Here is a 57,671-nt window from a genome sequence, read left to right as displayed (position 1 = left end):
TGCTGGCCGGCGACCTGCTGACGCCGGAGTCCCCGGGCTACGACGACGCCCGGACCGTCTTCAACGCGATGATCGACGTCCGCCCGGGCCTGGTCGTGCAGTGCACGGGCCGCGCCGACGTCGCGCTGGCCGTGGCGTTCGCCCGCGAGCACGGCCTCGAGGTGTCCGTCCGCGGCGGCGGGCACAGCGTCGCCGGGCTGGCGCTCACCGACGGCGGCCTGGTGGTCGACCTGCGCCGGATGAACGCCGTCAGCGTCGACCCGATCGCCCGCACGGCCACCGTCGGCGGCGGCGCCACCATGGCCGATCTGGACCGCGCCTGCGCGCCGCACGGCCTTGCCACGACCGGCGGCCGGGTGTCGACGACCGGCGTCGGCGGGTTCGTGCTCGGCGGCGGCACCGGCTGGCTGGACCGGCTGTTCGGCCTGGCCTGCGACAACCTGCTCGAGGCCGAGGTGGTGACGGCCGACGGCGAGATCGTCCGCGCCGCCGAGGACCTCCATCCGGAGCTGTTCTGGGCGCTGCACGGCGGCGGCGGCAACTTCGGCGTCGTGACGTCGATGACGCTGCGGCTGCACGCGCTCGAGGAGTCCACGCTGGGCCTGCTGCTCTGGCCGCCGGAGCGCGGGCCCGAGATCGTCCGCCTGGTCCGGGACCTGTTCCTGGACGCCCCGGACACCCTCGGCGGCGGCGCGATCTACCTCACCGGCCCGGAGGGCGAGGACTTCGTGCCCGCGGACCTGGCCGGACGGCTGGCGGTGGCCGCCGTCCTCGTGCACGCCGGGAGCGAGCGGTCGCTGCGCGACCTGGCGGCGCCGCTGTTCGACGCGGCGCCCGCGGGCGCCATGGTGGCCGAGCTGCCCTACGACGAGCTGCAGTCGGCCCTGGACGACCCGCCCGGCCACCGCAACTACTGGTCCGCCGAGCACCTGGTGTCGCTGCCGGACGAGGCCATCGACGCGTTCTGCGCGCAGGCGGCCGGCATGGTCGTGCCGTCGGCGTCGCAGCACGTGCTGTTCGCGATGGGCGGTGCGGTCGCCCGCGGCCCGCGCGGCTACCCGATCCCGTGGCGGCACGCCGGCTGGGTGGTGCATCCGTTCGGACTGTGGACCGACCCCGCCGACGACGACCGCGGCCGGCAGTGGGCGCGCGACGTCTGCGCCGCCGTCCGGCCGTGGAGCACCGGCGCCGTCTACCTCAACTTCATCGGCGACGAGGGCCAGGACCGGGTGGTGTCCGGGTTCGGCGAGGACGGCTATCAGCGGCTGGCCGCGGTCAAGGCGCGTTACGACCCGACGAACCTGTTCCGGCGCAACCACAACGTCCGGCCGGCCTGACCGGACGCGGGTCAGACGGAGCGCAGCTCGCCCTCCAGGACGGTCCGCGCCCGGCCGGAGAGCTCGAGGCGGTCGCCGCGCATCGTCACCCCGACGGTGCCGCCGCGGGCCGACAGCTGCACGCCGGTCAGCGGGCTGCCGTCGGGGCGGCCGAGCTCCTTGGCCCAGTACGGCCCGAGCACGCAGTGCGCCGACCCCGTCACCGGGTCCTCCGGGACGCCCTGCGTCGGCGCGAAGAACCGGGACACGAAGTCGTACGGCGCGGCGTCGTCGGCCCGGGCGGTGACGATGACGCCGCGCGCCTCGACCGTGGCCAGCGCGGCGACGTCGGGCGTGAGACCGCGCACCGCTGCCTCGGAGTCCACGACCACGAGCACGTCGAACCGGCTCCGGCCGGTCCACCCGGGCGTGACGCCGAGCGCCGCGGCCAGCCCGTCCGGCGGCGCCACCGCCTGCGCCGGCAGCGACGGGAAGTCCATGCCGACCGCGCCGGACCGGTCGCGCGTGACGGTGAGGACGCCGCTGCGGGTGCTGAACCGGATCGGGCCGGACTCGCCGCGCTCGAACAGCACGTGCGCCGTCGCCAGGGTGGCGTGACCGCACAGGTCGACCTCGACCTCCGGCGTGAACCAGCGCAGCCGGTAGTCGACCGCCGGCGTGGCCCGGGCCGCCTCGTCGCCCTCGACGGGCTCGACGAACGCGGTCTCGGAGTGTTTCAGCTCGGCCGCGACGGACTGCATCCACTCGTCGGTGACCGGACGGTCGAGCAGGCACACGCCGGCCGGGTTGCCACCGAAGGGACGATCGGTGAACGCGTCGACGACGAGGATCCGCACGCTCCCAGCCTACGAGCCCGCCGTCACATGATCACCCGCGATCCCACTGGTCCGGTATGAGCGGGTTGCCCGACGTTAGCCGGGGGGGTGCTGGGCGTGCCGAGTGGGCCGTCCCCCTGCTGCCCATTCTCTTTGGCCACGCACCCGCGCCTCAAGCGGACTATTGGGGCGCTTCGCGCGACGATGACCGCTTGACCCGCAGGCCCGCGGCACAAGAACGGGCACCTATCAGGGGGACGGGGAAGAACTGCGCACGCCGTTGGGTTGGCGGCCGTCGGCGATCACCGGCGCCTGGGAGCCTGTTGCGTTTCGGCCGTTGCCGCACTGGAGCGGGAGATCTTCCTGTGCTCGTCGTGCACTGACGGTCCGGCGCCGCCCCTGGCAAGGCTGATCGTCGTGACAGCGCCCGATATGCCCGATCTTGTGCGACGACCAGGCTAGCCAAGGCGGTCGGGCGTCGCGGCGAGATCGACGGCCACGGAAAATCCTTCGGCAACGCCCGCACCGCACGCCGTTCCGGGACAGTCTCCTGGACACCAGCGATCGCCGATGATCACGGAACGGCCACCACAGCAGCGCCGACGGTCAGACCGGGGTGAGCGGCAGCAGCGTGCGGCCGGTCGGGCCGGTCTGGATCTCGGTGCCCATCGACGGGCAGACGCCGCAGTCGAAGCACGGCGTCCAGCGGCAGTCGTCGAGCTCGACCTCGTCGATGGCGTCCTGCCAGTCGTCCCACAGCCAGTCGCGGTCGAGGCCGCTGTCGAGGTGGTCCCAGGGCAGCACCTCGTCGCGGTCGCGCTCGCGGGTGGTGTACCAGGCGAGGTCGACGGGGTCGCCGGCCAGCGCCGTCTCGGTGCAGGCCACCCAGCGCTGGTAGGAGAAGTGCTCGCCCCAGCCGTCGAACCGGCCGCCGTCCTCCCAGACCGCGCGGATGACCCGGCCGACGCGGCGGTCGCCGCGGGACAGCAGGCCCTCGATCATGCTGGGCTTGCCCTCGTGGTAGCGCAGGCCGATGGCCTTGCCGTACCGGCGGTCGGACTTCACCGTCTCGCGCAGCTTGCGCAGCCGGGCGTCGACGACCTCGTGGTCGGCCTGACCGGCCCACTGGAACGGGGTGTGCGGCTTGGGGACGAACCCGCCGATCGACACGGTGCAGCGGATGTCGCCCCGCCCGGACGCCTTGCGGCCGGCCTCGATGACCCGCTTCGCGAGGTCGGCGATGGCCAGCACGTCGTCGTCGGTCTCGGTGGGCAGGCCGCACATGAAGTACAGCTTCACCTGCCGCCAGCCGCTGCTGTAGGCCGTGCTGACGGTGCGGATGAGGTCGTCCTCGCTGACCATCTTGTTGATGACGCGGCGCATGCGCTCGGTGCCGCCCTCGGGCGCGAAGGTCAGCCCGGACCGGCGGCCGTTGCGCGACAGCTCGTCGGCCAGGGTGACGTTGAACGCGTCGACCCGGGTGGACGGCAGCGACAGCGAGGTGTTGGTGCCCTCGTACCGGTCGGCCAGGCCCTTCGCGATGGCGCCGATCTCGGAGTGGTCGGCGCTCGACAGCGACAACAGCCCCACCTCGGCGAAGCCGGAGTTGGCGACGCCCTCGGCCACCATGGCGCCGACGGTCTCGGCGGACCGCTCGCGCACGGGCCGGGTGATCATGCCGGCCTGGCAGAACCGGCAGCCGCGGGTGCAGCCGCGGAAGATCTCGACGCTGTACCGCTCGTGGACGGTCTCGGCCAGCGGCACCAGGGGCTTGCGCGGGTAGGGCCACTGGTCGAGGTCCATGACGGTGTGCTTACGGACGGTCGCGGGCACGCCCGGCCGGTTGGGCACGACCGCCGCGATGGCGCCGTCGGCCTGGTAGCTCACGTCGTAGAACTTCGGCACGTAGACCCCGCCGCCGGCCGCCAGGCGCAGCAGCAGTTCGTCGCGGCCGCCGGGGCTCCCCTCGGCCTTCCACTCGCGCACCACCTCGGTGACGGCGAGCACGATCTCCTCACCGTCGCCCAGCACGGCGGCGTCGAGGAAGTCGGCGACCGGCTCGGGATTGAACGCCGCGTGCCCGCCTGCGATGACGACCGGGTGGTCGTCGCCGCGCTCGGTGGCCAGCGGCGGGACGCCGGCGAGGTCGAGCGCCGTCAGCAGGTTGGTGTAGCCGAGCTCGGTGGCGAACGACACGCCGAGCAGGTCGAACGCGGCGACCGGGCGGTGCGCGTCGACGGTGAACTGGCCGATGCCGTGCTCGCGCATGAGCGCCTCGAGGTCGGGCCAGACCGCGTAGGTGCGCTCGGCCAGCACGCCGTCCTGCTCGTTGAGCAGCTCGTACAGGATCTGGACGCCCTGGTTGGGCAGGCCGACCTCGTAGGCGTCGGGGTACATCAGCGCCCACCGCACCTGGGCGGCGTCCCAGTCCTTCACCGTCGCCCCGAGCTCGCCGCCGACGTACTGGATCGGCTTGGCCACCCTCGCCAGCAACGGCTCGAGCTGGTCGAACAGGGACTCGACGGGCATGACGTCCTACTCACGGGTGGTCTCTCGGGCGGTCACGGGTATGGTATCCACCACGAAGTACCGGGTCTGGGGCACGACCGGACAGCCACGCGTCTGCACTGAAAGGCAGCAGGTATGACCGATCCCGCCCACGTCGTCCCGGACGGCTTCCAGACACCGTCGTTCGAGACGAAGCCGCTGGAGATCCAGCCCGACGAGGTCGAGACCGGCCCCGACATCATCGCCCGGCCGCCCATCCCGCCGAACGACCCCGGCACCAGCAGCCGCGAGGAGCTGGAGATGGCGCTGCAGCGCGCCCAGCTGGTCGCCGACGACTGCGAGTCGCTGCTCTCCGCCGCGCAGCGGGCCATGGAGGACGGAGCCTGGGTGAGCAACCTGGCCGACGAGTTCTCCAACGCCCTCGGCGTGCACTCCCGGATGGCCGGCAACGTCGCCGGCGCCTGTGTCGAGACCATCCAGGCCGCGCTCGACGCCCGCGGCGACGACGAGCTGCTGGAGGTGCGGCCGCGGTGACGAAGGCGAGCGACAGTCTGGCGCCCGAACCGGGCAAGGTCGGCGGCGCCGACGCCGACAAGCTGGCCGGCGGGTCGATCGACAAGGAGTACGTCGACCACACCGCCATCGACTACTCCGCCTACGACGACGCCGGCGGCGGGGGCTCCGACGGCGGCGGAGGCGGCGGGTACGACGGCGGCGGGGGTGGCGGCGGAGGCGGCTCCGAGGACGTCAGCGACGACACCACCGAGGACCCGGGCACCGACGACCCGTCCACCGAGCCTGAGGCCGAGGCCCCCGACGACCCGCTCTACGCCGACAGCGACGACGACGGCGACGACACCCCCGTCGGCGATGACCTCGGCGAGCCCGATCACCCGACGAAGCCCGGCGAGACCGACACCGACGACCCCGTGCTCGAGAAGCCCGAGCAGCCCGAGGAGCCGCCGAGCACCACCGTCTCCATCGACGTCGAGGCGATGACCCGGCTGGTCGCGGCCATGGAGCGGGCCAGCGAGCAGATCGTGTCGCTGCAGGACGAGATGCGCACCATCTTGTCCGGCGTGCACCTCGACACCGCCGACGCCGCGCGCTTCGACCAGGTCTCGCAGTGGATCCAGGACGAGCTGCCCGGTCTGCGGCGGCGGCTGGCGATGGCGCAGGACCTGCTCGGCGAGGGCGGCGCGGGCACGAATCCGACCGAGCACCGGCCGGTGCCGCGCCCGTACGTCGGCGACGAGTCCGACATCAGCACGAAGCCGGTCGAAGAGTCCTACAGCGCCGCGCGCGCCACCGCGCAGCGCTTCGGCGCGCCCGGCAACGACGAGACCAGGCGCCAGCTGGTCGCCGACCTCGAGGCCAACCAGCACGACCCGTACTACGCGCGCGAGCTGGTGCACACCGCCGACCCCGAGACGCTCGTGCAGGCGGTCGTGCAGGCCGGCGACGACGAGCTGGCCCAGCTCACCGCCGCGACGGTGGCGACGGCCGGCCGCGGCACCGGCGAGCTGGCCCCGCCGCCCGGGTACGAGGAGCAGTGGGCGGCCCTGCGCGAGAGCGACGACCCCGCCGTGGCGGCCGCCGCCGAGCAGCTGCGCCCGGCCTGAGTAGCTGGGGGCAGGTGGGGTTCGCCGGGTTGCGTGGGGCCGCGATGGCGGTGGTCGTCCTCGATATCGGGGGCCGTGGTCTGGGTGTGTCGAGGACGGTTTCTGCCATCGAGGACGACTGTCGCTGTTGAAGGCGACCGGGCGGATCCTGGTCTGCGGTGACGTCGTGGTCTGCCGTTACGCGAAATGGCGGATTCGGGGCTCGTGGCGTGCCTGGGGACCAGGACGTGACGGCAGACCACGACGCCGACGGACACCAACAAGCCAACGGCGCAAAGGACGCCGCCGGCGCTCAGCCGCCCGTCCGGCGCGGCTGGTCGTCGGGCGTCGTCTCGGGCACCTGCACCAGCTGCCACTGGCCCGCGGCCGAGAGCAGGCCGCGGCCGGGCGGCATGCCGCCGGTCATCGACCGCGGCAGCTTGATGCCGAAGTGGTCGCCGTCGGCCGTGGCGCCCGGCGACAGCAGCAGGCCCGAGCGCGACTTCTTCAGCACCGACGCCGGGCCGCGGTAGCTGCTGCCGAGGTCGTCGGTGGTGCCGGCGGCGACGATGACACTGCCGGTGTCGCGCAGCTTCGGCAGGTGCTTGGTCAGCAGGTCGACCATCCAGCCGTCGACGCCCATCAGCTCGAGGTCGTCGACGACGACGGCGGTCGGCCGGCCGCCCTTCTCCGGGACCATGGACTCCCACAGCCGGGTGCCCTCGTCCTTGTCGATCTCCATGGTGATGACGGCCTCGATGCCGGGCCGGCCTTCCAGCTCGCGCAGCGGGCTGCGCCGTGGCGTGATGACCAGCACCTTCCAGTCGCGCTCGCTCATCGACCGGGTCATGGTCAGCAGCGTGGTGCTGCGGCCGGACCGGCGCGGGCCGAGCACGAGGATGCCGGGGCCGTGGTCGATGGCGTCCAGCGCCCGCAGCGTCAGGGTGTCGCCGCCGACCGCGATCGGCACCTCCGTTGGCGCCAGCGGCCGCTCGGCCAGCGCCATGGCGTCGGCGTAGCCGATGCGCGACGGCAGCTGGTCGACCCGGAACGGCAGCTGGCGGCGCGGTACGTCGGCGTGGCGCTCCTTGGCCTCGCGGGCGATCTGCTGCAGCGCCGAGACCTGCGCGGTGCCCTCGACGTCGTCGGCGAGCAGCGCGATCTGGGTCTCGCGCAGGCCCTCGGAGCGGAACCCGCGCCCGCCGGGCATGTGCTCGGGCACCTTCTTCGGATGCAGGCCGATGCTGTTGAAGTCGCCGTTGTCGGTCATGCGCAGCATCATCTTGTCCTCGACCAGCGCGGAGACCCGGCCGACCAGCGCCGTGCGGTCGGCGGCCATGACGACCTTGACGCCGACGCCGGCGCCCTCCTGCAGGATCTGCAGCCACTGGTCGATGAGCCGGCCGCTGTCGAAGTTCTCGAACGACTGGACGAACCCCTCCCAGCGGTCGAACAGCACCAGGATGTACGGCAGCCGGGCGCCGGGCTCGGCCGCGGCCCGCTGCTCGCTCAGGTCGGAGAAGCCCTGCTCGGCGAGGAGCTGCTGGCGGCGGCCGATCTCGGCGCGGATACGTGCGGACAGCGCGGACAGCCGCTCCGGCTGGTCGCGGCTGACGACGGCGCCGGTGTGCGGCAGCCCGACCATGGGCAGCAGCGCGTTGTTGCCGCAGTCGATGCCGTAGAGGTGGACGTCGCGCGGCGACAGCACCCGGCCGACGAGGCCGGCGACGGCCCGCAGTGCGGTGGACCGGCCGCTGCGCGGCGCGCCGTAGATGCCCAGGTGCCCGCCGCCGGAGAGGTCGTAGACGGCCACCGACCGGCTCTGCTGGTGCGGGAGGTCGACGATGCCGAACGGGATGCGGATGTCGCGGCCGCTCTCGATGACGGCCGCGGGGTCGGCCAGCACCTGGTCGAGCGTGACGACGTCGTCCAGCGGCGGCAGCCACGGCGGCGGCGGCGCGGTGATGCCGGTGCGCTCGGAGGCCGCGTTGATCGCGGTGACCAGGCTCTCGAGGTCGGTCGGGATGGAGACGTCCTCTTCCTTCTCCTCGACGTCCGCTCGCTGCGGCGCCCGGCCGAGGGAGTCCCACTCGAGCGTGCGAAGGTCGACGGCCGCCTCGGCGCCTGGCACGTGCGGCCGGCCACCGACCCGGGAGGACTGGAACGGCACCAGCGACGACGCGCCGAGCCGGGCGTAGGCGCGGCCGGGCGTCGACTTGGAGATCTCGGCGGCGTCCCTGGCCTCGATGACGTCCTGGCTGTCGCCGGCGTCGGTGACCCGCAGGGCGATGCGCAGGTTGGTGTTGGACTTGATCTCGGCGCTGACGACACCGGCCGGCCGCTGGGTGGCCAGCAGCAGGTGCACGCCGAGCGAACGGCCCCGGCGGGCGATGTCGACCAGGCCCTTGACGAACTCGGGCAGCTCGGTGACCAGCGCGGCGAACTCGTCGATGATGATCATCAGCCGGGGCATCGGCTCGTCGCCCGGGCCCTTGGCAGCGAGGTAGTCCTCGATGTCCTTCTTCCCCGCCTTGGCCAGCTGCCGCTCGCGGCGGTGCAGCTCGGCGGCGAGGCTGTCGAGGGCCCGCGTGGTGAGGTGGCCGTCGAGGTCGGTGACCATGCCGACGGTGTGCGCGAGGTTGTTGCAGTCCTTGAACGCCGCGCCGCCCTTGTAGTCGACCAGCACGAACGTCATCTCGTCGGGCCGGTTCGCGACCGACAGCGAGGCGATCAGCGTCTGCAGCAGCTCGGACTTACCCGAACCGGTGGTGCCCGCGACCAGGCCGTGCGGGCCGTCGGCCTTGACGTCGACGGCGAACGGGCCGTCCATGCCCTCGCCGATGACGGCCTTCGTGGTCCGCCCGACGGCGGCCCACCAGCCCTGGATGGCCTCGGGGGTGGGCGGGTCGAGCTTGAGCACGTCGAGCAGCCGGCTCGACAGCGGCAGCGCCGACGACAGGTCCTCGGAGCTGACGTCCTTGACGGGGGCGAGCGCCCGGCCGAGCCGCTCGCACCACTGCGGCGACACGACGTCGAGCCGGATGCCCTCGACCGTCGCGCTGCCTGTGCGGCGCACGGTCGCCACGCCGTCGCCGATGGACACCACGGCCCGGCACTCCTCCGGCAGCAGCCGCTCGTCGGAGTCGATGCAGAGGAAGATCATGCCCAGCTTGGGGCCGTCGCGCAGCAGCGTGATGAGGCCCGGCAGCAACCGGATGCGGCGGGCGCCGTCGAGCACCACCAGCAGCGGCGGGAACGAGACGGACCGCGAGGACGAGATGGTGTTCCGGTCGTTCAGCACCGCCTTGCGCCGTTCCATGATCGACATCAGCTCGGCGACCCGGCGGTTCGTGGTCTCCTCGTCGGTGCCGATGCCGGTCAGCACGTCGGAGTCGTCGCCCCGCCGCACGTGCGGCAGCCAGCGCATCCAGTTCCAGGCCGCCTCGCCGTCGGCGGCGGAGAGCACCACGACGTCGATGTCGGCGGGGCTGTGCAGGGCGGCGACCTGCGCGACGATCCAGCCGGCCACCTGGCGGCGGAGGTCGTCGTGCCCGGCCACCCCGGTGACGCCCACCTGTTCCAGCGGCAGGCCGACCGGCACGTCGGGCGCGGTCCAGAGCAGCGCGCGCTCGTGTTCCTCGCGTTTCGGATCGCTCAGCGACACCTCGCTGGGCACGTCGGCCGAGCCCACCCGGACGTGCAGGAAGTCGGGGTCGGTGCGGCGGCGCTCCCAGAGCCGCGCGCGCGGCCCGGTGGCGAACAGCAGCAGCGCGGCGGGGTCGGGGAGGTCGCGGCGCCGGGCGGCCCGCTCGTCCACCAGGCCCTGGTAGGCCTGCTGCTCGATGCGGCGCATGCGCTCGACGTAGGTCTTCATGTCGTCGTGGTAGCGGTTCTGCTGCTGGGCCCTGGTGCCGCGGTAGCGCGAGATCATCATGACCGGCGTGATGATCATGATCATCAGGCTGAACGGCGACTTGGTGAAGTAGTACATGCCGGCGCCCATGAGCATCGGCGAGAGCGCGAGCGCCCAGGGCATCGGCTCTTTGTCGGGCTTGCGCGGCTCGGACGGCAGCCGGAACTCGGTCTGACGAGGCGGCGGCAGCAGTCGCGGCGGGCGGTTGTAGTCGAGCGTGACGCCGCCCGGGCTGGGCGACAGCGAGGCGTCGGGCTCGGCCGGCAGCGCCAGCTCCAGCATGACGTCGCCGACCACCAGCGCGCCGCCCGGCGACCAGCCGACCGGGCCGTCGACGGCCACGCGGTCGAGGTGCAGGTACGGGCGGTCGGCCTCGGGGTCGACGGTGAGATTGGGGTGCTTGAGCCGTGCCAGGTCGGCCATGCGCTTCTTGAACCGGCGGCGCCGGCGCTTGCGCTTCTTGGGCGACGGCTCGTCCTCGTCGTCCTTCGGCACCACGATGGGACCCTCGAGCAGCCGGTCGCGCGGCGGCGGCGGGACCAGCACGCCGACCAGCGACGGGTCGGGCGTCAGGGTCACGACGCCATCGACGGTGACGTCGAGGCGGACGGCAACCGGCGGGGTGTCGTGGCCGTCCAGGCGGACGCCCGAGCCGACCCGGCTGCCGATCTCGTGGCTGCCGGGCGAGAGGTAGTCGACCCGGCCGGAGCCCGGCCCCGACACGGTGCGCACCTGGACCACGCCGGTGCGTTCGCCGAAGACGTCGGGCAGCGGTGTGCCGACGCCGACCAGGGCGCCGTTGCGCAGCGCGGACTCGGCCACCTTGAGGGTGGGGGCGAGCGGCACGCCGCCGAGGTAGAGGGTGGGCGGCAGGCCGGACTCGAGGGCGTCGTCGAGGACGCTCTCGCCGACGACGCCGAGGTGGCGGCCGGCGGTGTGGAAGATCTGCGGCTGGGGCGCCTGAGTGACCCGCGCGGCGAGCTGCCGGGCGATGTCGGCGACCGTGGCATCGTCTTCGCAGTCGACGGCGAGGTCGACGACGTCGCCGTCGACCGCCGTGGTGGCACTCAGCAACAGCCGCACGTACCCGCCCTAAGTTCCCGGTCTCGGCCTCATGGCCCGTCCACGACGTAGTTTACCGACACACGAGAGTGGCCCACATCCCCCGGAGGGAATGCGGGCCACTCTCGCTCAGAGCTGTGTCACATCGGGTCTTCGCCGGTGGCGGCGGCGATGTTGTTGTGGTTGGTACGCACGTCGTCAGCGGCACCGGTCAGCGCGTCGCGCAGGGTGTCGAGATTCGTGCGGTACTCATCCCACGCATTCCGGAAGTCCTCCGCGTAACGACCGGTCCACACGGCATTCGCCACGCCCGTGTCGACCTCCTTCTTGATGGTGTCCGCGGACTCGGAGTTCCGGGAGAAGGTTCCGTGGAGTTCCCGAAGGGTGGGAAGATCTGCACCTACAGCCATGCTACGTACTCCCTCGTGAATGAGAACTGCCCCACCGCTTCAGGTGCGGCATGACACTAGAAATTCTACCTGTCGTCGCGCAATTTGCAACTGCAGCGACGGCTTTTTCTGAACTTTTCTGGGTGATTTCCAAAAAGGCAACGACAACGTCACCGGGTGCCAATTCCGTGGCCCCGGACCGGATATTACCGTGCCCATTCATGAATTCAACCCCGAGCTTTTTCGGGTACCTCCTTCAACAATGACAAGTGCCCGCACTATGCGAGATCGCGATGTCTCCCTCCACCACCCGGCACGAGCTCCTCGAGCAGCGCGGCCGTCTCCGGCGCGAGCTCGATTCCGCCGATGCCGAGGAGGGACTCGCTCATCTCGCCCTCCACCGCCATCACGCCGCCCCGCCCGTCGACGGCGTGCTGGGCGAGGATCAGGTCGCGCCAGAGCAGCTGCTCGGCCGGCCTGACCCGCAGCCCGGCCCGGGCCGCGGCTGCCGCCGTGGCCGGGTCGCCGCCGTCGCGGGTGATGACGGACAACCTGTGCGCGGCGTCGACCAGCAGGTCGGACGCCAGGCGTTCGACGCGAACCCGGGCGATCCAGGCGTAGCGTCCCTGCGGCCGCTCGCTGAGCACCGGGCCGCGGGCCACCCGCAGCGCCCGGCGCAGCAGGTCGGCTTCTTCGGACGGACGTCGCACCTGCCGCGACTGGCTGAGCAGCGCGCACACGACGTCCCAGTCGAGGACGACGTTCTCGCTCAGTTTCAGCCGGCCGTCCTCGGTCATCAGCAGGTACGGCGAGCCGGCGCGGTCGACGCCGAGCCACTCGCGCACCCGGGCGAAGGTCGACTCGCGCACCGCCGCGGTGACCCCGCGCGGCCACACGGCCGACGCCAGCACCGTCGGGTGCACGCCCTCGCGGTGCATGGCCAGGTGCACGACGATCTCGGTGGCCAGCGCGCGGCGCTCGGCCTCGATCTCGGTGCGCGCCTGCACGACCACCGGGCCCAGGATGTACACCCGGACCGGCGCCGTGGCCAGCTCGGCCTCGGTGACCAGCGTGCGCACCTGCGGCACCTCGGGCCGGACGTCGGGCAGCCAGGCCTCGTTGAAGCCCGGGCCGGCGGGGTCGGGGTCGTGGCTGCGGTCCGGGTCGACCAGCCCGACCAGCGCCTCGATGCTGCGCCACGACAGCTGGTTGGCCCGCACCGACAGCCCCAGCGCCGGCAGCTCCAGCGTGCCGGCGGCGTCGACGTGGATGCGCCAGCGCGCGCCCGGGATGTCGCCGGCGCAGACCACGCCGAGCGGCGACCGGCCGGCGGCGTTCGTCAGCTCCACCAGCTGCTCGGCCAGCTCGCCGGTGGGCGGCGTGCCGAGCACGAGGTACTCGGGCATCCAGTTCCCCGCGCCGCCCGGCCGGACCCGGCCGGTCAGCACGTCGGTGCCCAGGCGGTCGGCGCGGCGGGCGGCCAGCTCGGGCAGCAGCGGCTCGACGCCGTCGACCAGCCGCAGCCGGCCCGGGTCGAAGACGCTGAGCGCGTCGGGCAGGCCGTCGGCGGTCACCCGCAGGTGATCGGACCACTGGTTGGTGGCCAGCTCCACCGCGAGCGCCGTCACCACCTCGAAGGTGGCCTCCGGGTCGCCGTCGATGCAGATCGGGCCGCCGGCCGCCTCGAGGTCGACGAGGACGTCGCGGTCGCCGCTGCGGCCCAGCGAGACCAGGCCGGGGTACGGCGCCAGCACGCGGCCGCGCAGCTCGGGGTCGACGGCGACGTCGGCGCGGGTCAGGACCCAGCGGCGGCCGTCGTCGAGCACCGTCCACGGCTCCGGCGCGTCGGCCCACGCGGGCGCCAGCAGCAGCTCGACCGACGTGCTGTCGACCACCGCGGTGTAGACGGGGGGCAGCGGCCGGCCGGCCTCCTGGCACGCCGCGGCCAGGTGGCGCAGCGCGTAGTCGAGCCAGCGGGCGCGGTCGGGGTCGGCGCCGACGCGCAGCGCCACCTCGGCCTCGAGCTCGTCGCCGCCCGGCTCGGGGGTGCGCCGCCGGCGGCGGATCAGCTCCAGCGACGCCAGCAGGCCCGCGGCCAGCAGCCCGGCGTCGATGAGTCCGGCGTGCGGGTTGGTGTTGACCGCCTCGGCCTCGCCGGTGGCGACGAAGTCGGCGAACAGGCCGGCGCCGGCCTCGCCGATGCCCTCCTGCTGGCCGCCGCCCTCGTCGGGCGCGATCGGCGGGGTGGCCGGCGGCGCGGGCGGGGCCTCGGGCGCCGGCGTCTCGACCGTGACGACGTCGACGCCCGCAGCGTCGGCCGGCACGATGAGCAGCCAGTTCGGGTAGATCAGCCGGGCCAGCGACAGCTCGTGGCCGTCGGGCTGGGTGCGGCCGCGGTTGAGCTCGAAGATCTCCTGGTAGCGACGGCCGTCGCCGAGGGTGCGCTCGGCGATGTCCCAGAGGTTGTCGTGGTAGCGGCCGTCAGGCGGCTGCACGATGTAGACCTTCTGGCCGACCAGCTCAGCACCTTCCTCGGGGTCGAGCACCATGGCGCCCAGGTGGTACTCGACCTCCTCGGCCACGGGGGCCGCGGCGGGCGGCGCCTCCTGCTGGACGGTGACCTCGGCCTGGCCGTCGTACGCCTCGGCCGAGACGGAGACCGGCGGGGCCTCCGGGGCCGCGGCCGGCGAGGCGGCCGCCGCCTGGCCCACCGCGGCGGTGGCGACCAGCACCGACGCGACCAGCGCGCGGGCGAACCGCTGGGTCGGCCCGGACAGCGGCACCCGGCTGGGCAGCCCGACGCCGCGGACGGCGCTGCGCAGCTCGATCAGCACGCAGGCGGTGAACTGCAGCCAGGCCAGCCAGACCACCCACAGCAGCACGCCGACCAGCTGCTCGGCGCCGATGGTGGCGGTGAGGTCGTCGCGCGTGGGCATCGACGTCGGGATGGGCGGCGGGCCGCCCAGGATCAGCAGTAGCACCGGCACGCCGATGACCAGCAGCGCGAGCGCGAACCCGGCCAGGAAGGCCTGCGGCATGCTGCGCTTGGCCTCGGGCACGCCGCGCCGCTGGAACCGCTGCGGCCCGGTCTCGCGCAGCGACGCCGTCGCCGTCACCGACGCCTCGATCGGCGACACCGGCCGCGACGCGCGCTCCGTCCGCGGCTGCGGCCGAGCGCGGCGCCCACCTCTGTTCTCACTCATGGCAATTCCCCCGTGATGCCGACCGCCGGCCTCGAGGTGGCCTGCCCCTCGATCGAGAAGTCGTCGATGAAGATCAGCTGCAGCAGTGACGTACTCACGGTGTCCTCGGCGTGCACGAACACCTCGTCGCCGTTGACCTGCACGGTCACCTGGCCGGCGGGGTAGCCGCGGGCGGTCATGTAGTCGACGGCGGCCTGCCGTGCCTCGGCCTCCAGCAGGACCACCTGACCCGTCTCGCGCAGCGCGTCGATGTCGATCTGGTCGGCGGCCGCGCGGGCGGCCTGCTCGGCGTCGTCGAAGAGTCGCTGCCGTGCGTTGATGGCGAGTCCTCCGTCGATGACCAGTCCGGCCAGCATGAACAGCATGACGATCAGCGTGACGACCATCGCGCTGATGGCGCCCCGCTCCGACCGCACGGCCCGCCTCACAGCGTCCCCCGCAGCGAGTCGATGGGCGCGGAGCTCTCGCCCTCGAGCGTGGCGTTGCCCGGGAAGCCGGCGAACCCGAGCTCGTCGAAGCTGACCTGGCAGCTGACCCGCACGTTGATCATCCCGCCCGGCTCGAAGTCGCCGGTGAGATCGATCGGCGCGCAGCTGACGCCGGCGGGCCGGGTGCTGTTGATGATCGCCTGCGCTGCCTGCCGGGCCGACGAGATGTCGCGCTCCATCGACGCGGACCGCACGGCGTCGCGGGCCATCGCCTCGACGTCGCCGCGGCGGTCGACGTACCGGCCGAGCCCGACGATGAGCATCATGACCGCGATGAGGACAGGGGCGAGGATCACGACCTCGATGGCCATGGATCCCTCCTCTCTCCTCGCCGCGCGCGCGGCCCGTAGTCGGCTGATCACAGGTCCGGGACGAACTGCTCGATGGGGCCCTCGATGGTCTGGGTGACCTCGGGGGCGAGATTGTTGACGATCTCGGTGGACCGGCCGCGGACGGTGACGCGGACGTTCTCGCCCACCTGGATCGCCTCGATGCTGGTGATGATCAGGTGGCCGTTCCCGACCGCGTCGGCGTACTCGCGGCCACGGGTCTCCGCCGCCGCCAGCGCCGCCGGCGTGCCGCCGCCGATGCGCGCCGTCCGGGCCGCCTCGCGGGCGGCCGCCGCGGCGATCTGGTTGCCGTGCCAGGTCAGCGAGAACTGCACGATGATGAAGATGATCAAGAACATGATCGGGGTGTACAGCGCGAGCTCGACCGCGCTCGCTCCCCTCTCGGGTCTCGATCGCAGTCGTGCGATGCGTTCCTGGACGACGTTCATCGGTCCGTCAGAGCCCGCCGCCGGGAGCGTCGGGGATGTCGATGGACTCGGCCTCGTCGGTGACCAGCTGGTAGATGACGACGCCGACCGCCGCGGCGAGCGCGACGAGAATCGCCGTGATGATGACGAACTCGATGGCCGACGCGCCGCGCTCGGGCGCGCGGCGGGCCCGCTCGGTGTGCACCTGGAGGCTCAGCAGCAGCCAGCCGATGGGGGTGTTCATGCGTCTCCTCGTCCTGGTCGGTAGGTGGTTCGCTTCGCGACAGTCAACTCTGCTCCAGCACCCCCATCAACGCGGGGTAGACGAGGAAGAGGAGGAAGCCGCAGCACAGCACCAGCTGGGCGACCAGCATGGACTGCGAGCGCTGCCCGGCCTTGCCCTCGATCTCGGCCAGTTCGCGCCGGCGCAGCGAGCTGGCCCGCGCGGCCAGCGACTCGCGCACCTTGGCACCGTCCTCGGCGACCAGCGCCAGCGCGGCGGCGAGGTCGCGCAGTTCGTCGACGCCGACCTCGTCGCCCAGTTCGCCCAGTGCCGCCCACGGGGTGACGCCGTGCAGCCGGGCGGTGAGCAGGGTGTCGCGGATGCGGACCATCGCCCAGCCGTCGCTGAGCGACGACGCCGCCTGCAGCGCCTCGGGCACGCCGCGGCCGCCGGCGAGGTTCATCGCCACGAGGTCGAGGAACGAGCCGACGACGTGGCGGAAGTCGCGCCGCCGGTCGGCCGCGCTGGACCGGGCCGACAGCGTCGGGATCACGCCGAAGATCAGCGCGAGGATGATCCCGATGACCGTGCCGGCCGGGATGCTCAGGCCGATCTCCGCGACCGACAGGATCGCGGCCAGCACCACGGGCATCAGGAAGCCGACCAGCGCGGCCAGCACGGAGGTCGCCAGGTGGCCTTCCACGGTGCGGCCGAGCAGCGAGAGGTCGCGGCGCAGCGAGCCGAAGTTGATCCCGACGATCTCCAGCGAGCCGCGCAGCCGGCCGCCGAACCGGCGCATCGTGGCCGACTCGCCGGTGCCGCTGCTGACGGTGACGGCGGTGAGGCGGTCGCGCCGGGCCCGGCTGCGCTCGGCGTCGAGGCGGGCCAGCGCGGCCGCCGGGTTGATGCGCGGCACCGAGAGCACGTACCCGAACATCAGCACGCCCGCGCCGGCGATGGCGCCCGCGACCAGGATCAGCGTCATGCCCGCGCCTCCCCCGTCTCGGCCGTGACCAGGAACCGGGCCGGCATCTCGAACTTCGCCAGCCGGCGCATCCAGAGGAAGCCGATGGCGAAGATGCCGATGACGACGCCCAGTACCATCTGCCCGCCCGCGGAGTTGTACGGCTCGACGAAGTCGCGGTTGATGATCGACAGGCCGATCATGAAGACCAGGCTGACGCCGACGACGATCTGCACCGAGCGGCGGGTGCTGGCCCGGCCGGCCATGACCCGCTGGCGCATGTCGAGCTCGGCACGTGCGGAGTCGGCCAGCGACGAGAGCACCTGCCGCAGGCCGGGGCCACGCAGCCGGGCGTTGAGGATCAGCGCCGAGACGACGAGGTCGGCGCTGGCGTCGTCGAGGTCGTCGGCGAAGCGTTCCAGCGCCTCGGGCATCGGCATGCGGATGCGCAGCCGGTCGGCCAGCAGCCGCAGCTGCGGCTGGATGGACGGCGACGCCGCGTACACGGTGGCCGGAATGGCCTGCTCGAGGCCGACGGCGCCGGCGATGGTGTCGCGCAGCGACTCGGTCCACGACGCCAGGCCCTCCAGCCGGGCGATGGACGTCCGCTCCTCCTTCGCCCCGCCGAACAGCGCCGGCCAGAACGCCACCAGCAGACCGGCACCGACGGCCGCGACCGGCCAGCGGGTCAGCAGCAGCGCCACGAAGCCGGCGATGATGCCGTAGACCGTCTGCTTCCCCAGCTTCTCGACCACCGACCGCGACGAGCCCGGCGACGGCGGCTTCGGCTCGCTGCCGCGGATCGCGATGACCAGCAGCAGCACCGAGGCGCCGATGGCGGCCCCGATCAGGGTGATGAGCAGGATGGTGGGGCTCAAGCGATCACCTGGCCCGCGTTGACGTCGTAGCCCACCGCCATGAGGTCGTCGATGCAGGCGATCGGCGCGGCCGGCACGGCGACGCCGTCGGGGCCGGAGGCGAAGATCTCGCTGGACAGCACCCGGCCGTCGACGCCGTTGATCTCGCGGATGCTGGAGACGAACCGGCGCAGCCGGCCGCCTTCGGCGAACTCGTTGCGCTTCTCGACGAACACGACGAAGTCGATGGCGCCGGCGATCAGCATCATCGTCGCCTCGACGGGCAGCCGCTCGACCGACTGGATGGCGTAGGTCGAGATGCGGTTGAACACCTCGATGGAGCTGTTGGCGTGGATGGTCGACAGCGAGCCGTCGTTGCCCTGGCTCATCGCGTTGAGCATGGTGACGATCTCGTCGCCGAGCACCTCGCCGACGATGACCCGGCTAGGATTCATGCGCAGGCTGCGCCGGACCAGCTCGGCCATGGTGATGGCGCCCATGCCCTCGGAGTTGGGCAGCCGCTCCTCGAACGCGACGACGTTGCGGTGCAGGTCGGCGAACTCGCCCAGGCCCAGCTCGAGCGCTCGCTCGACGGTGATGATGCGCTCGACCGACGGGATCTCGTTGGCCAGGGCGCGCAGCATGGTCGTCTTGCCGGCGTTGGTGGCCCCGGCGATCATGATGTTCTTGCGCGCGGCGACGGCGGCGGACAGGAACGCGGCGAGGTCCTCGGTGACCGTGTCGTAGCGGACGAGGTCGTCGAGGTGCACCCGCGACAGCCGCGCCCGGCGGATCGAGATGGACGGCCGGGCGCAGACGCCCATGACGGCCGAGAGCCGGCTGCCGTCGGGCAGCCGGAGGTCCAGCTGCGGGTTCGCGGAGTCGAACGGGCGGCTGGTGAGGCCGGAGTAGGCGCCCAGGATCTGCACCAGCTCGACCAGCTCGTCGTCGCTCTCGGCCACCGGCGCGCCGTTCACCTCGCGGCCGTCGGCGTACTGGATGAAGACCTGGTCGCAGCCGTTGATGTCGATGTTCTCGACGTCGAGGTCGTCGAGCAGCGGCTGCAGCCGTCCGACGCCGAACAGCGCGGCGTGGATGCCGGAGGAGATCTCCTCCTCTTCCTCCGCCGACGGCGGCGTGCGGCCGCCGGCGATCTCGGCCCGGGCGTGCGCGTCGAGGACCCGGCTGATGACGGCGCGGGCGAACTGCCGCTCGTCCTCGCCGGACATCGGCGGAATGCCGTTGGCGGCGTCGTCGCGGCGCTGCCGGGCGAGGGTGTCGGCGACCTCCTCGCGGAGGGTGCGGACGAGGTTCTGGTCCACCGTGGTCAGCTCCTGCTCGGGATGCGCGCGTGTGCGTCGGCCAGCCGCCGGACGGATTCGCTGAGCTCGCGGGCCGAGCGCACGAGCAGCGAGCGGTCGATGCGGCGGCTCCACCGGCCGGCCAGGGCGCCGGCCGCCTTGGGGTCGTCGGCGATGCGGCCGAGCACGGTGACCTGGTGGCCGTCGTGCTGCAGCAGGCGGTCGAGGTCGCGCGGGGCCGAGGTGTCGCGGCTGTCGGTGACCAGCACGATGCCGATCGGGATGCTGCCCACCTGGCCGATCTGCAGCGGCTCGGCCAGCCAGCGCAGCCGTTCGCGCAGGTGCGCGTAGTACTCGATGCCCGGGCGGACCACGAAGACGACGGCGTCGGCGGCGTTCATGACCGGCAGCAGCGGGGTGCCGGGGACGATGCGGCCGCAGTCGACCAGCGCGTCGACCGGCAGCGTCTTGAGCATGGTGGCCATCGCCGGCCAGACCGAGCCGATGCCGGTGAGCTGCTCGGGCCGGACGACGCCGGCCAGCAGGTCGAGGCCGCCGTCGGCGGTCTGCAGGTGCTCGGCCATGTTCGCCTCACCGACGCCCCGGCGGGCGGCGGCGGCCAGCGACAGCAGGCCGCGCTCGGGGTCGAGCGGCTCGCCCTCGGCGTCGCGGTGACGCAGCGCGAGGTCGCCCCCGGCGGGGTCGAAGTCGGCGACGACGACGTCGTACGGCCAGATGGCCCCGAGCGCGTTGACCGTGGTGGTCACCCCCGGGGAGCCCTTGGCGGACGCGAACGCGATGAGCACCCCGGTCACTCCTCGCCGGACTCGAACGGGGTGCCGCGCTCGACCAGCATGACGACGAGCTGGCTGGTGGCGGCCAGGCCGCCGACGGTGGCGGAGTCGGCGCGGTCGACCAGCAGCGTCACCAGCGAACCGGTGCCGCCCCCTGCGTCGCCGGACCCCTCCGCGGCGGTTGCCGTGGCGACCCGGGCGCCCTCGACGATCGTCTCGCCCTCGCCGGTGACGATCGAGACGAGGTCGACGATGTCGCCGGGCCGTAGGCCGCCGGCGGGCAGGAAGCCCTGCCCGAGGAAGGCGCCGACGGCCACCTGGCCCTCGCGGAGCGGCGCCTGGTCACTGAGCATGGTGGTGTCGAGCAGCTGGCCCTCGGCGATGCTGACCCGCGCGTAGCGGCTGGTGACGAGGTCGAGCTGCGACTCAGGGATGAGGTCGGTGCCCTCGGCGGCGACCTGCGTGGTGCCGATCGCGCTCTCGGGGATCAGCTCCCCCGCGGCGATGGGCTGCGTCACGACGAGGACCGGCGTGCGCTCGTCGACGCGCATGGCCAGCAGCGCGGCGATGGCCGCACCGCCGACGATGAGCAGTACCGCGAGCGCGGCCAGTGCCGGGCGTCGCTGCCTGGGTGGCGCCGGCAGCCGCGTGCTCTCGGCCCGGACGCGTTGGTTGCTGCGGATGCCGCGCTGTTCCCGCGCGCGCTGGCGCTCGTTGGCTGCGTCAGTCGTCTGAGTTGTCCCCGCCATGAGGTGCCTCTACCGCTCCTGCCTCGTCGCCCCGTCACTGCCCTCCCGAACCGGCCGGGAGGGCCGGGCGCAGCCGGGGGACCGTGTCGGAGCACCGGCCGAGGCGACCGGTTAGGACGCCGCGTCGCCGGACGCTTCGACGTGCAAGCAACCCCGCTGCCCCCTGGACGTTCGGGGGAACTTTACCTTGGATGGCTGACCGTGGTCATGCCGCCTGCCGGATGCGTACCCCCAGCACCGTGGACGCTACCGGCGGCCGCTTTCACGAGCCTTTCATCGTGCCGCCGCGCACCTGACGAGCGTCTCGGCGGGCCGATTGGCTACTGTCGGGATCATTGCCGATCCGTCCGACCGCACAGGAGCATCCGTGTCCGAGCGCACGCTCGTCCTGATCAAGCCCGACGCCGTCCGCCGCGGCCTGGTCGGGGAGATTCTGGCCCGCTACGAACGCAAGGGCCTGACCATCGTCGCGCTGGACCAGCGCACCATCGACCCCACGCTGTCGGACGCGCACTACGCCGAGCACGTCGACAAGCCGTTCTACCCCGCGCTGCGCGAGTTCGTCACCGGCGGCCCGCTGGTCGCGCTGGTCCTCGACGGCGACCAGGCCATCGACGTCGTGCGGGCGATGAACGGCGCCACCGACGGCCGCAAGGCCGCTCCCGGCACCATCCGCGGCGACCTCGCGCTGTCCAACTCCGAGAACCTCGTGCACGCGTCCGACTCCCCCGAGGCGGCCAAGCGCGAGCTCGACCTCTGGTTCCCCGGCCTCTAGTCCGCGGCGTGATGGCGGGTGGTTCAGTGGCACTACAGCGCCACCGAACCACCCGCCATTCGTTGTCCACAGGCCGCGGATTCTCGCTTTCCCTCCGCGCTCCTGTCGCGCACGATCGAATCGTGCCACCTCAACGCGCTCTCCCACTCGCACAGGCGCAGGACGGCCTGATCACCCGTCAGCAGTCCCTGGCCACCGGTATGACCAGGGACGCGGTCAAGTACGCAATCCGGCCCGGCGGACCGTGGCAGCGCGTTCTGCCGGGTATCTACGCGACCTTCAACGGACCGCTCGCCCCGCAGCACCGGCGCCGGGCAGCGGTCCTGCACGGCGGCCCTGACGCCGCGATCAGCGGCGCGTGGGCGGCTGAGATGCACGGGCTGGCGTACGGCCCGCCGGCTGGTGACACGATCGACGTGCTGGTGTCCTGGGACTCGGCCCGCCGGACCAACGGCTTCGTCCGGGTCTGCCGGACGACTCACCCTCCCGAGGCGCAGCTGTGGGTCGACGACGACCCCACGCGCGGCGTACCGCTCCATGTGCTGCTGGACGAGGCCGGACATCGTCCGGTTCCCGGCGTGGTTCCCGTCGTCCCGGCGGCGCGGGCCGTCGTGGAGACCGTGGTCCGCCGGGGCCACCTGCCCGCGGACTGGCGGCCGGAGTGTTCCCGTACCGACGGGTGCCCCGGCTGCTGGCACCACCCCGGCCACCACCGGGACCTCGCGCTGCGCAACACCCGCGCCCTCCTGTGCGAAGTCGTCCAACGCCGCCGAGCCACGCTCAGCGCCCTGCGCGACGAGGTCGCCGCCGCCTCACGTCGTGGCGGCGCGCTGGCCCGGCTCGCGATGCAGGACATCGAGGCGGGCTGCCGCTCCGCACCCGAGTGCGAACTGCGCGACCTCGTCCGCACCAGCCAGTTCCTCCCCGAACCCCGCTGGAACCAGGTGCTCCCCGGCCAGCGCGGCATCCACCCCGACGCCTGCTGGGAACGCGCCCGCCTGGTCGTCGAGGTCGACTCGCGCAGCTTCCACGGCTTCGGCGACGCACCCACACGCACCGAGGAACGCCGCGCCCGCTACGCCGCCCTCGGCTGGCGCGTCCTCCCCGTCTCACCAGCACGCCTCCGAGCCGAACCCGGCGCCGTCCTGCGCGAGATCGAAGCCGCCTACCTCGCCGGTGGTTCGTGATGGCGGGTGGTTCGGTGGTGCCAGAGCGCCACTGAAACGCCCCTCATCACTCCGGCTGCTGCGCCTCTCGGGCCGCCTTCTCGCGCTCGACCTGGGGGCCGATGCGCAGCAGGACGAACCACAGCAGGGCGAAGATGCCGCCCAGGATGAGCATCGCCGGCACCACGATGCCGGCGGCCACCGACGCCACCTGGGCGGCCGTGCCGAGGACGTAGCCGGGCCGGCCGCGGCGCACGGTCGCCGCGCCGAGCACGCACAGCAGCGCGATGCCGCCGCCGGCCAGCCAGGCGGTGCCGCGGCCGACGTCGGCGATGTTGATGGCGACCGGGACGGCCAGGAGTACGACGATCACCTGGATCGACAGCATGGCGGCGGCGATGCGGTTCACGACGCCGCCCCGAACGCCACCCGCGCGTCGCCCGCCGTCACGACCGAGCCGGTGACGATCACTCCGTAGCCGCCCAGCGACTCCTCCCGCTCGGCCAGCCGCAGCCCGACGTCGATCGCCTCGGGCAGCGGCACCGCCTGGTGGACGCGGTCCTGGCCGAACACGTCGACGGCGACATTGGCCAACTGGTCGACCGGCATGGTGCGAGGCGAGGAGTTCTCGGTGACGACCACGGCCTCGACCGCGGGCTCCAGCTCGGTGAGGATGCCCTCGACGTCCTTGTCGGCCATGGCGGCGACGACGGCGACCAGCGCGGTGCCGGCGAACTCCTCGGTGAGGGCTGCCGCGAGCGCCGCGGCGCCGGCCGGGTTGTGCGCGGCGTCGGCCAGCACGACCGGGCCGCGGCGCAGCGCCTCCAGCCGGCCGGGCGAGGTGACGCGGGCGAACGCGGCCCGGACCAGGTCGGCGTCTAGCGCCTCACGGCCGCCGCCGACGAACGCCTCGACCGCGGCCAGCGCCGCCGCCGCGTTGTGCGCCTGGTACTCGCCGTGCAGCGGCAGGAAGATCTCGTCGTACGGGCCGGTCAGCCCCTGCAGGCCGAGAAGCTGCCCGCCGACGGCCATCTCGCGGCTGCGCAGGCCGAACTCCAGCCCCTGCCGGGCGACGGTCGCGCCGGTCTCGGCGACGCGCGCGAGCAGGATCTGGGCGGCGGCCGTGGTCTGCGGCCCGAGGATCGCGTAGCCGCCGGGCTTGATGATGCCGGCCTTCTCGGTGGCGATCTCCTCGATGGTGTCACCGAGGTACTCGACGTGGTCGATGGCGACCGAGGTGACGACCGCGACCCGGCCGTCGGCGACGTTGGTGGCGTCCCAGGCGCCGCCCAGGCCGACCTCGACGACGGCGGCCTCGACGGGGGCGTCGGCGAACGCGGCATAGGCCAGCGCAGTCAGCACCTCGAAGTAGCCCAGCAGCACGTCGTGCTTGGAGTCGACGAGGTCGAGGTACGGCTTGACCTCGGCGTACGTGGCGGCGAAGCGGGCCGGCGTGATCGGCTCGCCGTCGAGCACGATGCGCTCGGTGACCGACTGCAGGTGCGGGCTGGTGTACCGGCCGGTGCGCAGGTTCAGCTCGCGCAGCAGCGCGTCGGCCATGCGCGCCGTCGACGTCTTGCCGTTGGTGCCGCCGATGTGCAGGACGGGGTACGCGCGCTGCGGGTTGCCGAGGAGGTCGACAAGGTCGCGGATGCGCTCCAGCGACGGCTCGACCCGCGACTCCGGGCGCCGGGCCAGCAGCTCGGCCTCGATGTCGCGCAGGACGTCGTCGCTCACGGCGCGCCCTGCGGCAGGCCGGCCAGCTGGGTCTCGAGCCGGGCGATCTCGCCCTCGGCGGCGGTGCGGCGGCCGCGGACCTTGTCGACCTCCGCCTCCGGCGCCTTGGCGAGGAACTGCTCGTTGCCGAGCTTGCGCAGCGCCTGCTCCAGCGCCTTCCGCTCGGTCGCGAGGTCCTTGCTCAGGCGCTTGCGCTCGGCCTCGACGTCGACGGCGCCGGAGAGGTCCAGCTCGACGGTGACGGCGCCGACGACGACCTGGGCGGTCGCGGTGAAGCCGTCGGACGGCTCGGTCAGCCGGGTCAGCGACCGGAACGCGGCCTCGTGCCCGGCCAGCACGGCGGCATCGGCGCCGACGAGCCGGGCCGGGACCTTCTGGCCCGGCTTGACGCCCTGGTCGCTGCGGAACCGGCGCACCTCGGTGATCAGCCGCTGCAGCTCGGCGACGGTGGCCTCGGCGCCGGGGTCGTCGCGCCCCGCGTCGGGCGCCGGCCAGTCCGCGACCACCAGCGACTCCTGGCCGGTCAGCGTCGTCCACAGCGCCTCGGTGACGAACGGCGTCACCGGGTGCAGCACGCGCAGCAGACGGTCGAGGACGTGCCCGAGCACCAGCTGGGTCCGGCCGGCGACCGCGCCGCCCGCGCCGCCCGCGCCCAGCTGCGTCTTGGCCAGCTCGACGTACCAGTCGCAGAACTCGTCCCAGGCGAAGTGGTAGAGCGTCTCGCTGGCCTTGGCGAACTGGTAGTCCTCGTAGAACGCGTCGACCTCGGCCAGCACGGTGTTCAGCCGGGACAGGATCCACCGGTCGACGGCCGTCAGCTCGCCGGACGGCGGCAGCTCACCCACGCGGGCGCCGCTGATCAGCGCGAACCGGGTGGCGTTCCACAGCTTGTTGCAGAAGTTGCGCGACGCCTGGACCCAGTCCTCGCCGATCGGGACGTCGGCGCCGGGGTTGGCGCCGCGCGCGAGCGTGAACCGCAGCGCGTCGGACCCGTAGGCGTCCATCCAGTCCAGCGGGTCGACGGCGTTGCCGAACGACTTGGACATCTTCTTGCCGCGCTCGTCGCGGACCATGCCGTGCAGCGCGATGGTGTGAAACGGGATCGCCTTATCGGGGCCGGCGTCGGCATGCGCGTACAGCCCGAACATCATCATCCGGGCCACCCAGAAGAACAGGATGTCGTAGCCGGTGACCAGCACCTGGTTCGGGTAGAACTTCTCCAGCGCAGGCGTCTCGTCGGGCCAGCCGAGCGTCGAGAACGGCCACAGCGCCGACGAGAACCAGGTGTCGAGCACGTCCTCGTCCTGCACCCAGCCCTCGCCGCTGGGGACGTCGTCGTCGGGGCCGACGCAGACGACCTCGCCGCCAGGCCCGTACCAGACCGGGATGCGGTGGCCCCACCACAGCTGGCGCGAGATGCACCAGTCGTGCATGTCGTCGACCCAGCCGAACCAGCGCGCCTCCATCGACTTCGGGTGGATGGCCACGCGGCCGTCGCGGACGGCGTCGCCCGACGCCTTGGCCAGCGGCTCGACCTTGACCCACCACTGCAGCGACAGCCGCGGCTCGACCACGGTCTTGCATCGCGAGCAGTGCCCGACGGCGTGCACGTACGGCCGCTTCTCGGAGACGATGCGGCCCTGCTCGCGCAGCGCGGCGACGATGGCCGGCCGGGCCTCGAAGCGGTCCAGCCCCTGGAACGGGCCGTGCGCGGTGATGACGCCCTGCTCGTCCATGATGGTGAGCATCGGGAGGTCGTGCCGGCGGCCGATCTCGAAGTCGTTGGGGTCGTGCGCCGGCGTGACCTTGACCATGCCGGTGCCGAACGACGGGTCGACGTGCGGGTCGCCGACGACCGGGATGCGCCGGCCGGTCAGCGGCAGCTCCAGCTCGGTGCCGATGAGGTGCTTGTAGCGCTCGTCGTCGGGGTGCACGGCCACGGCGGTGTCGCCGAGCATCGTCTCAGCGCGGGTGGTGGCCACGACGACGTCGTCGCTGTAGCGGATCGAGACCAGCTCGCCCTCGTCCTCACTGTGCTCCACCTCGATGTCGGACAGCGCGGTGTGGCAGCGCACGCACCAGTTGATGATCCGCTCGGCGCGGTAGATCAGCTCGTCGTCGTAGAGCCGCTTGAAGATGGTCTGGACGGCGCGCGACAGGCCCTCGTCCATGGTGAACCGCTCGCGGCTCCAGGCGACGCCGTCGCCGAGCCGGCGCATCTGGGCGAGGATGCGGCCGCCGGACTCGGCCTTCCACTCCCAGACCTTCTCGACGAACGCCTCACGCCCGAGGTCGTGCCGCGACGCGCCCTCCTTGGCCAGCTCGCGCTCGACGACGTTCTGGGTGGCGATGCCCGCGTGGTCCATGCCGGGCATCCACAGCGCCTCGTAGCCCTGCATGCGCCGCCGCCGCACCAGCGCGTCGATCAGCGTGTGCTCGAACGCGTGGCCCAGGTGCAGCGACCCGGTGACGTTCGGCGGCGGGATGACGATGCAGTACGGGGGCTTGTCGCTCTTCTCGTCGGCCTCGAAATAGCCGCGGTCGACCCAGCCCTGGTAGAGGGGCATCTCTACCGCCGCCGGGTCGTAGACGGACGGCAGGGCGGGCTCGGGGAGAGTCGACTCGGTCACGCCGCGGAATTCTACTGCGCGCGGCGACCGGATACCGTACGACCATGGCCTTCGTGATCTACGGCGCCGGCGCGATCGGCGGCGTCCTCGGCGCACGCCTGCACACGGCCGGGTTCGACGTCCGACTCATCGCCCGCGGCGCACACCTGTCCGCCATCCGGTCCGGCGGGTTGCGGGTCGAGTCGCCGGAGGGTGCGACGACGGTCCCGGTGCCCGTGTACGGGTCGCCCGCGGAGGCCGGCGTGGAGCCCGGCGACGTCGTGGTGCTCACCATGAAGAGCCAGGACACCCCGGCCGCGCTGGAGGCGCTGCGCGCGGTCGCGGAGCCGTCGACGCCGGTCGTGTGCGTCCAGAACGGCGTGGCCAACGAGCGCCTGGCGCTGCGGCTGTTCTCGCACGTGTACGGCGTGTGCGTGATGTTTCCGGCGGCGCACGTCCAGGCGGGCGTCGTGCAGGCGCGGTCGGCACCGGTGCCGGGCATCCTCGACCTCGGCCGCTACCCGGGCGGCGTCGACGACGTCGCACGTTCGGTCGCGGCCGACCTCGCCAAGGCCGGCTTCCTCTCCGAGCCGCGCGAGGACATCATGCGGTGGAAGTACCGCAAGCTGGTGATGAACCTCGGCAACGCGGTCACCGCGCTGTGCGGCACCGGCGACGGCGACGCCGCGCGCGTGGTCGAGCTGCTGCGGGCCGAGGGCGAGGCGGTGCTGGCGGCGGCCGGCGCCGACGTCGTCGACGAGGAGACCGACCTCGCCCGGCGCGGGGACATCCTGCGGATGCCGGCGTTCGAGGGGCAGGCGCCCGGCGGCGGCTCGTCGGTGCAGAGCCTGCTGCGCGGCACCGGCTCGATCGAGGCCGACTACCTCAACGGCGAGATCGTCCTGCTGGCGCGGCTGCACGGCGTGCCGGCCCCGGCGAACGACCTGGTCCGCCAGTTGGCCGTCGTCGCGGCGCGGGAGCGGGTGGCACCGGGGTCGGTGCCGGCGAGCGAGCTGCTGGCCCGGCTCGCGGCCTGACCAGCCGGCCCGATCAGCCGACCGTCAGGACGATCTTGCCGCGCAGGTGGCCGGTCTCGCTGAGCTCCTGGGCGGCGGCGACCTGCTCCAGCGGGAACGTCGCGGCGATGGGCATCCGCACCGTCCCCTGCTCGACCAGCGGCAGCACCGCCTCGAACACCTCCGGCAGCGGCAGGTCCGCGGTCCAGCTGGCTCGCACGCGGTACTGCGCGGCGGACCCGTCGGCGATGGTGACGACCCGGTCCGGGCCGCCGGCCAGCTCGATCGACACCGGCAGCACGTCGCGCCCCGACGCGTCCAGCACGGCGTCGACGCCGTCCGGGGCCAGCGCCCGCACGCGCGCAGCCAGCCCGTCGCCGTAGAGCACCGGCTCGACCCCGAGCGAGGCCAGGAACTCGTGGTTCGCCGGTCCCGCGGTGCCGATGACCCGGGCGCCGCGGGCCAGCGCCAGCTGACCGGCCACCAGTCCGACCGCGCCGGCGGCGGCGTGCACGAGCAGGATGTCGCCGGCCCGGACGTCCAGCAGCCGGATCACGCGGTACGCCGTCTCGCAGGCCACCGGCAGCGCGGCCGCCTGCACGAACGAGAGCCGGGCGGGCTTGGCCACCAGCCCCTCGGCCGGAACGACGATGTGCGTGGCGGCCGAGCCGGACGCCAGCCCGAACACGTCGTCGCCCGGCGACCAGCCGGTGACGTCCGGCCCGAGCGCGTCGATGGTGCCGGCGTACTCCAGGCCGACCCGCGCGGGCTCGGCCGGTGCGCCGTCGCTCGCGTACAGGCCGCGCCGCGCCTTGGCGTCGTACGGGTTGACGCCGGCCGCGCGGACCGCGACCCGCACCTCGCCGGCGCCGGGCACCGGCGGCTCGACGGCGTCCAGCGACAGCACGCCGGGGTCGCCGTACCGGGCATACCGGACCGCCAGGGCGGTGGTCACCAGCTCACGTCCACAGGCATCCCCTCGGTGTACCCCGAAGCGCTCTGAACACCCACCACGGCGCGCTCGCGGAACTCCTCGATCGTCCCGGCGCCGACATAGGTGAAGGAGCTGCGCACCCCGGCGACGATGGTGTCGACGAGGTCCTCGACGCTGGGCCGCGACGGCTCGAGGTACATGCGCGCCTGCGAGACGCCCTCCTCGAAGATGCCCTTGCGGGCCCGCTCGAACGCGGAGTCCTCGGCGGTGCGCAGCCGCACCGCGCGGGCCGACGCCATGCCGAAGCTCTCCTTGTACATCCGGCCCTCGCCGTCGCGCAGCACGTCGCCGGGGGACTCGTAGGTGCCGGCGAACCAGGACCCGATCATCACGTTGTCCGCCCCCGCGGCCAGTGCCAGGGCGACGTCGCGCGGGTGCCGCACGCCGCCGTCGGCCCACACGTGGACGCCCAGCTCGCGGGCGCGCCGGGCGCACTCGAGGACGGAGGAGAACTGCGGCCGGCCGACGCCGGTCATCATGCGGGTGGTGCACATGGCGCCTGGTCCGACGCCGACCTTCACGATGTCGGCCCCGGCCGCGACGAGGTCGCTGACCCCCTCGGCCGTCACGACGTTGCCGGCGACGACGGGCACCTGCGGGTCCAGCGACCGGACCCGTCGCAGGACGTCGAGCATGCGCTCCTGGTGCCCGTGCGCGGTGTCGACCACCAGCACGTCGGTGCCGGCGGCCAGTAGCGCCTTCGCCTTGCCCTCGACGTCGCCGTTGATGCCGACGGCCGTGCCGATGCGCATGCGCCCGGCGTCGTCGAGCGCCGGCGCGTACAGGGTGGCCCGCAGCGCCCGCTCGCGGGTCAGGATGCCGACGATGCGGCCGTCCGTGCCGACCACCGGGGCCAGCCGGTGCCGTCCGTCGTGCAGCTGGTTGAACGCGTCCTCCGCGGCGACGCCGTCGGGCAGCGTCAGCACCTCGCGCGACATCACCGAGTGCAGCTGGGTGAACCGGTCGACGTCCTGGCAGTCGGCCTCAGTGACGACGCCGATCGCGCGGCCGTCCTCGACGACGAAGACGGCGCCGTGGCCGCGCTTGGGTAGCAGGTTGTACGCCTCACCCACGGTGCCGTCGGGCGGCATGGTCAGCGGGGTGTCGTAGACCGCGTGCCGCTCCTTCACCCAGGCGATGACGTCGGTGACGACGTCGGGCGGGATGTCCTGCGGGATGATCGCCAGGCCGCCGCAGCGGGCCAGCGTCTCGGCCATCCGGCGCCCCGACACCGCGGTCATGTTCGCCGCGACCAGCGGGATCGTGGTCCCCGTGCCGTCGGCGGTCGTGAGGTCGACGTCGAGCCGCGAACCGACCTGGGACCGGTTCGGCACGAGGAACACGTCGCTGTAGGTGAGGTCCTGGTCGGGGACCCGGTCGTGCAGGAACCGCATGTCGCCTCCCCCGGCTGGCAGAATTCCAGCCTATCCGGCGCGGCCCCCGGGCCCGTCGACCAGGACGGGTGGCTCGGCCAGCGTGGCGTGCAGCGGGTCGGCCGGGACGATCCAGGGCGTGCCCGGCGCGCCGCCGGGGTCGGCCCGCCAGTCGTGCGCCACCCGGTCGACGGCCACCGGGTACACCGTCAGCGACCCGTCGCGGCCGATGTGGAAGCGCAGGAAGCTCTTGTGGTCCTCGATGCCCATGCCCGCGTACAGCTCGTTGACGTTGACGTCGAAGTGCCGCGCGACCAGCAGGTATGCGCCGACGACCCAGCTGTCGAGGACGCCGATGACCGGGCCGTAGACGGCGAAGGCCAGCAGCGTCGCCCAGGGGTTGGCGAGGTCGGACAGCGGCAGCGCCGACCACGCCACCGCTCCCCCGGCGGCCAGCGCCACGTGCGGTACCGCGTGGGCCAGCGCCGCGACGATGTGCTTGCGGTTGCGCACCCCCAGGACCAGCGTGAACACGGCGGTCCCGACCAGCACGGCGGTCACGCCGGTGACCGTCGCCGGGGTGATCAGGTGGTCCGGCGACGTCACGAACGCCAGCATGAGCAGCGTCTGCATGAGCCCGAGCAGCCAGACGAAGCCAGGATTGCGCCGCGGCAGCCTGGCGAACACCTGCCAGCCGAGCCGCCGCGACGCCGGCCGCGACGGGTAGGCGCCGGCCAGCTCGTACCGCTGCGGGGTGCTGCTCCGGCGGGTGATGGTCTCCTCCGGCGGGACGGCGACGGCGTCAGGCAGGTGGTCGGTGCCGACGAGGTAGGCGCCGCCTCCGCCGCAGGTGAGCAGCTGCCGGCCGCGTCCGTCCGGGCCGTCGCCGGTGTAGCGCGCGTAGTGGTGCATGTCGCCGGCGAGCAGCAACGGCACCCGGGCGCCGGTCGGCTCGATGACGGTGCGGATGAAGTAGTCGACGCTGTCGTAGGCGTCGGGCCGGTCGTGCGTCTTCACCCAGGACGGCTGGGCCGGCACGAGCACGATCCGGTCCTCCGGCGTCAGCCGCTCGGCCACGCGGCCGAAGTAGTCCAGCTGCGGCTCGTCGATGTACGACGACAGCTGGATGTCGACGGCGAACACCCACCAGCGGTGCGGCAGCTCCAGCGCGAAATAGCTGCGCGCCTGCCTGGTGCGCCAGCCACCGATGGTGTCGCCCTGCGCGAACAGCCGCAGGAACGCCGTCAGCCCGTCGTACCAGTCGTGGTTGCCGGGCAGCGCGTACAGCGACGGGGAGTCGGCGGCGACGTCGGGCAGTGCGGCGTAGTACGGGCCCTTCCACCGGTTCTCGTAGGCCGGGCTGGACGCCGTCGGGTACACCTGGTCGCCGCCGAGGACGAGCAGCTCGCCGCGCGGCAGCAGCCGGCCGTCGTCGAGCATCAGCTCGGGCCGGGCCAGCAGCGACGCGACCGAGTACGTGGCGTCGAAGCCGTCGCCGAGGTCGGCGGTGTAGTCGAACCACAGCTCGTCGGCGGCGGAGTGGTCGAACGTGCGGTCCGGCAGCGCGGCCTGCAGCTCGCGCTTGTCCATGTAGCCGCCGAACAGGTAGGCGAGCAGGACGCGGACGGCGGTGCCGGCGAGCAGACCTGGGTTGAGCCAGGGCACCGGCCGCTGCCGCACGAACCCGATCTCGGCCGGGCTGAGGTCGCGCGGCCGGGCCGCGGGTTCGGGCATGGGACCAGACCTTACGAGTCGGGCGAAGGGTGATCAACCATCGCCCGCAGCCGCAGTTCCAGCATGGCCGCGAACCGCGCGTCGGGGTCGGCGAGATCCAGCGCGCCGATCTCGCCGACCCGCCGCAGCCGGTACCGGAACGTGTTGACGTGCACGTGCGTGGCCGCCGCGGCCGCCGTCACGTCGCCGAACGCCTCCAGCCAGGCCCGCAGGGTGCCGACCAGCTGCGAGCGATGCCGCTGGTCGTACGCCGCCAGCCGCGCGACCGGCCCGGTCGGCACCCGCCGCTCGGCCGCCATGGCGCTGCCCAGCTCGAGCAGGAACGCCGAGGTCTGCACGTCGGTGAGCCGGGCGACCCGCGACCCGACCGGCCGGGCCCGCAGCACCCGGACCGCGCGGTCGGCGTCGGCGCGCGACTGCGGCAGCTGGGCCGGCCCGGCCGCCACGGCGCCGATGCCGACGACGACGTGGCTGCGGGCGCCGATGCGGCTGAGGAACTCCTCGGCGACGGCGACCGCCCGCAGGTCCGCGCCCTCGCCGTCGCCGGCCAGCGGGATGACGCCGTAGACGACGCCGCCGACGAGCGCGACCGCCGACCGCGGATGCACGGCGGCCAGGTGCAGCGCGAACGCTCCGGCGACCCGTTGCAGGTCGGCCTCGACGCTGGACGGCTCGGTCTCCTCGCCGGGCACGGCCAGCGCCAGTACGCAGGCCGGTCCGCCGGCCAGGCCCAGCCGGCTGGCGGCCTCGCCCGCCGCGGGCCCGCCCTCGAGCACCGTCGCGACCAGCTCCGCCCGCAGCCGCCGCTCGACGTCGGCGCCGGCACGATGCCGCAGCATATGCAGCGCGACCAACTTGGCGGCGTCGACGAAGGCCTGCTCGCGCTCGGCGCTCAGCGGCTCCTTCACCGCCGCCCACATGGAGCCGAGGATCTCGTCGCCGGCCCGGACCCGGATCGCCACCCGCGGCAGTTCCGCCCCGTCGATCTCCGGCAGGTACACCGGCCGGTCGGACGAGTACAGCGCTCGGAAGGCGCCCTGCTGCTCCAGCTGCCGCAGGTAGCGCTCGGGCACCTGGCGGCCGAGGACGGTCTCCTTGCGCGACTCGTCGGCGCGGTCCTGGTCGGCGGAGAACGCGATGACGCGCGAGTTGAGGTCCTCGATGGTCAGCGGCGCATCCAGCAGCGCCGACACCGCCCCGGCCAGCGCGAACAGGTCGCCCGCCCCCACGCCGGCCAGCGTCTGGTCATCCACCCCGCCGAGGTCGTCGACCGCCAGCAGGCTGCGCAGCAACGCCGCCACCTGCGCCCACGAGGCGCCGCGGGTCAGCCCGAACAGCACCAGGCCCTCCTCGGCGACCGCCCGCCGCGCGTCGGCGTCGATCTCGACCGGCACCCTCAGCACCAGCCCGACGGCGCCGTCGGCCGCGACCGCGCGCACCACGTCGGCGATCTCGGCCGACGCCGCCAGCCCGACGCCCAGCACCAGCGCGCCGTCAGGCATCGACGGCGGGTCGAGCGGGTCGTGGATGACCACCCCGCCCACCGACCGGCTCGAGTCGACCCGCCCGGCCACCACCTCGAGCAGCGTCGACCCGAGGTCGTCGAGGACGCGGCCGAGCGTGGCCCTCGGTCGCCGGGGCATGCGCAACACCTCTGAACCCAAGCACGTGGACAACAGGCAGGAGTTCGTCGAACTCTACAATCCACGCCGCCCGCTTGGTGCGCTGACACGAACGCCGGGGGCCGGATCGGGCCACTTTGCAATGAGCACCTATACGCACCGGTGCGTATAGGTGCTCATTGCAAAAGCAGCCGAGCAGCGTCTCCCATCAGGCGGCCGGGAGCCAGGTGGTGGAGGTCGTGAGGGCGGCGAGGACGTCGGGGAGCGGCTCGACGCCGAGGCCGGGTCCGGACGGGACCGCGACGTGGCCGTCGGCCAGGACGAACGGCTCGGTCACGTCCTGGGCGAAGTACCGGTCCGACGCCGAGGTGTCGCCGGGCAGGGTGAAGCCGGGCAGGGCGGCCAGCGCGACGTTGGCGGCGCGGCCGATACCGGTCTCCAGCATGCCGCCGCACCAGACGGCGGCGCCGTGCGCCTGCGCAAGGTCGTGGATGCGCCGCGCCTCGAGGTAGCCGCCGACCCGGCCGGGCTTGACGTTGATGATGCGGCAGGCGCCGAGCAGCAGCGCGTCGGCGGCGTCCTTGGCCGACTCGATCGACTCGTCCAGGCAGATCGGGGTCCGGATCAGCTGCGCGAGCGAGGCGTGCTGGCGCAGGTCGTCCTCGGCCAGCGGCTGCTCGATCAGCAGCAGGTCGAACTCGTCCAGCGCGGCCAGCACCCGCGCGTCGGCCAGTGTGTAGGCGGCGTTCGCGTCGACCTGCAGCAGCAGGTCCGAGCCGAAGCGCGACCGCACCGCCTCGACCGGCGCGACGTCCCAGCCGGGCTCGATCTTCAGCTTGATCCGCAGGTAGCCCTGGTCGAGATAGCCCGCGACGGAGTCGAGCAGGGCGGGCACCGAGTCCATGATCCCGACGGAGACACCGGCGGGTACGCGGTCGCGCACGGCGCCGAGGTACGACCCGAACGACTCGCCGCGGGCCCGCAGCCACGCGTCCAGCACCGCCGTCTCCAGCGCGGCCTTCGCCATGCGGTGCCCACGCACCGGCTCCAGCAGCCGCGCGACGTCCAGCGGGCCGACGTCGCCGGTGGCCAGCAGCCGCGGCGCGAGGAACCGCTCGATGACCTGCGCGGCCCCGTCGGCGTACTCGGGCGAATAGAGCGGCTCACTCATCGCGACGCACTCGCCCCAGCCGTCGCCGTCGGGCGTTGCGGCGCGGACCAGCAGCACGTCGCGGTCGGTCTCGACGCCGAACGACGTCCGGAACGGCGCCACCAGCGGCATCGCGATGCGGCGCAGCTCGAACCCGGTGATCTTCACGCGCCTGCCCTCTCCACGACGTACATCCCCGGCCGGGTGAAGCCGGCCACCCGCGCGCCGCCGCCGATCAGCTCGCCGAGCACGTCGCGCATCGCCGCGCGCCACTGCCGGGCCGTCTCGGGGTCGGCCGCGCGCAGCGACTCGATGTCCGGCGGCGTCGCGACCAGCAGCCGCGGCGCCCGCGCCCACGCCGACCGGGGTGCCACGAGCGGCCGGCCGGACGGCGACTCCGTCAGCGCCGCGACGGCATCGGGCGGCGCCACCGCGCCGGTTCCGCCGCCGGCCGCGGTGGCCGCCGCCACCTCCGGCGCGTCCAGCCGCCATCGCGTCAGCAGCCGGTCGCTGCCCTGGCCGCCGTTGATCGCGTCGTCCATGTCGCCGTAGAAGTCGACGAGGTAGTCGCTCGGGCGCGCTTGCAGCTTGGCCAGGTTGAAGTAGGCGTTGCGGCGCACCAGCGGGTCGAACGTCCAGGTGATCTCGCTGAGCCCGTGCGCGAGCGCCCACTCCCGCTGGTGCGCCTTGAGCGCGAACCCGACGTGCCGGCCGCGGGCTGCGGACGAGACGCCGGCGACGTGCGAGTGCAGCGAGCGGCCCGGCGGGGCGGCGAAGAACCCGACGCAGGCGCCGATCAGCTCGTCGCCGTCGTAGGCGCCGGCGACGTAGTTGCCGGCGTGGGTGAGCGCGCGCAGGTGCTCGACGGTCACGGGCGGGTTGGACCGGTCCGGCTGCCAGATCCGGTCGAACAGCGCGTAGACCTCCTCGAGGTCGCCGAGCGCGGACAGCTCACGGATGGTCAGTCGGGCGACGGTGGCGGGCTGAGCAGCCATGTCGTCGATGATCCTCCGCTCCGGACGGCCCGTCATGGTCGTCCGGCCCCATCCACGGCGGCCCGGTTCGTCCGGCCGGACGAGCCCGCGCGGACGGCGTCGACCAGACCGGCGAGCAGCGCGGCCCGCCGAGGCAACTCGTCGACGACGACGTACTCGCCCGGCGCGTGCGCCCCGGCCCCGACGGCGCCCAGCCCGTCCAGCGTCGGGGTGCCGTCGCCGGCGACGATGTTGCCGTCGGAGGCGCCGCCCACGTGCGCCGACGTCAGCGGCCCCAGCCCCAGCCGGTCGGCCACCTCGACGGCGAGCGCGTACAGCGACGCCGACGACGACGGCTCGAACGGCGGGTGCCGCGGCCCCGGCACCACGTCGACCCGCGCGCCGTCCAGCACCGGGCGCAGCGCGGCCAGGCCGTCGTCGACCCGGCGCGCCTCGTCGGCGGTCGGCACCCGCGCGTCCACGTGCACCGACGCCGTCCCCGGGACGGTGTTCGCCGTGGTGCCGGCGGCCGTCAGAGTGGGGGTGACGGTGGCGCCGTGCGGCCCGCGGTCCAGCGCGGCGATCGCGTGGATCTGGTGCGCCAGTTCGACCGCCGCGTTGACGCCGTTCCACGGCTCCAGCCCGGCGTGCGCCGCCCGGCCGGTGACGTGCACCTCGTACCAGGCGACGCCCTTGCGCGCGGTCTTCAGAGCGCCACCGTCGGCCGACGCCTCCAGCACGAACGCCGCCTCGGCCCGGGCCGCCTCCTCGTGCAGCAGCGGCCGCGACGTCAGCGCGCCCAGCTCCTCGTCGCCGGTGACCAGCACGGTGATCCCGTCCAGCGACGACAGCCCGGCCAGCGCGTGGAACAGCTGCACCAGCCCGGCCTTCATGTCGAAGCAGCCCGGCCCGTAGGCGCGCCCCTCCGACACCCGCCACGGGTGCTCGGCCAGCGAGCCGACCGGCCAGACGGTGTCGTGGTGGCCGAGCAGCAGGACGCCGGGCGGCCCGAACCGCCAGCGCAGGTGCGTCCGCCCGTCGACGACCAGCCGCTCCGGCGCGGCGCCGGTCAGCCGCTCCCCCAAGGCCGCCACGCCGTCCGCCGACGCCGCCACCGCCGCGCGGTCGGCCGACGGCGACTCGCACTCCACCAGGGTGCGCAGGTCGGCGGTCATCGCCGCCGCGGTGCTCATCGGGCCGCCCGCAGGTGGTCGACGGCGATCCGCGCGGCCGTGCCGATGACGGCGTCGGCGGCCGGGTTGCGGAACTCGCCGCCGGGCAGCCGCAGGAACACCGCGACGGCGAACGTCGCGCCGTCGGGGTACTCGACGACGCCCACCTCGTTGCGCACGTGCGACAGCGTGCCGGTCTTCCCGCTCACCTTCACATCATCGTCCTGAAATCCCGAGGTGAGGCGGTGCGGCCAGACCTGGAGTGCCATGATCCGGCGGATCTCCTCGCCCGCAGCCGCGGGCAGCCCGTCGGCGGCCCAGATCCGCCGCAGCAGCGTCGTGGTCTCGCGCGGCGTGCTGCGGTTGGTCGTCCTGGGGTCCAGGACCGCGTCGAGACCGTCCGCCTCGATCAGCCGGAACAGCCCGGCGCAGTCCTCTTCCAGCACCGTCCCGGGCAGACCCAGCTCCACCATCAGCGCGTTGATCCGGTCGCGGCCGAGCAGCGCCATCAGCGCGTCCGTCGCGTGGTTGTCGCTGACGCTCATCATCAGGTACGCGACGTCGCGCAACGACAGGTCCGCGTCGTCCAGCATCACCGACAGCCCGGTCGGGCCGAGCGTCCGCGCCCCGGCCGGCACCCGCAGCCGGTCCGCCGGCTCCCGCTCCCCGGTCGCGAACTGCCGGCACAGCTCGACCAGCACCGAGACCTTGAACACGCTCGCGGTGACGACCGGCGCGTCCGGCTCGACGCCGACCTCGACGCCCGACCCCACGTCCACCGCGTGCAGGAACCCGGTCACGCCGGCAGACGCGAACGCAGCTGTCAACCTCGAGACTGCCGTCTGACCTCGCGGTCGGCGGTAAGTCGTCAGCGCCCCCTCCACGTCGCACACGGAGTCAGGAGACCTTCGGCGTCGCGCGGGCCCCGAGGTGCACGTACGGCGTGCCGTCGGCCAGCTGGTAGAACGTCACCGGCATCCAGGTCTCGTTGCCGGGCAGCCGGGTCACGTACAGGCCGTCGCGCACCGGCACGAGGTCCAGCTCCTTCGGCTCCTCGTCCAGCCCGGCCAGCTCGCGGGTCATCGTCATCTTGAGCTTCGCTCCGGTCTCCGCCTGCCAGACGTCCAGCCGGACGCTGGTGCGCTCGTACGTCCCGACGTACGGCGTGAGGTCGGCGTCGACCGGTTCGGCCGGCGGGGACAGCGGCGTGGTCATCTCGACGCCGGCGACGTCCCCGCAGATCTCCCGGATCAGCGTCTCGTACAGGTCGCGGGTGTGCCCGCCGTTGGTGAGCAGCGTGACGGCGACGTCCTGGTCCGGCAACACGCGCAGGAACGCGGACTGCCCGATGGTGTTGCCGTCGTGGCCGATCAGCCGGGTGCCGTTCCAGTCCATCCGGAACCAGCCCAGGCCCCATGAGTCGGCCAGCGTGTACGGGTCGGGCAGCCGGACCTGGTCCTCGCGCATGGCCGCGGCGGTGCCCTCGGCCAGCACGCGGGTGCCGTCGGCGGCCACCCCGCCGGCCAGGTGCATGCGGGCGAACGCGAGCACGTCGGCGACGGTCGCGGTGATCAGCCCGGCCGGGCCGGCGGAGCGCGGCAGAACCCAGATCGGCGCGCGGCGGTACGGCTCGTCCTCCTCGTGCACGTGCCCGACGGCGGTCCGGTACAGCAGCGCGTCGTCGGGCAGCGTCACCGTGTGGGTCAGCCCGAGCGGCCCGTAGAGCAGCTCGCGCATCGCGACGTCCCAGGTCTGGCCGGTGAGCTTCTCGATCACCCGGCCGGCCGTGGTGAACCCGGAGTTGCAGTACGACCACGTCGCGCCGAGCGGGTGGTTCAGCGGCAGCCCGGCCAGCGCCGCGACGTACTTCTCCAGGCAGTCGTCGCCGCGGCCGGTGTCGAGGAAGAAGTCGCCGTCGATGCCGCTGGTGTGCGTCAGCAGGTGCCGCATGGTGACCCGCGCCGTGGTCTCCTCGTCGGCCAGCTTCAGCTCCGGCAGGTACGTGACGACCGGCTCGTCGAGGTCCAGCTTGCCGGCGTCGGCCAGCGCCATGACGACGGTCGCGGTCCACACCTTCGTGATCGAGCCGATCTGGAACAGCGTGTCGGTGGTGACGTCGACGCCGGTGTCGACGTTCGTGACGCCGAACGCCAGCTCCAGTGTCTCGGCGCCGCGGGCGATGCCCAAGGTCGCGCCGGGGACGCGGTACTTCTCAGCCAGCTCGTCCAGGCGGCGCTGCCAGTGGTCGCGGTCGAGGGTCGCTACGGGGGTGGACGTCATCGGGGTCTCCTTCTTCGACGTGTGCTGCGTGACCCAGTCGACGATGCGGCTGGCGTAGTCGAGCCGGTGCGACGGACGCCCGGCCAGGATGAACAGGTGCGACGCGCCCGGGTAGAGCACCAGCCGGGCCGGCACGCCGCGGGCGCGCAGCGCGGCGAACCACTGCTCGGCCTGCCCCGCCGGGCACCGGTCGTCGTTCAGGCCGTGCAGCAGCAGCGTCGGCGTCGTCACGTCGGCGACGTTCGTGTACGGCGACTGCGCGGCGGCGTTCTCGGGGTCGGCGAACGGGAGGGCGGTCTCGTACGCGGCCAGGTAGTGCCCGGCGTCGGAGGTGCCGGCGAAGCTGGTGATGTCGGTCAGCGAGCCGCCGGGCACCGCGGCGGCGAACCGGCCGGTGCGCCCGGTCAGCCAGCAGGTCATGTAGCCGCCGTAGCTGTACCCGGTGACGGCCAGCCGGTCCGGGTCGGCGACGCCCTCGGCCACCAGCTGGTCCAGCGGCTCCAGGAAGTCGCGCTCGTCCGCCAGCCCCCAGCGCCCGGCCGCGGCGGAGAAGAACGCCTCGCCGTAGCCGTCGCTGGCCCGCGGGTTGAGCAGCAGCACCGACCAGCCCTGCCGCACCAGCTGCTGCTGGTAGGAGTGGCCGCCGTCGGGCACCGGGCTCCACGCGTTGTGCGGGCCGCCGTGGATGTCCAGCAGCAGCGGCCTGGCGCCGGTCGCCGCGGCCGGGCGCAGCAGCCACCCGTGCACCTCGGTGCCGTCGGAGACGGTGAAGACCCGTTCCTCCGCGACCGGCAGCTCCAGGCCGGCCGGCGAGTGCGCCGTCAGCGTCGTCTCGGCCCCGGTCGCCACATCGACCAGTGCGACCTCGCCGTACGAGCCCGGCCCGCCGACGACGACCGCGGCCCGCTCCCCCGCCACGGACAGCCCCGACACGACCCGGCCGGCGCCGCCGAGCAGCGGCCGCACCGGTCCCCCGTCCACGCCGACGGCGTACACGTGCGTGCAGCCGCGGTCGCGAGGGCAGAAGACGATGGTGTCGCCGCCGGACGCGAGCTGCGGCAGCCCGCCGGGGTAGCCGGGTCCGCCGGGCATGACGTTGCGATCCAGCTCGGCGGCCAGGTCGACCGCCTCGCCTCCGTCCAGCGGGACGCGGAACAGCCGCTGGTGCGCGACGGCGACCTCCCGCTGGCCGACCACGATCAGCGCGCCGCCGTCCCGGGTCCAGGTCACCGGGCCGGCGGCGCGCAGCTCTCCGACCGGCGCACCCAGGCGCACCGCGCCCTCGGTCGCCGGCACGACGTAGACGGACGACGCGCCGGTCAGGTCGGCGTCGGCGGCGGTCACGGCCGGGAACGCCAGCCGCGTCCCGTCCGGCGACCACGCGGGCGCCCCGGCGCTCCAGTCGCCGTCCGTCACCTGAGTCGTGGCGCCGGTCCCGACGTCGACCACGTGCACGTGCTGGCGCAGGCCACGCAGCAGGCCGGCGCCGTCGGCCTTGTAGGCGAGCCGGTCCAGCACGATCGGGTCGGTGTCCTTCTGGCCGGTGGTGTCGACGGCGGCGGCGAACGCGATGCGGGTGCCGTCGGGGCTCCAGACCGGCGCGCCCGCGCCCCTCGCCAGGTCGGTCAGCGCGACCGGCTCGCCGCCGGCCAGCGGCAGCAGCCACAGCTGCGGCGGACCGTCCGCCGCGCGCAGGAACGCCAGCCGCGTCCCGTCGGGCGACCAGGCGGGTGAAGCGTCGGCGCGGCCGTGCGTGAGCCGCCGCGGCTCGCCGCCGCCCGCGTCCACCAGCCACAGCGACGACACGTTCTCGTCCGCCTCGGCGTCGCTGCCCTTCAGCACGTAGGCCACGCGCGAGCCGTCCGGCGACAGCGCCGGTTCGGCGGGGACGACCAGGGCGAGGATGTCTTCAGGGGTCATCCGGCCGGCACCTCCAGGGTCTCGGATGCGAAATGGCAGGCGGCTCGGTGCGGCCGGTCGGCCGCGCCGGGCTGCGGGTCGGTCTCGGCGCAGATCGTGCGCTCCGGCCGGGTCAGCGGTCCGATCGGGCAGCGACGGTGGAACCGGCAGCCCGCGGGCGGGTCGTGCGGCGACGGCGCCTCGGCGTCCAGGCGGGTGTCGTCGGCGGGGACGGGGTCGTCCAGCGCGACGCCGAACGCCGGCGCCGCGTCCAGCAGCGTGCGGGTGTACGGGTGCCGCGGCGCGGACAGCACGGCGTCGGCCGGGCCGGCCTCGACGATGCGGCCCAGGTACATGACCGCGATGACGTCGCTGACGTAGCGCACGACCGACAGGTTGTGCGAGATGAACAGGATCGTCAGGCCCAGCTGCCGCTGCAGGTCGCGGACCAGGTTGAGCACCGAGCCCTGCACGGAGACGTCGAGCGCCGAGGTTATCTCGTCGGCCAGCACGACCTCGGGCTCGGCGGCCAGCGCGCGGGCCAGCGCGACCCGCTGCCGCTGCCCGCCGGAGAGCCCGGACGGCAACGTCCTCGCCCGGGCCGGGTCCAGGCCGACCAGCTCGAGCAGCCGGGCCACCTCGGCGGTCCGGGCGGCGCGGCGGCGCCGGCCGGGCAGCGCCTCGGCGATCGTCTCGCCGATGGTCATCCGCGGGTCCAGCGAGGCGTGCGGGTCCTGGAAGACCAGCTGCAGCCGGCGCCGGTCGCGGCCGGTGCGCAGCGGCGCGCCGTCCAGCCTGATCTCGCCGCCGGACGTCGGGACCAGCCCGACGGCGGCCTTGGCCAGCGTCGACTTGCCGGAACCGGACTCGCCGACCAGCCCCACCACGGAGCCCGCCGGGACGGTGAGGTCGACGCCGTCGACGGCGGTCAGCGCGGATCGGCCGGTCCCGAACCGGACGGTGGTGCCCTCGAACGACAGCTCCCTCATGCCTGGCCTCCTGTTACGGCGTCCAGCGCCAGGTCCAGCGGCTGCGTGCGCGGGTGCCAGCAGGCGGCCCGCTGCTCCGGCGCGACGGCGTCCAGGCCGGGCCGCACCCGGCAGGCGTCGTCGGCGAAGTCGCAGCGCGGCGCGAACGCGCAGCCCTCCGGCCGGTCGGCGGGGTCCGGCGGGCGGCCCGGGATCGTCGCCAGCGGGCGCTCGCGGTCGGTCGCCAGGTCGGGGACGGACGCCAGCAGCGCGCGGGTGTACGGGTGGGCGGCCGCGCCGAGCCGGTCGACCGGCAGCTCCTCGACCACCCGGCCGGCGTACATGACGACCACCCGCTCGCACAGCTGCGCGACGACGGCGATGTCGTGCGAGATCAGCACGACGGCCGCGCCGGTCTCGGCCTGCACGTCCTTGAGCAGCCGGAGCACCTGCCGCTGCACGGTGACGTCGAGGGCGGTGGTCGGCTCGTCGGCGATGATCAGTTCCGGCGTGCTCATCAGGCCCATCGCGATCATCGCTCGCTGGCGCATGCCGCCGGAGAACTCGTGCGGATACTGGTGCGCCCGCCGCTCCGGCGCCGGCACCCGGACCGTGCGCAGCCGGTCGACGGCGCGGGCGAGGGCCGCGCGCTTGCCCTGGCCCTCGCGCACCCGGGTCACCTCGGCCAGCTGCCCGCCGATCCGCATCGACGGGTTGAACGAGGTCATCGGGTCCTGGAACACCATCGCGACCTTGGTGCCGAGCAGCTCGCGCACCTGCGCGTCGGGGTGGCCGAGCGGCGCGACGCCGGCCACCTCCAGGCGTCCGGCGGTGACGTGCGCGGAGTCGGGGGCGAGCTGGGCGACGGCGAGCGCGGTGAGGCTCTTGCCGGAGCCGGACTCCCCCACGACACCGACGGTCTCGCCGCGACGGACGGTGAGGCTCACGCCGTCGACGGGGTGGGTCCAGCCGCCGCCGGGCGCCGGGAAGCCGACCCGCAGGTCGTGGGCGGACAGGACGGCCTCGCCCGCAGCGTCGGTGCCGGCCTCGGCCGCCGGCGCGGGCACTGCCGGCGGCTGCCGCCGTCGCACCGCACGCACCCCGACCACTTGCGCGATCGACTCGCCGAGCAGGGTGAAGGCGAGCCCCGCGACGACGACGGCGACGCCGGGCGCCAGCGCCGCGGCCGGGTTGATGTAGATGCGGTCCAGTCCCTCGCCGAGCAGCCGGCCCCAGTCGTACGCGGGCGGCTGGACGCCGAGGCCCAGGAACGACAGCCCGGCGAACGCCAGCAGCGCGCCGCCGGCCAGCACCGTCGCGTTCACCACCAGCGGCTCGCCGATGTTCGGCAGCAGGTGCCGGGCGATCAGCCGGAACCGGCCGACCCCCGCCACCCGCGCGGCCGCCACGTAGTCCCGTCCGGACACCGCCGCCACGTTCGTCTGCACCAGCCGGGCGAACGACGGCGCGCCGGCCAGGCCGATCGCCAGCACCGCACCGCGCGCGCCGACCCCGAAGACGACCGCGAAGAACAGCGCCAGCAGCAGGCCGGGGAACGCGACGGCCAGGTTCACGGCCGCCGTCACCAGCCGTCCGGCCCGCCGTCCGAGCACCGCCGGCAGCACGCCCAGCAGGACCCCGACGCCGACGCAGATCGCCGTGGCCAGCAGCGCGAGGCCGAGCGAGTACCGCGTCGCGACCAAGACCCGCAGCAGGATGTCGCGGCCGAGCGCGTCCGTCCCCAGCAGGTGCTCGGAGGTGGAGCCCTGCGACAGCGCCGCCGGGTCGGTCTCCTCGGCCGCGTCGCCCCAGATCATCGGCGCCACGATCGCCAGGACTGCCAGCACGGCCAGCAGGCCCGCCGCCACCGCGCCGACCGGGTTGCGCAGCGCGGCCCGCCACTGTTCGCGTCGCATCAGCCCTCCCGGATCGTCGAGCGCGGGTCGGCGACCGCCAGCAGCACGTCGACGACGAGGTTCACCAGCAGCACCGCGGCGCCGTAGACCAGCACGATGCCCTGCACGACCGGGTAGTCCTTGGCCAGGATCGACGAGACGATCGTCATGCCCATACCGGGCCAGGCGAACACGTTCTCGACCAGCACCGTGCCGACGATCATGCCGCTGAGCAGCAGCCCGCCGATGGTCAGCGTCGAGGTCAGCGCGTTCGGGAAGACGTGGCGCAGGTACACCCGCAGGGGCGGCAGCCGTTTGGCCCGGGCGGTGCGGACGAAGTCCTCGTCCATCACGGCGAGCGCCTCGACCCGGACGATGCGGGCCATCAGCAGCGCCGGCCCGAGCGACAGCGCCAACACGGGCAGCACGTACGACGACGCGTCGCCGCGCCCGGCCACCGGGAACCAGCCCAGCGAGACGCCGAACACGAACACCAGCCCGACGGCCAGCAGGAACTCCGGGATCGCCGCGACCACCGCGCTGGTGGAGGTGAAGCCGAGCTCGGTGCCGCGACGCCGACCGCCGCGGGTGAGCACCGCCATCGCCAGGCCGAGCGGGATGGCGGCCAGCATCACCACGACGAACGCCACGATCGCCAGGCTCGCGGTGGCCGGCAGCCGCTGGCCGATCGTCTCCGACACCGGCACCCCGGACGTCATCGAGACGCCGAGGTCGCCGGAGAACAGCGACCGCACATAGTCCACGAACTGCACGCCGATCGGGTCGTTCAGCCCGAGTGCTTCGCGCCGCGCCTCCACCAGGTCCGGCGGCGCCGTGACGCCGAGCGCCGCCCGCACCGGGTCGCCCGGGATCAGGTGGATCATCCCGAACGCCAGCGTCACCAGCACCGCGAGCGACACCAGCAGCCGGCCCAGCCGGCGGGCCAGGAAGGCGGCCCACGGGTTGCCCGCCCACGCCGCCACGGTGGACGGCGCGGGTGGTGCGACGGGAGCCGTCACGGGGCCGACAGCCGGATCGTCGCCGGAATCGGGCCGTCACCGCCGCGTTCGACCGTGACGCCGTCCAGGAACAGCGGGATGGTCTCGTCGGCGAACAGCAGCACGTCGTTCGCGGCGAACAGCGCCTGCTCCGCCTCCATCCATTTGTCGCAGCCCTCCTGGCCGGGCAGCGTCATCGCCTCGGCGACGGCGGCGGCGTACTCCGGGTTGTCGATCGAGGCGAGGTTGACCCCGCCGTCGGCCGGCGTCGCGCCGGACAGGAACGGCACCATCTGGTTGGGCAGCCGCAGGTTCACCGGCAGCAGCGCCGCGCCCCACGCCCCGGTGCCGAAGACCACCTCGTTGTACTCAGTCGGCGGCAGGCCGCGCGTGGTGGCGGCGACGCCCAGCTCGGTCCACGTCGACGCGATCAGCTCGGCCGCGGCGGCGGTGGTGTCGCCGCGGGTGCTGTTGTAGATCAGCTCCAGCTCCAGCCGGGTGCCGTCCTGGGCGCGCACCCCGTCCGAGCCGGCCGTCCAGCCGGCCGCGTCCAGGGCCGCGGCGGCCGCATCGGCGTCGTGCTCCGGCAGGTTCCCGTCGACGGCGTCGTAGCGGCAGGCCACCGGGTCGATGACGGCGAGCGCCTCGGACCGCTGCCCGTAGCCGCCGGTGATCACCGACATGAGCTCCTCGAAGTCCAGCGCCTGAGCCAGCGCCGCACGGACGGCGTCGTCGGCGCCGGGGTTGCCCGCGGCCTGGTTGAAGAACAGCTCGCCGACGACCGCGCGCAGGCTGACCTCCTCGTAGGTCTGCTCCAGCCGCTGCCGGTCCGGGCCGACGACGGAGGCGGCGTTCAGCTCGCCGGACAGCAACAGGTTCGCCGCGGTCGACTCGTTCGCGATGACGCGGATGTCCACCGTCGCCGGCGTCCCCGGGTCGGCGGCCGTGATGCCGTCGGGACCCCACGTGTAGTCGTCGCGGCGCTGGAAGGTGTAGTGGTCGTCGCGGGCCACCTCGGTCAGCTCGAACATCCCGGTTCCGATGCCGTCCTCCTCCAGCAGCGACGGGTCGTCCAGGCCGGCCCGGCAGGCGATGAACAGGTCGCCGGTGCTCTGCAGCAGGAACGGGTCCGGCGCCGGCACGGTGATGGTGACGGTGCGGGCGGCGTCGTCGGCGGTCGCGGTCATCGCGGCCGGCACCAGCACGCCGCGCACCGGCGAGACGTTCGCGTCGTCGACCACGAACTGGAAGTTCGCCGCGACGTCCGAGGCCGTCAGCGGGGTGCCGTCGGAGCAGGTCACACCGTCGCGCAGCGTGTAGGTGACGGTGTCGGTCGTGACCTCCCACGACTCCGCCAGCCACGGCAGCTCCTCGCCGTCGACGGTGAAGTAGACCAGCTTGTCGTACAGGTAGTTGTCGATGGCCCGGGTCGCCGCGAGCACCGTCAGATGCGGGTGCAGGTTGCCCGGGTCGGCGGCGACCGCGGTGGTGAACGTCCCGTCGACGACGGGTTCGGCCTCGCCGCCCGCCGTACCGGACCCGCCGGCGTCACCGTCATCGGAGCCGCCGCAGGCCGCGAGGAGCAGCGTCAGGGCCGCGGCGAACGTGACCTTCCGGCGTATGCGCATGACGACTCCTTCGGGAGAGCAGGGTGGTCCGCACAGCCTGTCCCCGTGACCCGCGTCACGTCTTTGTCCGATCCGACGACCCCGGGCGGCAGAACTCGTCGGCGCCTACCGATGGTCAGGCGCGCAGCACGCGACCGGCCCGCTCGCCGGTGAAGCCGCCGCCGTCGACGACCACCCGGCCGGCCAGCACGACCGTTTCGATGCCGTCCGGCGTCACGCCGGGGTCGGTGTAGGTGCCCGCGTGGCCGATGCGCTCGGGGTCGAACACGGTGACGTCGGCGTGCGCGCCGGGCAGCAGCACGCCCCGTCCGGCCAGCCCGAACTGCCGGGCGATCAGCGACGTCGCCTTGCGGATCGCCTCCTCCCAGGTCAGCACCTTCTCGTCGCGGACGTAGGTGCCGAGCACCCGCGGGAAGCAGCCGTACGTGCGCGGGTGCTGCAGTCCCATCGGCGGGCCGTTGTCGGAGCCGATGCCGACCAGCGGGCTGGCCATGATCGTGCGCACGTCGGGCTCGGCCATCATCTCGACGACGATCATCGCGGCCGGGTCGTCGACGACGAGGTCGCAGAGGGTGTCGAAGCCGTCCGCGCCGCGCTGCCCGGCGAGGTCGGCGATGGTGCGGCCGACGACGTCCGGGTCGCGGTGGCCGGTGACGATGACCTGCGCCGCACTCGTGTTGGCCCACATGCCGTCGCCAGGGTCGCCGCGCTCGGCGTCGGCGCGCAGCCCGACCCGGTAGGCGGGGTCGGACAGCCGCGCCGTCATCGACGCCGCACCGCCCTCGGCCGCGCGGTTGGGCAGCAGCGCGAGCAGGACCGTCCCGCCGGCGAGGTACGGGTACTGGTCGCCCATCGCGTCGACGCCGGCTAGCCGGGCCGCCTCGATGCGCTCCAGCAGCGCGCCGCTCTTGCCGTGCGCGGCCTTCCCGGCGGCCTTGCAGTGCGAGATCTGCAGCCGGACGCCGCCGGCCCGGGCGACCGCGACCGCCTCGTCGATGGCGGCCTCGACGTTGCGGCCCTCGTCGCGCATGTGGGTGGCGTACGTGCGTCCGTAGGCGCCGGCGACCCGGGCGATCGCCTCCAGCTCGTCCCGTTCGGCGAAGCAGCCCGGCGGGTAGATGAGGCCGGTGGAGAAGCCGACGGCGCCGGCCTCGAACGCCTCGGCGGCAAGCCGCTGCATGTGCTCGACGGCGCCGGGGCGCAGCTCGTCGCCGGCCCCGTTGGCGGTCAGCCGCAGCGTGTGGTGGCCGACGAGGTAGGCGAGGTGGTTGGTGGGGCCGCGCCGCTCGGCGAGGTCGAGGAAGTCGGCGAACGAGCCGGGTGGTGGCGGGATGTCGCAGCCCAGCTCGCCGTACATCGCCTGAACGACGGCCGCCGACGCCTCGTCGAGCGGGGCGAAGCTGAACCCGCAGTTGCCGGCCACCTCGGTGGTGACGCCCTGCAACAGCTTGAACGGCTGCGCCTCGTCCATCAGCGGGACCATGTCGCTGTGCGAGTGGGCGTCGACGAAGCCCGGTGCGACGTAGTGGCCGGTGCAGTCGAGGGTGCGGGCGCCGGTCTCGCCGGCCGCCGCACCGGGCGCAACCGCGCGGATCACGCCGTCGGCGACGACGACGTCGGCCTCCACCCCGGGCGAGCCGAGGCCGTCGAACACGATGCCGCCACGCAGGACGAGTGTCTCGCTCATGGCCGGATTCAACCGCAGACCGGGTCGGACGGGTTCGTCGGATCGGCCAATGTCTTCAGCAGAAGTCAGGCGTCAGGCGGACTTCTCGCGGCGCTCGCGCTTGCGCGGGCCCTCACGGGGCACCAGGGTCGGCAGCACGTTGGTCTCGACCACGTCGCGGGTGATGACCACGCGGGCGACGTCGTCGCGCGACGGGACCTCGTACATCACGTGCAGCAGGACCTCTTCGAGGATCGCCCGCAGCCCGCGCGCGCCGGTGCCGCGCAGCAGCGCCAGATCGGCGACCGAATCGATCGCGTCGTCGGTGAACTCCAGCTCCACGTGGTCCAGCTCGAACAGCCGCTGGTACTGCTTCACCAGCGCGTTGCGCGGCTCGGACAGGATGCGGATGAGCGCCGCGCGGTCCAGCGGGCTGACGGTCGTGATGACCGGCAGCCGGCCGATGAACTCGGGGATCAGCCCGAACTTCAGCAGATCCTCCGGCATCACCTCGCCGAAGGTGTTCACCGCGTCGCGCTCGGCCTTGGAGTGGATCTCCGCGCCGAAGCCCAGGCCGCGCTTGCCGATGCGGCCCTGGATGATGTCGTCCAGCCCGGCGAACGCCCCGCCCACGATGAACAGCACGTTCGTGGTGTCGATCTGGATGAACTCCTGGTGCGGGTGTTTGCGGCCGCCCTGCGGCGGCACACTGGCCGTCGTGCCCTCGAGGATCTTCAGCAGCGCCTGCTGCACGCCCTCGCCGGAGACGTCGCGGGTGATCGACGGGTTCTCGCTCTTGCGGGCGATCTTGTCGACCTCGTCGATGTAGATGATGCCGGTCTCGGCCTTCTTGACGTCGTAGTCGGCGGCCTGGATGAGCTTGAGCAGGATGTTCTCGACGTCCTCGCCGACGTAGCCGGCCTCGGTCAGCGCGGTGGCGTCGGCGATGGCGAACGGCACGTTCAGCATCTTCGCCAGCGTCTGCGCGAGGTAGGTCTTGCCACACCCCGTCGGGCCGATGAGCAGGATGTTCGACTTGGACAGCTCGACGGCGTCGTCCTTGCCGTGGCCGCGGGCGGCGGCGGACTGGCGCGCCTGGACCCGCTTGTAGTGGTTGTAGACGGCGACGGAGAGCGCCTTCTTGGCGACGTCCTGGCCGATGACGTACTGCTCGAGGAACTCGTAGATCTCGCGTGGCTTCGGCAGCTCGGACAGCCCGCCGGCCTCGGCGGTCTCGCTGAGCTCCTCTTCGATGATCTCGTTGCACAGATCGATGCACTCGTCGCAGATGTAGACGCCGGGCCCTGCGATGAGCTTCTTGACCTGCTTCTGGCTCTTACCGCAGAACGAGCACTTGAGCAGGTGGTCAGCGTCGCCGATGCGTGCCACGCGGTACGTCCTTCCTCGACGTCGTGCGGTGCGCCCGCCCTCGCGAGCCCCTGCGTTGCCTTCGACGTTACAACGTCCGGCCGAGGAACGGGCACCCGGAGAGCGGATCGGGCCCGGCGCGTCGTGCGCCAGGCCCGATCTGTGCGAGGTCAGCCGACCAGGCTGGCCTTGCGCGAAGCGGTGAAGTTGTCCACGAGGCCGTAGTCGATGGCCTCCTGCGTGGTCAGGATCTTGTCGCGCTCGATGTCGTTGCGCACCTGCTCGAGGCTGCGGCCGGAGTGGTCGGCGAGCATCTTCTCCAGCAGCGCCCGCATGCGCAGGATCTCGTTCGCCTGGATCTCGATGTCGCTGGCCTGGCCGTAGGTGCCTTCGGTGTAGGGCTGGTGGATCAGGATGCGCGCGTTCGGCACCGCCAGCCGCTTGCCGGGGGCGCCGGCCGCCAGCAGCACGGCCGCCGCGGACGCGGCCTGGCCCATGCACACCGTCCGGACGTCCGGCTTGATGAACTGCATGGTGTCGTAGATCGTCGTCATGGCCGTGAACGAGCCGCCGGGCGAGTTGATGTAGATCTCGATGTCGCGGTCGGGCTCCATTGACTCCAGGCAGATCAGCTGTGCCATGACGGCGTTGGCGACGTCGTCGGTGATGGGCGTGCCGAGGAAGATGATGCGCTCCTCGAACAGCTTGCCGAACGGATCGATGCGCCGGAACCCGTAGGAGGTGCGCTCCTCCCACTGCGGGATGTAGTAGTTCACTGGGTCTCCTCTGTCGGGGTGTTCGCTCGTGGTGTCGTTGGCGGCGTCAGGCCGTGCCGCCGCCCTGGGAGACCTGCGAGGCGCTCTCGACCACGTGGTCGACGAAGCCGTACTCGAGCGCCTCCTGCGGCGTGAAGTAGCGGTCGCGGTCGGAGTCGGCCTCGATGCGCTCGACCGTCTGGCCGGTGTGGTGCGCGATCAGCTCGGCCATCTCCTTCTTGGTGCGCAGCATCGCCTCGGCCTGGATGCGGATGTCGCTGGCCGAGCCGCCCATGCCGCCGGAGGGCTGGTGCATGAGGATGCGGGCGTGCGGCAGGGCGTAGCGCTTGCCGGGCGCGCCCGCCGTCAGCAGGAACTGGCCCATGGAGGCCGCGAAGCCCATCGCCAGCGTGACGACGTCGGGCTTGACGTACTGCATGGTGTCGTAGATGGCCATGCCGGCCGACACCGAGCCACCCGGCGAGTTGATGTAGAGGTTGATGTCGCGGTCGGGGTCCTCGGCCGCCAGCAGCAGCAGCTGCGCGCAGATGGCGTTGGCGTTCTCGTCGCGGACCTCGGAGCCGAGGAAGATGATGCGCTCCCGCAGCAGCCGGTTGTAGATGTGGTCGTCGAGACCACCGATGCCGGGCGACGGTGCGTGGGCCTGGATAAGGGACGGGCCCGACGTCTCGGGGCGTGTGCTCACCGTGATCTCCTTGGGGCTACTTCTGGTCGTCGAGACCGTATGAGACTTCTTGCTTCTTCGTGGTGCCAACGACACTAACCACAAAGGCCGCGGCGACCATCCGCCGCATGGCCCGTGTTCGCTGACGGCGTGTGCGGCGGGTCGATATGGTGCGGAAACGCGATCAGGTGACCAGCCGTCGGCATGGCCACCTGATCTGCGTACACGTGCTGTTCGGGTCGGTCCGGCCGTCAGGCCTTCTTCTCGTCCGCGTCGTCGGCCTCGTCGGCCTCGGCCTCGTCGGCCTCGGCTTCGTCGGTGCCGGCCTCGTCCGCCGCGTCGTCGGCCTGCTCCGCGTCGAGCTCGGCGAACTCGAACGAGCCGTCGACCGCCGGGGCGGTGACGCCCTCGATTTCGTTCGGGTCGGCCAGGGTGCCGTCCTCGCGCAGCCGGTTCAGCTCGACGCCGTTCCCGGACGCGTCGGTGACCTTGGCCTTCTCGACGGCGAGCGCCAGCGCCTTGCCGCGCGCCACGTCGGCGACGACCGAGGGCAGGTTGCCCTGGTCGACCAGCTGCTGGGCGAGCTGGTTGGGGTCGATGCGCGAGCGCATGGCCTGCTGGATGATGTACGAGCTGAGCTCGTCCTGCGAGACCTCGATGCTCTCGGCCTTCACCAGCTCGTCGAGGACGAACTGCTGGGTGAGGTTACCGCGCAGGTTCTTCTCGAACTCGGCCTTGTGGTCGTCGTCGCCGTGGCCGTCGGCCAGGTGGTCCTCAACCTGCTGGCTGATGAGCTCTTCGGGCAGCGGGATGTCGCCGGCGTTGCCGATGAGCTGCTCGAGCACCTTGTCGCGGGCCGACATGGCCTGCTCGATGCGCTTGCTGTTCAGAGCCTGCTCGCGGATGTCGCCACGCAGCTCGTCGAGGGTGTCGAACTCGCTGGCCAGCTGGGCGAACTCGTCGTCCAGCTCGGGCAGCTGCTGCTCCTTGACGGCGTGCACCGTCACCTCGACGTCGACCTCTTCGCCGTCGTGCGTGCCGACCAGCGTCGTCCGGAACGTCTTCGACTCGCCCGCGGTGAGCCCGGCCAGGGCGTCGTCGAGGCCCTCGACCATGCCGCCGCGGCCGATCTGGTAGGACACGCCGCTGGCCTGTCCGCCCTCGACCGGCTCGCCGTCGTTGGTGGCGTTGAGGTCGATCTGCACGAAGTCGCCGTCGGCGGCGGCCCGCTCGACCGTCACCAGCGTGCCGAACCGCGCCCGCAGCTCGTCGATGCGCTCGCTGATGTCGTCGTCGCTGACCGCGATGTCGTCGACCTGGACCTCGAGGCCCTCCCACTCAGGCAGCTCGATCTTGGGCTTGACCGTCACCTCGGCGGTGAACTTGAGGTCCTCGCCCTCGCCGAACTGTGGCTGGTCGATGTCGGGCTGCGCCAGCGGCGTCAGCTCGTTCTCGCGCATCGCGTCCTGGTACAGCTGCGGGATCGCCTCGTTGACGGCCTCCTCCAGCACCGCCGGCCGCCCGATGCGCTGGTCGATGACCATGGGCGGCACCTTGCCCTTGCGGAACCCCGGCACCGTCACCTGCGCGGCGATGCGCTTGTAGGCGGACTGGATGTTCGACTCGAGCTCGGCGAAGGGAACCTCGACCGCGAGCCGGACCCTGGTCGGATTGAGGGTCTCGACGACGCTCTTCACGCTTTCGTGTCTCCTGTGTGGATGGTGTGCGGGCGCGCACGCAACGTCTTGCTGTTCCGGTGTTGCGTACGCGGGCTGGTCGGGGCGACAGGACTCGAACCTGCGATCTCCTGCTCCCAAAGCAGGCGCGCTAGCCACTACGCTACGCCCCGGGTGCCCGGACAAGTCTAGGCCAGATCACAGGGTACTCTGTCCCACGGGGCTCGTCCCCGTGCGCGGGTGTAGCTCAATGGCAGAGCCCCAGCCTTCCAAGCTGGTCATGCGGGTTCGATTCCCGTCACCCGCTCCACGTCTTCCTCGGGTTCACCTTTCAATGCGAGGATGCCGCGGTGACGCTGACCACCGCGCCGAACCTGCAGATCGCCGAGCATCGCTGCCCCGACTGCGCCCAGCCGTTCCGCCGCATCACCGGCTTCGTCCACCGTGACGGCGCCCCGTATGCCGTCTTCTACGCGAGCTGCCACCACCACGACGGCAACGACGTGCTGCTGGACGCGATCTTCGGGACCTGGGAGGGCGACGACCAGAGCGACCACGTCACGTTCGGGTGCCGCATCGGCCCGGTCCCCGGCCAGCCCGGCCCGGCCGTCCAGCTCATCCCGGCGGCCGTGTCCTTCGAGGCGGCTCCTCTGTTCGGCCACAAGCTGTCGCGCGAGGAGGCGCAGGGCCACCCCCGATTCGACGACTTCCGCGAGCTGGTCCAGCACGTCCTGAGCACCAACACGATCATCGGCTCGCATCTCTCAGCCGCGCCACAGTCGTAGGAGCGACGAAGCCGCGTCGCACCGGCGTCGATGGTTGAGGGATCTGTGCTGGCCGGGCTACCTGGATCCCTCAACCACGTGCGGCTGTCCGCGGCCTCGGCTTGACATGCAGCCGATTGGCTGCCTATTCTCAGGACGCAAAAGGCAGCCGAACAGCTGCCTATCCAGCAGAAGAGGAACCATGGACGACGACGTGTTCCGGGCGCTGGCCGATCCGAGCCGAAGGGCGTTGCTGGACAGCCTGAACCGCGCCGGCGGCCAGACGTTGCGCCAGCTGTGCGAGGGCCTGGACATGGCCCGCCAGTCGGTCAGCAAGCACCTCGCCGTCCTCGAAGCCGCCGAGCTCGTGACCACCGAGAAGCGCGGCCGCGAGAAGCACCACTTCCTCAACGCCGAGCCGATCAACGCGATCGCCGACCGCTGGATCAGCCGATACCACCGCGGGCGCGTCCAGGCGCTCGCCGACCTCAAGACGGCATTGGAGGCCACCCCTGTGAGCACCACCGAGTTCACCTACACGACGTACATCAGGACCACGCCGGAGCAGCTCTGGCAGGCGCTGACCGACAAGGCGTTCACCAGCCGCTACTGGGGCGTCGCCTTCGACACCGACTGGCGGGCCGGCTCGCCGATGGTCTGGCACGAGGCCGGCGCCACGATCGTCGACGACGAGCAGCGGGTGCTCGAGGCCGACCCGTACCGCCGGCTCTCCTACACCTGGCACACGTTCACGCCCGAGTTCGCAGCCGCGCACGGGTTCGACCCGGCCGATGTGGCGAGGTGGGCGGCGGAGCAGCGGTCGAAGGTCACCTTCGACCTCGAGCCGCAGGGCGATCTGGTCCGCCTGACCGTCGTCCACGACGGCTTCCCGCCCGGCAGCGAGGTGCTGACGAGCATCAGCGGCGGCTGGCCGTCGCTGATCGCCAGCCTCAAGACGCTCCTCGAGACCGGCGAGCCGCTGCCCGCCGCCTGAACGCGCGCCACGCCGGAACACGCCGCCTTGTGTTCCGGCGTCGCGGCGAGCACGATGTGCCCCGATGACAGAACTGATGACGGAACAGAAGCACGTCAGCATCGTGCAGTTGAACGAGGCCGCGTTGACGGCCCTCGCCGACGGCGACATCGTCGCGGCCAACCAGGCGTCGCCGGTCGAGCTGACGCCGTACTGCGCCGGCCCGCACTGGACGAGCGTGTGGCGCATGCGTCGCGAGCAGGTCGCCACCGACCCGGCGAGCGCCACCTGGATCACCGGCATCGTCTGGGACGACGACCGCCAGCTCGCCGTCGGCCGCGCCGGCTTCCACGGCCCGCCTGACGGCGACGGCCGGGTCGAGGTCGGCTACGCGATCGACCCCGCCCACCGCCGCCGCGGATACGCGCGCGCCGCGCTGGAGCTGATGCTCGACCGCGCCGCCCACGACCCGCAGGTGCGCGTCGTCCGCGCCAGTGTGAGCCCCACCAACCTGGCCTCGCGCAACCTCGTCCAGCAGTACGGGTTCGTCGAGGTCGGCGAGCAGTGGGACCACGAGGACGGCCTCGAGACCGTCTACGAGCTCACGAGGGACGAGGCGCGTACATGACGATCGCGACGCCGACCAGGCAGATCGCCGCGCCGATCACGTCGTAGCGGTCCGGCCGGAACCCGTCGGCGACCATCGCCCAGGCCAGCGAGCCGGCGACGAACACCCCGCCGTACGCCGCCAGCACGCGGCCGAAGTTCGCGTCCGGCTGCAGCGTGGCCACGAACCCGTACAGGCCGAGCGCGATGACGCCCAGGCCGGTCCACACCGGGCCCCGGTGCTCGCGCACGCCCTGCCAGACCAGCCACGCGCCGCCGATCTCGGCGACCGCGGCGAGTAGGAACAGCGCGATGGAGCGGACGACGGTCATGGCGGCCACCCTAGAAGCACCCCGCCGGCGCCGGCCGACCCTGTCAGTGGCCGCCCGTAGGCTGCCGCCATGCCCATCCAGCTGATCAATCCGCCCGGCCTCCCCCAGCCGCCGAGCTACTCCCAGGTCGTCGTCGCCACCGGCACGCGCCAGGTCATCGTCGCCGGTCAGGTGCCGTCCGACGCCGACGGCAACCTGGTCGGCACCGGCGACCTCGCCGCCCAGACCGAGCAGGCGCTGCGCAACGTCGCCACGGCGCTCGCGGCGGCCGGCGCGAGTTTCGCCGACGTCGTCCGGCTCGGCATCTTCGTGGCCGGCTACGACGAGCACAGCCTCGAGCTGGTCGGCGCCGGCATCGGCCGCGCCGGCGACGTCCTGGTGCGCACCGACGGCCCGCCCGCGGCGACGCTCGTCGGTGTGGCGGCGCTGGCGTTCCCGGGCCAGCTGATCGAGATCGAGGCCACCGCCGTCCTGCCCTAATCGACCCTGGAGTACTCGGCGCCTGTCCGATCGATGAGAACCATGATCATGGCGCTGTTTGTGTCGCTAGGGCAACGACAACAGCGCCATGATCATGGCCTTCGCCGGGCTAGGCCAGCGACTTCGTCAGGATCGTGCAGAGCCGGTCGTCGTCGGGGTCGGCGCTGACGCTGGTGCCGAACGCGAAGCCGAGCCGCGCCGTGGGCCGCCGGCCTGGCGACGCCAGCCAGACGCCGAGGCCCTCCGGCTCGCGGCGGTGCAGCTCGTGTCCGTCGGTCGTGCGCACCCGCTCGGCGACGGCGCCGGTCCGCCAGTCGACCCGGGTCAGGTGCGCGTTGCCGCGGCCCTCCGGCGGGTTGGTCGCGCTGTAGATCTGCCCGTCGAAGAGGTAGAGGTCGCGCCCGTATGTCGCGTAGCCCTGGAACACCGGCCCGCCGCTGAGCACGTCCGGCTGGGCGACGTCGGCGATCGGCCGATACGCGAGCCGCTCGCGGCGGACGTCGTCGAGGTCGAAGAGGGCGAACCGGAACGCGCCGTCGCGGCGGTAGCGCATGACCAGCGTGCGGTGGACGGGGTCGATGTTGCAGGTGGTGCGGTCGACGCCGGGGAGCAGCTCGCGTCGTTGCAGGCCCGGCGTCGTGTCGGCGTCGATCACCGCGCCATCGGCGAACGGGAACCGCAGCAGCCGCGTCCCCCACCCGCTGGCGCCCTCGGTGACGGCGTCGACCTCTGTCCACAGGTGGACGTGGCGGCCGGACCTCTCCACACCGATCGCGACGCCGTGGCCGAACCGCTTGAGGTACATGTGCCCGAGCAGGTTCCCGGCCAGGTCCAGCTTCGACAGCGTGAGGTCGCCGCGGGCGGCCCGGCGCGCGTACTCCTCGTCGCCGGGCGCGTCGCCGGGGAGGACGGTGCCGCCCTGGGTGATCTGGACGACGTAGACGTGCCCGCCGGTGCTGTCGACGGCGAACGACTGCATGATGGTCCGCTGGTCGTGCAGGCCCACGTTGACGAGGAACGGCTCGGCCGGCGCGGTCAGGTCGAACGACGGGGTCCGCGCGGGCGCCGCGCCCGCTCCGCCGCCCGCCGCTACCGCCGTCGATCCCGTCAACGCCAGTGCGCCGGCACCGGCCGCCGCACCGCCGAGCCGGACGAACGCCCGCCGCGAGAGTGCCGTCACGATGCCGCCTCCTCGGTCCGGGCCAGCTCGGCCGCGATGGCGGCCGTGTGGTCGGTGGTGAATCCGTCGACGCCGAGCGCCCGCGCGTCGCGGAGCTGCTCGGGCGTGTTGACCAGCCAGATGCTGAACTCCAGGCCGCGGGCCTGGGCCTGCTCGACCAGCGCGCGGTCGGTGCCGGCCCAGCCGAACAGCACCCGCGACGCCCCCAGCTCGACAGCCCGGTCCAGCGCCTCGG

The 57,671-nt window shown here is 73.1% G+C and carries 48 protein-coding genes and 2 tRNA genes (2 of these 50 running past the window's edge); 11 read left to right on the top strand and 39 right to left on the bottom strand.

Annotated elements, in window-relative coordinates:
- Positions 1 to 1,337, top strand: partial view of an FAD-binding oxidoreductase gene (locus BLV05_RS14395; protein ID WP_046767367.1) — the 3' portion only. 46 nt of this gene lie to the left of the window's left edge; the window shows 1,337 of its 1,383 coding nt (coding positions 47–1,383); the start codon falls outside the window, past its left edge; it ends in the stop codon at positions 1,335 to 1,337.
- A gap of 11 nt (positions 1,338 to 1,348) precedes the next feature.
- On the opposite strand, the gene BLV05_RS14390 is transcribed toward BLV05_RS14395, so the two are convergent.
- Together BLV05_RS14390 and BLV05_RS14385 are read right to left on the bottom strand one after the other, a co-directional pair.
- On the bottom strand, positions 1,349 to 2,173 hold the full coding sequence (locus BLV05_RS14390; RefSeq protein WP_046767368.1) for a PhzF family phenazine biosynthesis protein: 825 nt from the start codon (positions 2,171 to 2,173) through the stop codon (positions 1,349 to 1,351).
- 585 nt (positions 2,174 to 2,758) lie between these two features.
- Positions 2,759 to 4,681 carry a TIGR03960 family B12-binding radical SAM protein gene (locus tag BLV05_RS14385; protein ID WP_046767369.1) on the bottom strand — a complete coding sequence of 641 codons (1,923 nt, stop codon included), beginning with the start codon at positions 4,679 to 4,681 and terminating at the stop codon, positions 2,759 to 2,761.
- A 114-nt stretch (positions 4,682 to 4,795) separates the two neighbouring features.
- Between BLV05_RS14385 and BLV05_RS14380 the strand changes: the two genes are divergently transcribed.
- Positions 4,796 to 5,194: a hypothetical protein gene (locus BLV05_RS14380; RefSeq protein ID WP_046767370.1), complete on the top strand. Its 399-nt coding sequence runs from the start codon at positions 4,796 to 4,798 to the stop codon at positions 5,192 to 5,194.
- Complete coding sequence (locus BLV05_RS35795) at positions 5,191 to 6,282, top strand: hypothetical protein (RefSeq protein WP_046767371.1); 1,092 nt, start codon at positions 5,191 to 5,193, stop codon at positions 6,280 to 6,282. The genes BLV05_RS14380 and BLV05_RS35795 overlap by 4 nt, the downstream gene beginning before the upstream one ends.
- Before the next feature lie 292 nt (positions 6,283 to 6,574).
- On the opposite strand, the gene BLV05_RS14370 is transcribed toward BLV05_RS35795, so the two are convergent.
- From BLV05_RS14370 to BLV05_RS14320, 12 genes are all read right to left on the bottom strand, one after another.
- Complete coding sequence (locus BLV05_RS14370; protein WP_046767372.1) at positions 6,575 to 11,257, bottom strand: FtsK/SpoIIIE domain-containing protein; 4,683 nt, start codon at positions 11,255 to 11,257, stop codon at positions 6,575 to 6,577.
- A 119-nt stretch (positions 11,258 to 11,376) separates the two neighbouring features.
- Entirely contained in the window at positions 11,377 to 11,646 is a 270-nt protein-coding gene (locus BLV05_RS35790; protein ID WP_046767373.1) for a WXG100 family type VII secretion target, read from the bottom strand.
- A 257-nt stretch (positions 11,647 to 11,903) separates the two neighbouring features.
- Positions 11,904 to 14,828: a hypothetical protein gene (locus tag BLV05_RS14365; RefSeq protein ID WP_152690622.1), complete on the bottom strand. Its 2,925-nt coding sequence runs from the start codon at positions 14,826 to 14,828 to the stop codon at positions 11,904 to 11,906.
- The gene (locus tag BLV05_RS14360; protein WP_052762221.1) at positions 14,825 to 15,244 is read right to left on the bottom strand and encodes a pilus assembly protein TadG-related protein; all 420 of its coding nucleotides are present in this window, start codon (positions 15,242 to 15,244) and stop codon (positions 14,825 to 14,827) included. The genes BLV05_RS14365 and BLV05_RS14360 overlap by 4 nt, the downstream gene beginning before the upstream one ends.
- Before the next feature lie 8 nt (positions 15,245 to 15,252).
- Entirely contained in the window at positions 15,253 to 15,627 is a 375-nt protein-coding gene (locus BLV05_RS14355) for a TadE family protein (protein WP_046767374.1), read from the bottom strand.
- 47 nt (positions 15,628 to 15,674) lie between these two features.
- Positions 15,675 to 16,094 carry a TadE/TadG family type IV pilus assembly protein gene (locus BLV05_RS14350; protein ID WP_046767375.1) on the bottom strand — a complete coding sequence of 140 codons (420 nt, stop codon included), beginning with the start codon at positions 16,092 to 16,094 and terminating at the stop codon, positions 15,675 to 15,677.
- Positions 16,095 to 16,101: 7 nt separating this feature from the next.
- Entirely contained in the window at positions 16,102 to 16,317 is a 216-nt protein-coding gene (locus tag BLV05_RS14345; protein ID WP_046767376.1) for a hypothetical protein, read from the bottom strand.
- Between the two features lie 43 nt (positions 16,318 to 16,360).
- Positions 16,361 to 17,281: a type II secretion system F family protein gene (locus BLV05_RS14340; protein ID WP_046767377.1), complete on the bottom strand. Its 921-nt coding sequence runs from the start codon at positions 17,279 to 17,281 to the stop codon at positions 16,361 to 16,363.
- Positions 17,278 to 18,138 carry a type II secretion system F family protein gene (locus BLV05_RS14335; protein ID WP_046767378.1) on the bottom strand — a complete coding sequence of 287 codons (861 nt, stop codon included), beginning with the start codon at positions 18,136 to 18,138 and terminating at the stop codon, positions 17,278 to 17,280. The genes BLV05_RS14340 and BLV05_RS14335 overlap by 4 nt, the downstream gene beginning before the upstream one ends.
- The gene (locus BLV05_RS14330; protein ID WP_046767379.1) at positions 18,135 to 19,439 is read right to left on the bottom strand and encodes a CpaF family protein; all 1,305 of its coding nucleotides are present in this window, start codon (positions 19,437 to 19,439) and stop codon (positions 18,135 to 18,137) included. Before BLV05_RS14330 ends, BLV05_RS14335 begins: the two co-directional genes overlap by 4 nt.
- 5 nt (positions 19,440 to 19,444) lie before the next feature.
- The gene (locus tag BLV05_RS14325; RefSeq protein ID WP_046767485.1) at positions 19,445 to 20,224 is read right to left on the bottom strand and encodes a hypothetical protein; all 780 of its coding nucleotides are present in this window, start codon (positions 20,222 to 20,224) and stop codon (positions 19,445 to 19,447) included.
- Positions 20,225 to 20,229: 5 nt separating this feature from the next.
- On the bottom strand, positions 20,230 to 20,961 hold the full coding sequence (locus tag BLV05_RS14320; protein ID WP_052762223.1) for an SAF domain-containing protein: 732 nt from the start codon (positions 20,959 to 20,961) through the stop codon (positions 20,230 to 20,232).
- 367 nt (positions 20,962 to 21,328) lie between these two features.
- On the opposite strand from BLV05_RS14320, the gene ndk reads away from it, so the two are divergent.
- Together ndk and BLV05_RS14310 are read left to right on the top strand one after the other, a co-directional pair.
- The gene (gene ndk, locus BLV05_RS14315; RefSeq protein WP_082155020.1) at positions 21,329 to 21,736 is read left to right on the top strand and encodes a nucleoside-diphosphate kinase; all 408 of its coding nucleotides are present in this window, start codon (positions 21,329 to 21,331) and stop codon (positions 21,734 to 21,736) included.
- Positions 21,737 to 21,858: 122 nt separating this feature from the next.
- Positions 21,859 to 22,923 (top strand): hypothetical protein, encoded by a 1,065-nt coding sequence (locus BLV05_RS14310; protein ID WP_152690623.1) that lies wholly within the window; start codon positions 21,859 to 21,861, stop codon positions 22,921 to 22,923.
- 46 nt (positions 22,924 to 22,969) lie between these two features.
- Here BLV05_RS14310 and BLV05_RS14305 read toward each other — a convergent pair whose 3' ends face one another.
- Genes BLV05_RS14305 through BLV05_RS14295 form a run of 3 tightly spaced genes read right to left on the bottom strand, consistent with a single transcriptional unit; the run spans position 22,970 to position 27,269 of the window.
- Positions 22,970 to 23,311 (bottom strand): DUF4233 domain-containing protein, encoded by a 342-nt coding sequence (locus BLV05_RS14305; protein WP_052762224.1) that lies wholly within the window; start codon positions 23,309 to 23,311, stop codon positions 22,970 to 22,972.
- On the bottom strand, positions 23,308 to 24,639 hold the full coding sequence (locus BLV05_RS14300) for a bifunctional folylpolyglutamate synthase/dihydrofolate synthase (RefSeq protein WP_046767381.1): 1,332 nt from the start codon (positions 24,637 to 24,639) through the stop codon (positions 23,308 to 23,310). The genes BLV05_RS14305 and BLV05_RS14300 overlap by 4 nt, the downstream gene beginning before the upstream one ends.
- Complete coding sequence (locus tag BLV05_RS14295; RefSeq protein WP_046767382.1) at positions 24,636 to 27,269, bottom strand: valine--tRNA ligase; 2,634 nt, start codon at positions 27,267 to 27,269, stop codon at positions 24,636 to 24,638. The genes BLV05_RS14300 and BLV05_RS14295 overlap by 4 nt, the downstream gene beginning before the upstream one ends.
- A 44-nt stretch (positions 27,270 to 27,313) precedes the next feature.
- Here BLV05_RS14295 and BLV05_RS14290 point away from each other — a divergent pair, with 44 nt between their 5' ends.
- On the top strand, positions 27,314 to 28,285 hold the full coding sequence (locus BLV05_RS14290; RefSeq protein ID WP_046767383.1) for a ketopantoate reductase family protein: 972 nt from the start codon (positions 27,314 to 27,316) through the stop codon (positions 28,283 to 28,285).
- 13 nt (positions 28,286 to 28,298) lie between these two features.
- Here BLV05_RS14290 and BLV05_RS14285 read toward each other — a convergent pair whose 3' ends face one another.
- The 19 genes from BLV05_RS14285 to BLV05_RS14195 all read right to left on the bottom strand — a co-directional run bounded on the left by BLV05_RS14285 (position 28,299) and on the right by BLV05_RS14195 (position 53,274).
- On the bottom strand, positions 28,299 to 29,222 hold the full coding sequence (locus BLV05_RS14285; protein ID WP_407716986.1) for an NADP-dependent oxidoreductase: 924 nt from the start codon (positions 29,220 to 29,222) through the stop codon (positions 28,299 to 28,301).
- A complete protein-coding gene (locus BLV05_RS14280) occupies positions 29,216 to 30,652 on the bottom strand; it encodes a GuaB1 family IMP dehydrogenase-related protein (RefSeq protein WP_046767384.1) in 1,437 nt (478 codons plus the stop codon). Before BLV05_RS14280 ends, BLV05_RS14285 begins: the two co-directional genes overlap by 7 nt.
- 30 nt (positions 30,653 to 30,682) lie before the next feature.
- Positions 30,683 to 32,365 (bottom strand): metallophosphoesterase, encoded by a 1,683-nt coding sequence (locus BLV05_RS14275; protein WP_046767385.1) that lies wholly within the window; start codon positions 32,363 to 32,365, stop codon positions 30,683 to 30,685.
- Positions 32,366 to 32,376: 11 nt separating this feature from the next.
- The gene (locus tag BLV05_RS14270) at positions 32,377 to 34,008 is read right to left on the bottom strand and encodes a PucR family transcriptional regulator (protein ID WP_046767386.1); all 1,632 of its coding nucleotides are present in this window, start codon (positions 34,006 to 34,008) and stop codon (positions 32,377 to 32,379) included.
- Between the two features lie 187 nt (positions 34,009 to 34,195).
- On the bottom strand, positions 34,196 to 35,305 hold the full coding sequence (menC, locus tag BLV05_RS14265) for an o-succinylbenzoate synthase (protein WP_172860647.1): 1,110 nt from the start codon (positions 35,303 to 35,305) through the stop codon (positions 34,196 to 34,198).
- The gene (locus BLV05_RS14260; protein ID WP_197683652.1) at positions 35,302 to 36,132 is read right to left on the bottom strand and encodes a GNAT family N-acetyltransferase; all 831 of its coding nucleotides are present in this window, start codon (positions 36,130 to 36,132) and stop codon (positions 35,302 to 35,304) included. Before BLV05_RS14260 ends, menC begins: the two co-directional genes overlap by 4 nt.
- A gap of 32 nt (positions 36,133 to 36,164) precedes the next feature.
- Entirely contained in the window at positions 36,165 to 37,304 is a 1,140-nt protein-coding gene (locus BLV05_RS14255) for a M20/M25/M40 family metallo-hydrolase (RefSeq protein WP_046767388.1), read from the bottom strand.
- Complete coding sequence (locus BLV05_RS14250) at positions 37,301 to 38,083, bottom strand: serine hydrolase (RefSeq protein WP_197683651.1); 783 nt, start codon at positions 38,081 to 38,083, stop codon at positions 37,301 to 37,303. The genes BLV05_RS14255 and BLV05_RS14250 overlap by 4 nt, the downstream gene beginning before the upstream one ends.
- A gap of 97 nt (positions 38,084 to 38,180) precedes the next feature.
- A complete protein-coding gene (locus BLV05_RS14245; RefSeq protein WP_046767389.1) occupies positions 38,181 to 41,483 on the bottom strand; it encodes a serine hydrolase in 3,303 nt (1,100 codons plus the stop codon).
- Positions 41,480 to 42,451 carry an oligopeptide/dipeptide ABC transporter ATP-binding protein gene (locus BLV05_RS14240; RefSeq protein ID WP_046767390.1) on the bottom strand — a complete coding sequence of 324 codons (972 nt, stop codon included), beginning with the start codon at positions 42,449 to 42,451 and terminating at the stop codon, positions 41,480 to 41,482. The genes BLV05_RS14245 and BLV05_RS14240 overlap by 4 nt, the downstream gene beginning before the upstream one ends.
- Positions 42,448 to 44,346 carry a dipeptide/oligopeptide/nickel ABC transporter permease/ATP-binding protein gene (locus BLV05_RS14235; RefSeq protein ID WP_152690625.1) on the bottom strand — a complete coding sequence of 633 codons (1,899 nt, stop codon included), beginning with the start codon at positions 44,344 to 44,346 and terminating at the stop codon, positions 42,448 to 42,450. The genes BLV05_RS14240 and BLV05_RS14235 overlap by 4 nt, the downstream gene beginning before the upstream one ends.
- Entirely contained in the window at positions 44,346 to 45,344 is a 999-nt protein-coding gene (locus BLV05_RS14230; RefSeq protein WP_197683650.1) for an ABC transporter permease, read from the bottom strand. The genes BLV05_RS14235 and BLV05_RS14230 overlap by 1 nt, the downstream gene beginning before the upstream one ends.
- A complete protein-coding gene (locus BLV05_RS14225; protein ID WP_046767391.1) occupies positions 45,341 to 46,951 on the bottom strand; it encodes an ABC transporter substrate-binding protein in 1,611 nt (536 codons plus the stop codon). The genes BLV05_RS14230 and BLV05_RS14225 overlap by 4 nt, the downstream gene beginning before the upstream one ends.
- Positions 46,952 to 47,066: 115 nt before the next feature.
- Positions 47,067 to 48,638, bottom strand: a complete 1,572-nt coding sequence (locus BLV05_RS14220; protein ID WP_046767392.1) for an N-acyl-D-amino-acid deacylase family protein — start codon at positions 48,636 to 48,638, stop codon at positions 47,067 to 47,069.
- Positions 48,639 to 48,710: 72 nt separating this feature from the next.
- Complete coding sequence (clpX, locus tag BLV05_RS14215) at positions 48,711 to 50,006, bottom strand: ATP-dependent Clp protease ATP-binding subunit ClpX (RefSeq protein WP_046767393.1); 1,296 nt, start codon at positions 50,004 to 50,006, stop codon at positions 48,711 to 48,713.
- A gap of 149 nt (positions 50,007 to 50,155) precedes the next feature.
- Positions 50,156 to 50,761 carry an ATP-dependent Clp protease proteolytic subunit gene (locus tag BLV05_RS14210; RefSeq protein WP_046767394.1) on the bottom strand — a complete coding sequence of 202 codons (606 nt, stop codon included), beginning with the start codon at positions 50,759 to 50,761 and terminating at the stop codon, positions 50,156 to 50,158.
- A 46-nt stretch (positions 50,762 to 50,807) separates the two neighbouring features.
- Positions 50,808 to 51,410 carry an ATP-dependent Clp protease proteolytic subunit gene (locus tag BLV05_RS14205; RefSeq protein WP_046767494.1) on the bottom strand — a complete coding sequence of 201 codons (603 nt, stop codon included), beginning with the start codon at positions 51,408 to 51,410 and terminating at the stop codon, positions 50,808 to 50,810.
- A 266-nt stretch (positions 51,411 to 51,676) separates the two neighbouring features.
- Positions 51,677 to 53,122 carry a trigger factor gene (tig, locus tag BLV05_RS14200; protein WP_046767395.1) on the bottom strand — a complete coding sequence of 482 codons (1,446 nt, stop codon included), beginning with the start codon at positions 53,120 to 53,122 and terminating at the stop codon, positions 51,677 to 51,679.
- 76 nt (positions 53,123 to 53,198) lie between these two features.
- Positions 53,199 to 53,274: transfer RNA gene (locus BLV05_RS14195), tRNA-Pro, on the bottom strand.
- Between the two features lie 63 nt (positions 53,275 to 53,337).
- Here BLV05_RS14195 and BLV05_RS14190 point away from each other — a divergent pair.
- The 4 genes from BLV05_RS14190 (at position 53,338) to BLV05_RS14175 (ending at position 55,466) form a co-directional block, all read left to right on the top strand.
- Positions 53,338 to 53,411 (top strand) — tRNA-Gly (locus BLV05_RS14190).
- A 40-nt stretch (positions 53,412 to 53,451) separates the two neighbouring features.
- On the top strand, positions 53,452 to 53,886 hold the full coding sequence (locus BLV05_RS14185; RefSeq protein ID WP_046767396.1) for a hypothetical protein: 435 nt from the start codon (positions 53,452 to 53,454) through the stop codon (positions 53,884 to 53,886).
- Between the two features lie 181 nt (positions 53,887 to 54,067).
- Positions 54,068 to 54,859 (top strand): ArsR/SmtB family transcription factor, encoded by a 792-nt coding sequence (locus BLV05_RS14180; protein WP_046767397.1) that lies wholly within the window; start codon positions 54,068 to 54,070, stop codon positions 54,857 to 54,859.
- Positions 54,860 to 54,935: 76 nt separating this feature from the next.
- Positions 54,936 to 55,466, top strand: a complete 531-nt coding sequence (locus BLV05_RS14175) for a GNAT family N-acetyltransferase (RefSeq protein ID WP_082155022.1) — start codon at positions 54,936 to 54,938, stop codon at positions 55,464 to 55,466.
- Here the strand turns inward: BLV05_RS14175 and BLV05_RS14170 are convergent.
- Positions 55,441 to 55,776, bottom strand: coding sequence for a YnfA family protein (locus tag BLV05_RS14170; RefSeq protein ID WP_046767495.1), 336 nt, complete (start codon positions 55,774 to 55,776; stop codon positions 55,441 to 55,443). The two genes, BLV05_RS14175 and BLV05_RS14170, sit on opposite strands and share 26 nt — an antisense overlap.
- Before the next feature lie 69 nt (positions 55,777 to 55,845).
- Here BLV05_RS14170 and BLV05_RS14165 point away from each other — a divergent pair, with 69 nt between their 5' ends.
- Positions 55,846 to 56,256, top strand: a complete 411-nt coding sequence (locus BLV05_RS14165; RefSeq protein ID WP_046767399.1) for a RidA family protein — start codon at positions 55,846 to 55,848, stop codon at positions 56,254 to 56,256.
- A gap of 109 nt (positions 56,257 to 56,365) precedes the next feature.
- Here BLV05_RS14165 and BLV05_RS14160 read toward each other — a convergent pair whose 3' ends face one another.
- Together BLV05_RS14160 and BLV05_RS14155 are read right to left on the bottom strand one after the other, a co-directional pair.
- Positions 56,366 to 57,436 (bottom strand): phage baseplate protein, encoded by a 1,071-nt coding sequence (locus tag BLV05_RS14160; protein WP_052762225.1) that lies wholly within the window; start codon positions 57,434 to 57,436, stop codon positions 56,366 to 56,368.
- A protein-coding gene (locus BLV05_RS14155) for a glycerophosphodiester phosphodiesterase (RefSeq protein WP_046767401.1) crosses the window boundary here: on the bottom strand, positions 57,433 to 57,671 show its end. The gene runs 463 nt beyond the window's last position; 239 of the gene's 702 nt are visible here — the last part of the coding sequence; the start codon falls outside the window, past its right edge; its stop codon occupies positions 57,433 to 57,435. The genes BLV05_RS14160 and BLV05_RS14155 overlap by 4 nt, the downstream gene beginning before the upstream one ends.

The sequence above is a fragment of the Jiangella alkaliphila genome (genome assembly GCF_900105925.1).
GTDB classification, from domain to species: Bacteria; Actinomycetota; Actinomycetes; order Jiangellales; family Jiangellaceae; genus Jiangella; species Jiangella alkaliphila.
The sequence above is the reverse complement of the archived record's forward strand: the minus strand, read 5'-3'. Positions and strand labels throughout refer to the sequence as shown.

Excerpts from the sequence above, each read along its gene's own strand:
- BLV05_RS14385 (WP_046767369.1), bottom strand. The coding sequence starts at position 4,681 with ATGCCCGTCGAGTCCCTGTTCGACCAGCTCGAGCCGTTGCTGGCGAGG.
- BLV05_RS14380 (WP_046767370.1), top strand. The coding sequence starts at position 4,796 with ATGACCGATCCCGCCCACGTCGTCCCGGACGGCTTCCAGACACCGTCG.
- BLV05_RS35790 (WP_046767373.1), bottom strand. The coding sequence starts at position 11,646 with ATGGCTGTAGGTGCAGATCTTCCCACCCTTCGGGAACTCCACGGAACC.
- BLV05_RS14365 (WP_152690622.1), bottom strand. The coding sequence starts at position 14,828 with ATGAGTGAGAACAGAGGTGGGCGCCGCGCTCGGCCGCAGCCGCGGACG.
- BLV05_RS14355 (WP_046767374.1), bottom strand. The coding sequence starts at position 15,627 with ATGGCCATCGAGGTCGTGATCCTCGCCCCTGTCCTCATCGCGGTCATG.
- BLV05_RS14350 (WP_046767375.1), bottom strand. The coding sequence starts at position 16,094 with ATGAACGTCGTCCAGGAACGCATCGCACGACTGCGATCGAGACCCGAG.
- BLV05_RS14345 (WP_046767376.1), bottom strand. The coding sequence starts at position 16,317 with ATGAACACCCCCATCGGCTGGCTGCTGCTGAGCCTCCAGGTGCACACC.
- BLV05_RS14340 (WP_046767377.1), bottom strand. The coding sequence starts at position 17,281 with ATGACGCTGATCCTGGTCGCGGGCGCCATCGCCGGCGCGGGCGTGCTG.
- BLV05_RS14320 (WP_052762223.1), bottom strand. The coding sequence starts at position 20,961 with ATGGCGGGGACAACTCAGACGACTGACGCAGCCAACGAGCGCCAGCGC.
- BLV05_RS14290 (WP_046767383.1), top strand. The coding sequence starts at position 27,314 with ATGGCCTTCGTGATCTACGGCGCCGGCGCGATCGGCGGCGTCCTCGGC.
- BLV05_RS14280 (WP_046767384.1), bottom strand. The coding sequence starts at position 30,652 with ATGCGGTTCCTGCACGACCGGGTCCCCGACCAGGACCTCACCTACAGC.
- BLV05_RS14275 (WP_046767385.1), bottom strand. The coding sequence starts at position 32,365 with ATGCCCGAACCCGCGGCCCGGCCGCGCGACCTCAGCCCGGCCGAGATC.
- BLV05_RS14270 (WP_046767386.1), bottom strand. The coding sequence starts at position 34,008 with ATGCCCCGGCGACCGAGGGCCACGCTCGGCCGCGTCCTCGACGACCTC.
- BLV05_RS14260 (WP_197683652.1), bottom strand. The coding sequence starts at position 36,132 with ATGGCTGCTCAGCCCGCCACCGTCGCCCGACTGACCATCCGTGAGCTG.
- BLV05_RS14255 (WP_046767388.1), bottom strand. The coding sequence starts at position 37,304 with ATGAGCACCGCGGCGGCGATGACCGCCGACCTGCGCACCCTGGTGGAG.
- BLV05_RS14245 (WP_046767389.1), bottom strand. The coding sequence starts at position 41,483 with ATGACCCCTGAAGACATCCTCGCCCTGGTCGTCCCCGCCGAACCGGCG.
- BLV05_RS14240 (WP_046767390.1), bottom strand. The coding sequence starts at position 42,451 with ATGAGGGAGCTGTCGTTCGAGGGCACCACCGTCCGGTTCGGGACCGGC.
- BLV05_RS14235 (WP_152690625.1), bottom strand. The coding sequence starts at position 44,346 with ATGCGACGCGAACAGTGGCGGGCCGCGCTGCGCAACCCGGTCGGCGCG.
- BLV05_RS14225 (WP_046767391.1), bottom strand. The coding sequence starts at position 46,951 with ATGCGCATACGCCGGAAGGTCACGTTCGCCGCGGCCCTGACGCTGCTC.
- BLV05_RS14220 (WP_046767392.1), bottom strand. The coding sequence starts at position 48,638 with ATGAGCGAGACACTCGTCCTGCGTGGCGGCATCGTGTTCGACGGCCTC.
- BLV05_RS14180 (WP_046767397.1), top strand. The coding sequence starts at position 54,068 with ATGGACGACGACGTGTTCCGGGCGCTGGCCGATCCGAGCCGAAGGGCG.
- BLV05_RS14175 (WP_082155022.1), top strand. The coding sequence starts at position 54,936 with ATGACGGAACAGAAGCACGTCAGCATCGTGCAGTTGAACGAGGCCGCG.
- BLV05_RS14170 (WP_046767495.1), bottom strand. The coding sequence starts at position 55,776 with ATGACCGTCGTCCGCTCCATCGCGCTGTTCCTACTCGCCGCGGTCGCC.
- BLV05_RS14165 (WP_046767399.1), top strand. The coding sequence starts at position 55,846 with ATGCCCATCCAGCTGATCAATCCGCCCGGCCTCCCCCAGCCGCCGAGC.